This is a genomic window from Gemmiger sp. (assembly GCF_036306485.1).
GTDB lineage: Bacteria > Bacillota > Clostridia > Oscillospirales > Ruminococcaceae > Gemmiger.
In genome coordinates this window covers 1-53,567 of sequence record NZ_JAXJZK010000058.1, presented here as the reverse complement: position 1 = coordinate 53,567, position 53,567 = coordinate 1, and the positions used below count along the sequence as shown (strand labels likewise).

Genomic DNA, 53,567 nt, shown 5'->3' with positions numbered 1-53,567 from the left:
AAGATGGTCTGGTTTCCTTTTTCCGACTCCAGCATAGCGGGGGCAGGTATCGAAGATGTAAACCTACAAAAAACTCTGCCCGCCGCCCAGGCAGCGCGCAGAGTGTCAGAAATCAGGGTTGGTTTTGCAGAATGACGGCTACAACAAAAAATCGTAAAATCTTCGTTTCCAAATATTGACAATTTTGGCAGAAAAAGGTATACTATCCACAAGAAGTTGAGTTACTTCGCGGTCTTTCGCGCCATATTTTGGCGAACCGTGGTGCATGTAAGGAGATAGCCTGTATGAAATCGACCGGAATCATCCGCAATATTGACAGTCTGGGCCGTTTTGTGCTGCCCAAGGAACTGCGCCTTGCGTTTGGGATCACCGTGGACACGCCGCTGGAGATCTTTACCGAGGATGACACCATCCTGCTGCGGAAATACCGGCCGGCGGGCTGCTGTGATCTGTGCGGCGAAGTGACGGCCGACACCGTGGTGTACCGCGGCAAGCACATCTGTGCGGCCTGCCGCCGGGAACTGGCCTCGCTGTAAAGCGGGGGAAAAGGAGATCACCGGCCTTCGCGGCGGATGGTCTCCTCACTGTTCTTGATCAGGTTCATCAAGCTGGTCGCGTGGCGCGGATAGTCGCGGGCCAGCGATTCGGTGGTCATCTCAAAGGCGGCGGTGTTGGGGCGCTCCCCGAGTTCGCCGGCCACCGTAGCGGCCAGCTCCCCTTCCTGCCAGGACATGGCGGCGTTGGCGTCATGCTCCCACCGGGCGGGGGTCACGCGGAACATGCTGGCCACATTGCCCGGCGCCGACTGGTAGAGCCGGCGGAACATCCGATAGACCGAGAGCATCAGATAGTTGCTCACCGCCACCACAATGCGCTTGTCGCGGCATTTTTCCAGCTTGTCAAAGAGAATATCCAGCGAGTTTTCGATCAGCTTTTTATACATCGTGGGCAGAACACTGCCGTGATAAATGCTGCCGCTGGTGGAACCGCCCGTTTCGGGCAGGTCCTCCACCGTGATGGTGGCTCCGCTGCGCTCGGCACTGCGCCCGAGAAGATAATCGCAGGAGACGTGGTAGTAATCCGCAACCTGTACCACAAACTCCAGTCCGCATTCCCGGATTCCCTTTTCATAATGCGACAGCTGCGCCTGGCTGATGCCCAGGTCCGCGGCTGCCTGTTTTTGGGTGATTCCCCGCTCTTTGCGCAGCAGCGTAATGATGCGGTTGAATTCCATTGCCATAATTTGCCGTCCTTCACACTATTCTACATGATGTAAATTATATCTGCCAAAAAACGATTTGTAAACATCAAATCCGCCAACTTTTTGATGTTTTTTTTGGTGATTCCCACGCAATTTTTTCGACAGACTAAATGTGGGCTTTTCGCGTGTACAAATTGTATAAATATTGTATGATTTCGTCAAGCCTCGTCGCATTTTGTAATAAAATTGTAACTTTTCGATACGGAGGGAACCTGTCTTGAAGTATTTCAAACTGCATCTGATCCGCCACGGCCTGACCGAGGGCAACCTCGACGGGCGCTATATCGGCAGCGGCACCGATCTGCCGCTGTGCGACCAGGGACGCACCGAGCTGGAACAGCTCCAAACGCGGTACCGGTATCCGACGGTGCCGGTGGTGTTCTGCTCGCCGATGCTGCGGGCCACCCAGACCGCCTCGCTGCTGTTTCCCGATGCCCGCCAGATTGTTTTGCAGGATCTGCGGGAGATGAATTTCGGCAAATTTGAAAACCGCAAGGTTTCCGAACTGGTCAAGGACCCGGAGTTTGCCTCCTGGATGGACCCGACCAGCCGCACCAACCCGGACGGCGCGGAGGACCGCAAGGCCTTCTATGACCGGACCAGCGAGATGCTGATGAAGCTGTTCGAGTATATGATCAAGTCCCACATCGACGAGGCGGCCTGCGTGACCCACGGCGGTGTCATCATGAATATGCTGGCCAGCCATGCCCTGCCCTTCCACAAGCCGGAGGAATGGATGACCGATCCGGGCTGCGGTTACAGCCTGCGTCTGGACACCGAGATGTGGATGCGCGACCATCTGGCCGAAGCGTATGACATTGTCCCCTTCGGCTATCTGGCCGACCGGGAGGACTGAAGTTTTCCAAAAGCAACGCCCCGTTCCTGAGCCCAAGGGCCCGGGAACGGGGCGTTTTGTCAGCCGGCCGCCGAAGGAGTATCGGTACTGGCGGCAGGCGGAAGTTCTGTTGTCGGCTGGGAAGCCGCTTCCGGTCCGGGAGTTGTCTCGGGGGCGGCGGTTTCCTGCGGGAGCAGCGCATTGAGGGCGGACAGGGCCTCATCGTAGGCCGCCTGGCCGGCGTTCAGCGCCTCCTGGGCCGCGGCCTCGCCGTCCGTTCCGGCCGCCGCGGCGGCCTGTTCCTGCAGGGTCTGCAGCTGCTGCTGTGCCTGTTCGACCAGCTGCTGCTGTTCCTCGATCTGCTGCTGACGGCGCTGTTCTTCCTCCGCCGCCGCGGCCACATCGTCGGGGATGCCGCTCTCCAGCAGGGCGGGCTTGGCGGGCAGCGTCTGCTCGGTGCCGTCCTCGGCCAACAGCCGCAGGCCCTGGCCGTAGTAGCCGCCCCACACCGCAAGGAAGCTCTTGCCGGGGTTCACATCCAGCGTGGCGCCGGAAGTGTCGGTCAGATGCAGCGGGGCCGTCGCATCGCCCTTGGTCCAGCGGATGGCCTGCCACCCGCCCTTGGTCAGATACAGACCGTCACCGCCCGACAGGTCATACTGCCGCGTGATGCCGTCATCCTTGATGCCGGAGGAGGCATACAGCACAAACACATTGGTGAAGGCCGCCTGTTCTCCGCTGTCGCCGTCCATCATCGGGCTGCCGTCGGCGTTGTTTTTCAGATACAGCCCCACCTCGGGCGAGTAGACCAGTTCCTCGGTGTCCTGGTCCGAGAAGGTGATATACAGCCATTTGGCGTTCTGGCTCTCGGGAGCCGGACGCTCCGCGAAGTGGAACAGCGGCATATTGGCGCCGTTGGTATCGGTGTTGTAGATGGCCAAGCCCTGACGGACGGACTCGCCGGTGGCATACCAGCAGTTTTCCTCCCGGTAGCCGGACGATGCCCGGTCCTCGTCAAAGGCAAACCCCGCCGTACCGGCATGGTAGCCGTCCAGGTCCTGGAAGGACAGTGCGTTCAGCAGGTTGGAGGCATAGACGCTTTTGCCGATATGCACCGGCACGGCATTGAGCGGCAGCGTCAGCTGGAGCGGAAGGTCCCGGGCCGGACCCACCGGCCCCACCTTGGAGATGCTGTCCACCTGGGAGAACACCGCCGTCAGTCCGGCGGTTTTGCCCTCGGTGACCGCCTCGATCAGCAGATCGGCGCGGGCCACGCCCCACTGGGGGGTGGTTCCTTCCCCGGTGCGGATGCTGACCGCCACCGGGCGGCGGTTCGCAAAGTCGCCCGGCTCACCGGTGAGGGGATTTGCGACCACCGGCTGTTCGGTGGGTGCGGCGGTGGGTGACGCCGTGGCGGAAGCCGACTGCGCATCGGAAGTGCCCTGGCTGCCCGGCTGTGCACAGCCTGCCAGCAGGCCCGCCGCCAGCAGAATGGCCGCCGCTGCCTTCAGATAGTTCATAGATTTGTTCCTCTCTCCGTACAGCGGATGTAAAAAATGCCCGCCCTGCGGGCGGGCATCCGCTGCTCAGTTGGAATCCGGGGGATCAGTCCGCCCAGGGAATGTCCTCCCCACCCTCCGAGGCAGGCTGATCGGCTGCGGTCTCCTGCTGGGTCTCGGTGGACTGGGCTTCGCTCTGCGGCGCGGACGGGGTGTCCGCACCGGAGGACTGGGTCGTGGTCTGGGTGCTGGACTGGGTGGTCTGGCTGCTGGCCTGCGTGCTGCTCTGCTGGCTCGAAGCGGAGGTCTGGGCATTGTTGCGGGCCGCATTGACCAGCTCATCGATGGAGGTGTCCAGCGTCTCGCCGCTCTCGGCGTCGGCATCAATGGACTTGTTGCTGGCCGCCACGGTGGCTGCATCCAGATCAAATTCGCTCAGCAGGCCCTTCTTGAAGTTGACGGCCTCATCGACGTCCACTACGGTCACATAGCTCTTGCCGATGTTGATTTCGCACGGGGTATCGCTGCACTGGCCGTCCTCGTTGAGGTAGTACAGGCGCAACGCTTCGAGCGGGGTGCCCTTCTGCCAGTAGATCTTCTCGCACTTGCCGCCGTAGCAGTAATAGCCGACACCGCCCCAGCTGTACTCGACATACTGCAGGTCCTTGGCCTCGTGGCCGGGATAGGTGTGAATATCGGTGAACAGCACAATGACGTTGGGGAACTGCAGCTGGACATCATCGTATTCCTCATCGATGGTGTCGCGCCAGTTGCCGCTGAAGTTCTGCTGCATCAGGTAGACATTGTTCACATTGTCGTACAGGAAGCGGGTCTTGTAGCTGGCACTGTGGCTGATTTCGACATACTCGCCGTCCGTCACGACGGGGCCGTCCTTGGTGGTCAGGCCGGAATCCTGGCTGTTGGCCAGGTCACGCACCGGGTTCTCCTGCCGGTAATCCACAAAGTTGAAGAAGGTGGAGTTGTAGGTGCGGTTCATATCCACGTTGTTGTCCTGGATATAGTCGGCGATGTTCTGGCCGCTGGTGTACATCGTGTGTTCCTTGGCCAGGCCGTTGCCGTAGCTCTGGCCGCGCCAGTTCACACGGTTGTAGTCGCGGTATCCGTTGGCGCCGTTATTGTTGTTCAGCAGACCGTAGTCGTAGTCCTTCGCATACTGGGTCATGACAACGCTCTCGCCCTCATGGATATACAGCGCCTGCCAGGGCAGGATCAGCTGGAAGAACTGGTCACGGCCGGAGCGGATGGGTCCGATCTCCTCAATGTCATGATAGTCGTTGAACACCGGCATGAAGCGGGTAATGCCGCCCTCGACCTTGATCTCGAAGAGCATCTGGGCGCGGGACAGTCCGCGCTGCGGACGGGCGTCCACGAGGTTGTTGACCATGACGGCGGTGATGCGCTGTCCTTCGGGGTAATCGTCCCCCTTGGGCTCACCGGTCAGCACGTTGGCCTCATAGGGCGGAAGCGTGGGGGTCGGTTCCGGCGTGGTCTGCGACGTGGGTTCCTGGACGGAATCCGCTCCCTGACCGTCGTCGGATTTTTTGCAGGCGGCCAGCATGACGCAGGCGGCAAGAACCGCCAGAATGCAGAAAAAGTAACGTTTCATCAAGCTAAGTCCTCTTTTCTGTCGGGTTGAGTCTTCGGCGTTCCGTGCCCCGGTCCGGCACCCGGCGGCCGCCGTGTGGTAAATTCATTGTACTTGTTTTGTAATGATTTGTAAAGATTAAACCCCGGAATTTTACATCAAGAATTTTTCCGCCCGGCGCCGGCGCTGTTGCCCAACGGGGCAAAAGATGCTATAATTCACAAAAAGAAACCATTTCGTAAGGAGAACAAAGTCATGGGATTTTTTTCATCGGATCGATTCACCCGCCCCGGCCCCGGCGTAAGCCCTGACGCTCCGCGCAAAAAGGGTGCGGCGCGGCTGTTTGAGATGCTGGGCCGCGATATGTGGAGCTTTTTCCGTGCCGGTTTCCTGGCGTTCGTGGGGTCCATTCCGCTGATGGTGGGGATGTTCCTCGCCATTGAAACCCACGCCGTGCTGATGGTCGTGCTGGCCGGCGTGATCGGCGGGCTGATCCTGGGTCCCGAGCTGACCGCCCTGGCCGACACGATCCTGCGCAGTCTGCGCGACGAACCGGGCTACTGGTGGCAGACCTACCGCCGTGCCTGGAAACGCAACGCAAAAGAGAGTCTGCTGCCCGGCGTGATCTTCGGGCTCGTGGTGGGCATCCAGCTCTTTACGATGTTCCATCTGCAGGAACTGGAAGCCTCGTCGGCCACCTGGATCATGCTGTTCGTCAGCATCTTCCTGACGGTGGGGCTGTTCACCTACATCTGGCCCCAGATTGCCCTGCTGGATATGCCCTTCTACGGGGTTCTCAAGAACAGCGTGCTGCTGTTTCTGGGCTACCTGCCGCGCAGTGCGGGAGCGCTGTTCATCCAGCTGATCTACTGGGGCGTGATGGCCCTCTTCTTCCCGCTGACGCTCGGTCTCCTGCCCTTCACGAACTTCTGGGTCCCGACGGTGCCGGCGCTGCTGTGCGTCTACATTCCGCTGGACCGGAGCTTCTCCATCGAAAAGACCATCAACCGGATGCGGGAGGATGATCTGGCCAGCGCAATCGCCCGGGATACCGCCTCCCAGGACGAGCCCCGCTCCTGAGTCCCCTTCCCTATTATAAAAGAAAGAAAGGACGTTTCCCGGCGCAGTGCGCTGTCGGGGAACGTCCTTTTTTGTTACGGTTCGGCCCGCTGCAGCCGGGCGACGACCTCGCAGTGCCGGGTATGGGGGAACATATCCACCGGCTGCAGGGCATCGGTGCGATAGCCGCGCCGGGCAAGCAGGTCCAGGTCGCGGGCCAGCGTCACGGGATTGCAGCTCACATAGACGATCCGCGACGGAGCCAGGGCGGTCACCGCTGCCAGGCAGGCGGGGGTGCTGCCCTCCCGGGGCGGGTCCAGAAAGATCACGTCGGGCCGCAGCCGTCCCGCAGCCGGGGGCGCCGCGGCGGCACGCATCCAGGCCGTGGCATCGGCGCAGACAAACCGCGCATTGGTGATCCGGTTGGTCTGGGCGTTGGCCTGTGCGTTGCGCACCGCGTCGGGGTTGCGCTCGACACCGATGACCTGCGCCGCCCGGGATGCCGCACACAGGCCGATTGTGCCGATGCCGCAGTAGGCATCCACAACGGTCTCCCTGCCGGTGAGCTGCGCAAACTCCAGCGCCGTGGTGTAAAGTTTTTCGGTCTGTTCGGGGTTGACCTGATAGAAGCTGCGGGGCGAGAGCGAGAATTCCAGCCCGCAGAGGGTATCGGTGATTTTGCCGGGTCCGTAGAGCACCCGCACGTCATTGCCCAGCACGGCGCTGGTATGGCGCGGGTTGCAGTTCTGCACCACGGTGGTCACCCAGGGGGCTGCCCGGCGCAGTGCCTTGACAAAATTGTGGCTGCCCGGCAGGCGTTCCTCGGCGGTCACCGGCACCACGAGCACCTGGCCCGTCGAGCGGCCCCGCCGCACCAGCACATGGCGCAGCAGACCGGTCTCCCGGTCCTCCTGGTAGGCAGGCCAGCGGCAGAGCCGGGCCGCTTCCAGCACCGCGGCGATGGTCCGGTTGATGACTTCATCCTGCAGCAGACAGTCGGCATAGGGCAGGACCTTGTGGGAGTTTTCGGCATAGATACCGCAGGTCAGGCGCCCCCGCGGTCCGGCGGCAAAACTGGCAATCGCCTTGTTGCGATAATGCCAGGGGTTCTGCTGGCCCAGGATGGGCGCCGGCGCCGCAAAACGGCCCAGCAGCCGGGTGACGGTCTGCTGCTTTTCGGCCAGCTGTTCCTCATAGGGTTTGTCCAGCAGCGGGCAGCCGCCGCAGCGGCGCGCCTTGAGCGGACAGGTTTTGGGTTCGGACATGAAATGCACTTCCTTTTGCGGGGACTTGCGGCGTATGATATACTGTAAGAAAGGGATGGCGCCGGATGGACCGGCATCCCGATCAGAGATCGGAGGCAACCAATATGAATGTATTACTCATCAACGGCAGCCCGCACGCCCATGGCTGCACTGACGCCGCACTGCGTGAAGTGGCGGCGGCACTGGAAGCGGACGGCATTGAAACCACCATCTTCCACATCGGTTCCCAGCCGGTGGCCGGCTGCATCGGCTGCGGCGGCTGCGTCAAGGCCGGACACTGCGTGTTCGGCGGTCCGGTGGTCGATGTGCTTCCCCTGGCCGAAAAGGCCGACGGGTTCGTGTTCGGCGCGCCGGTGCACTACGCCACGGCCGCGGCCGGGATGCTGGGATTCCTGCATCGGCTCGGATACAGCGCCGGGCGCACGCTGCGCCACAAGCCGGCGGCTGTCGTGACCACCGCCCGCCGTGCCGGCACCACCAGCGCGCTGGAGGCCCTGGAAAAGGTTCCCCAGTTCTATGAAATGCCGCTGATCAGCTCGACCTACTGGCCGATGGTCCACGGCAATTCCGCCGATCAGGTGCCCGGCGACGCCGAGGGCCTGCAGATCATGCGCAATCTGGGCCACAACATGGCCTGGATTCTCAAGTGCATCGAGGCCGGCAAGGCGGCAGGCGTGACCGCCCCGACTGCCGAGAATTCGGTGCGCACCAACTTTGTGCGGTAAAAGCAGCATTCCCCGTCTGGCTTCAGACGGGGATTTTTTTATGATGCCTGTGCTGCGGTCTCGGGCGTGTGGCCGGTGGGATAGACGTTCTGGAGCAGCTCGACGATGGGATCGTAATCCGCCGACCGGGATGCCGCCGAGACATACAGCGTGGTGCCGCAGTCATACGCGATCTCGGCAAAGATCATCTGGTAGCTGCCGCAGTCGTACCGCACCGCCTCGGCCGAGGCGTCCGGCACCGTGAGGGAGAAATCATACCGCACCGTGTTGGTCTCGGCGTTGAGTTCCTCCCCCGACTGTTCCAGGAAATCCGTATAGGTGTCGGTCACCTGCAGCAGCACCGCCGTGTAGTCCAGGCGGTTGCCCGCCGTGATGCTGATGGTGTCCTGCTGCTGCATGACCGGTGTGTTCCAGTCGTTGGCATTGTAGCAGACCGTGATGCCGTTGTCGCCGTCGTAGGTCAGGTATTCCGGTTCGCCGCTCCCCTGGACGAAATCATCGCCGCCGTAGAGGTAGAGCATCACATCGCGGAAGCTGCATCCCGTCAGGGTCAGCGCCGCCAGACAGGCGCAGAGCAGTGCGCCGAGTTTGCGTTTCACAGGTGGTTTCCTCCGTTTTCAGAGCAGAATGGCCAGGATGAGGGCGGCAGCGGCGCCGCCGTAGAGAAGCCCCGCCAGCACGTCGCCCGGATAATGGACCCCGGTCAGCACCCGGGTGCCCGCAATGAGAAGGGCCAGCGCAACCGCCGCCGCACCCAGGGGCGGGCAGACCGTCCAGGCCGCCGCCGCGATGGCCGCCGCCGAAAAGCAATGCCGGCTGGGCATACTTTTGCCGCGGGTGTTTTTGGGGAAGAGCGGCGAAAAATGCAGCGTCTCGTAGGGGCGCGGGCGGTTGATGACACGGCGCAGCACGGTACCGCTGAGAAAGACAAACGCCGGCGCCGCCACCACGGGGAGCAGACGGGCGTCCCGCTGCCAGGCAAGCACGGTGAGCATGCCCAGATAGATCAGGTACACCGCCAGCACGCTGCCGCTCTGGCAGAGGCGAAGCGCCTGTTTGGCCGCCGGGCGGGCATTGAACCAGGCAAAGATGCGGCGGTATCGCTGAGCCGTCATGAGCCGTCCCCCTTCCTTTATCTTTTAAGAATACCATCCCCCCGCGCCCTTGTCAAACCCCGGCGGGCAGGGGTATAATAAAGAAAATTTTCGGCGGGTGCCGGCCGGACCGGCGCCCCATCCTGCCCTTCGGAGGAGGATTCCGTTTTGTTTGAATTTGCCAATTTTCTGCTCCTTGCCCTCTTTGCGGCAGCGGCCGTGGACCTGGTGCGCGGATGGCGCGCCGCCGGGTCGCTGCTGCCCGCGCTGGCCGACCTGTGGAGCCGGCCGCACCTGCTCTTCAGTTCCCGGGCGGAGTCTCTCCGGCTGCGGGCCGGGGCGGCGGTTTTCTGTGTCGGCCTGGCCGCCTACGAGGTCTCGGTGGTCTTCTGCAACAGCATGGCGCGGGAGAACTGGAGCTGGGTACAGGGTGTCCTGAGCCCGATTCTGGAATGGGCGGCCTTTCTCTGTTTCGGGGCCAAGATCCTGCTGGGGACCCGGTACACCTGGGCCGAGCTTGTTGTGGGCGGCGCGCTGTACTTCATCGGCCGCTGGACCTACTTCAACAGTCAGAACATCTGGTGGATCGGCATTGTCGTGGCGGTCATGGCCGCCAAGGACCTGCCGCTGCGCCGTCCGCTGCGCGCCTATCTGATCAGCGGCGGGGCGGCGATGGCCGTGGTGCTGGTGCTGCATTTTGCCGGCATCGTAGCGCCCGATCTGACCAGCGAACGGATGGGTCTGCTGCGCGGCACCTACGGGTACGGCCACCCCAACACCTTCGGCGGGCTGGTGTTCGGCCTGCTGCTGGCCTATGCCCTGCTGCGGGCCGGCCGGGTGCGGTGGGCGGACTGTGCCGCGGCGGCAGCGGTGGGCATCTTCCTGATGGTGGGGCCCGCCAGCCGGACGGCTGCCCTGTGTTCGCTGGCGCTGGCCGTCGGGCTGGCGGTCTGCCGCCTGCGGGCGGGTCGTCCGGTGCCCCGTCTCTGGCCGGCCGGCTGTGCGGCGTTTGCCGTCGCCGAGGCTGCCCTGAGTTACCTGCTGCCGCTGCTCGTCATCAAGGTCGGACCCTGGAACAACGACATCGGGCCCGCCTGGCTGGCCCGGCTGGACTCGCTGCTGACCTGCCGTATCTCGCTGACCTGGATGGCCTATCGCCTGCTGGATGTCCGCATTGCCGGGCAAGCCTTTGACTGGCCCACCGTGGACAACAGTTTTGCCTTTGCGCTGTTCCAGTTCGGCCCCGTCGTGGCGGCGCTGCTGCTCGTGCTGATGGCCGCCGCCCTGTGGGGGCTGGCGCGCAGCGGGCGCCGGGTGGAGGTCTGCTGTCTGCTGATCCTGCTGCTCTACGCCTATATGGAATGTCAGCCCTTCCATCTGACCACCAACCCCACGGCCCTGCTGCTCTGCGGCGCCTTCTTTGCCCAACGCCCCGAACAATGGCCCCGTGTCGAATAATTTGCCGCACTTCTGCTCATACTTCCCACAGAAAGGGGAGTTCGTATGAGTAGTCATTCCATGTTTTACAAATTGTGTCTGCTTCTCGCCATCGTGGGCGGCCTGAACTGGGGCGTCTTTGCGATCTGGCAGCTGGATATGGTGGCCTGGCTTCTGGGAGGTCAGGCCGGCTGGCCGGCACGCATCGTCTACCTGCTGGTGGGCCTGGCGTCCATCTGCCTGATCCCGGCGCTGTTCGCCGGCGATTCCCGGGAGAAGCCGGTCAACGAACCGTGACATGAAAACGGCCCCGACCTTGTTGGTCGGGGTCGTTTTTGTTTCAGTCCACGGGACCTGCCAGGGCCCGGCGGCGTCTCGTCTGCCGCGACACCGACAGAACCAGACCCATACAGAGGTACATCATGACCACGCTGGAGCCGCCCGCCGAGAAGAAGGGCAGTGTCACGCCGATGACCGGCAGCACCTGGAGGTTCATGCCCAGGTTGATGACGGTCTGCCAGAAGGTCGCCGCAAAGATGCCGACGCAGAGATACCGGCCGAGGGTATCGCTGCTGTGCAGGGCGGTGAGCAGGATGCGCACCGCAATGCCCAGCAGCAGCGCGAGCGTGAGCGCCGCGCCGAGGAATCCGAGGGCGTTGGCCAGATAGCTGAAGATGAAATCGTTCCAGGCATTGGGCACAAAGATATGGTCGCCCAGCAGGCCGGTTCCGGTCAGAGCGCCGGTGCCGATGGCCATGGCCCCCTTGTTCTGCTGGTAGGCGAAGTCCGCCAGGGCCGGGTCCTCGGGATGCAGGACGGCCAGAATCCGCTTGGCCTGGTAGCCCTTGAGCAGGTTGGGCCGGATGGTCAGCAGCAGCGCACCGGCCGCCGCAGCGCCGCCGGCGCCGACCGCCACCAGCCAGCCTGAGATGCCGCCCGCAAAGAGCATCATGAGGCCGATGCTCAGAAACACCAGGGCGGTGCCGTCATCGCCCTGGATATGGATGGCCAGCACCGGCAATGCGATGTGAAGCAGAAGGAGCAGCAGGTTGCCGGGCCGGTTGACCTTTCCGCGCACCCGGTCGAGGTGCAGGGCCAGGGTAAGCACAAAACTGATCTTGGCCAGCTCGGAGGGCTGGAAGGTCATGCCGCCCACCCGGTACCAGCTGTAATTGGAGGTACCGCCGGCGTCGTATCCCACCGTGAGGAAATTCAGCCGCACATTGTGCAGGAACAGCGTCGGAGCCACCAGCCCCCATGCAAGCACCGCATGCAGGGGCCAGGCCCGGGCCAGGGCCCGGTAATCAATCGTGGAGACGATCAGGGCCAGCATCACGCCCAGTGCACTGGCAATGAACTGGACCGACGCCTTGTTGATGGAGCCCAGCTGGCTTTGCCCGATCGAGATGAGCACCAGCACGCTCAGCGCCGAACAGGCCATGCAGAGCAGCAGGAACACGCTGTCGATCTGCCGCAGATACCGCCGCGCCAAATGAAGCATCCCTTCTCCCCCTTTCTTCCCAACATTATACCGCAGCGCGGCGCGGTATGCCAAGACCGCAGAAATATTTTACAAACATTCCGGTATGGTGTATAATGGAACCGCTTCAACAGTGGGGAGGTCTGCCGCATGGAAGAATATATCACCCATTCCCGGGAGGAAACGGTGGCACTGGGCCGCCGTCTTGCCGACCGGCTGGCGCCCGGCGCCCTGATCGCCTTTACCGGCGGACTGGGAGCGGGCAAAACGGCCTTCTGCCAGGGTCTGGCCGAGGGCCTGGGCTGCACCGATCCGGTGTCCAGCCCCACCTTTGCGATCGTGAACTACTACCGCGGGCCGCGCCCCTTTGCCCATTTTGATCTGTACCGCATCCACTCCGAGACCGATCTGGCCGCCGCCGGGTTCTACGATTATCTGGATATGGGCGCCATCGTGGCCGCCGAGTGGAGCGAAAACTGTGCCGGGATTCTGGCACAGGAGAACCCCATCATGATCGACATCCAGCGTCTGGATGACACCACCCGCCGGATCACGATCCGCAATCTCTGAGGGGAAGGACTGCACAGCATGAATATTCTTGCCATCGATACCGCCGGAAAAACCGCCGCCGTCGCCGTGATGCGGGACGACACCCTGCTCTACGAGACCGCGAGCAACACGGGTCTGACCCACAGCGAAACGCTGCTGCCCATGGTGGACACCGCGCTGAAAAGCTGCGGCCTGACCACCGGCCAGATTGATCTGTACGCCGTGACGGCGGGCCCGGGCAGCTTTACGGGGCTGCGGATCGGGCTTTCGGCCGTGAAGGGGCTGGCCTTTGCCTGCAATACGCCCTGCGCCGGCGTCTCGACGCTGGCTGCTCTGGCCTACGGCATGGCGGGGGAAGGCACGGTGATCGGCGCCCTGGACGCCCGCCGCGGTCAGGTGTACTGGGCCGCGTTTGACCTGGCCACCCATGAACGGCTGACTGCCGATACCGCCGAACCGGCCGACGCCATGGAAAATTTTGTAAAAGGCTGTAAAAAACCTGTGTTTTTTGTTGGCGACGGCGCCGCATTGTGTTACAATAAGTATGGGTGTGTGCCGGGGGTCCTGCCCTGCCCGCAGCCGCTGCGTGTGCTGCGGGGTGCGGGGGTGGCCCTGGCCGGCAAAGCCCTGTGGGAGGACGGCGGCTGCGTACCGCCGGCGGATCTGCTGCCGGAGTATCACCGGCTGAGCCAGGCCGAACGGGACCGTGCCGCGCGGGAAGCGGCAGACGGGCAGAGCCGTCCCGAGGGAGAAAGTAGTAAATAAAGGGAAAGGAAACGTTATGGCATTCAAATCTGACAAACCCATCGCCCTGGGCGCTGACCACGGCGGATACGAACTGAAGGAAGCAATCAAACAGCATCTGACCGAGCGCGGCATCGCGTTCACCGATTACGGGACGGACAGCACCGCCAGCTGCGATTACCCCGACTATGCCGCCGCGGCCTGCGGCGCCGTGCGGGAGGGCCGCAGTGATCTGGCGATTCTGTGCTGCGGCACCGGCGTCGGCATGTCGATGTGCGCCAACAAGATCCGCGGCATCCGTGCCTGCTGCTGCTCCGACACCTTCAGCGCGGAGTTCACCCGCCGTCACAACGACGCCAACGCCCTGTGCATGGGCGGCCGCGTGGTGGGCCCCGGACTGGGCTGCGCCATCGTGGACGCTTTTCTGGATGCCGAATTTGAAGGCGGCCGTCATCAGAAGCGCATTGACAAGATGATGGCGCTGGAGAATCTGTAACCGAACCCCGCCTGCCTGTGCAGGCTTGGAATATGCGTAATCAAACAAGACAAGGAGAACCTGCCATGAGCGTTGTTAAAATTGTTGACCATCCCCTGATCCAGCACAAAATCAGCCTGATGCGTGACCGCAACACCGGCACCAAGGAGTTCCGCGATCTGGTCAGCGAGCTGGCCACCTTGCTCTGCTACGAGGCCACCCGTGACCTTCCCACCGAGGAAGTGGAGGTGGAAACGCCCATTGCCCTGGCGCGCACCCGTGTGCTGGCAGGCCGCAAACTGGCGCTGGTTCCCATCCTGCGCGCCGGTCTGGGCATGGTGGACGGCATGCTCACCCTGATCCCCGCCGCCAAGGTCGGCCACATCGGTCTGTACCGCAACGAGGAGACGCTGGAGCCCGTTGAGTATTACTGCAAGCTGCCCAAGGACATTGCCGAGCGCGATGTCTTTGTGCTGGACCCCATGCTGGCCACCGGCGGCAGCGCGATTGACGCCATCGGCCAGATCAAGAAGCGCGGCGCCCGCCACATCAAGTTCATCGGCCTGATCGCTGCGCCGGAAGGACTCAAGGCCCTGCATGAGGCGCATCCCGACGTGGACATCTATGTGGCCGCCGAGGACGAATGCCTGAACGAAAACGGCTACATCGTTCCCGGTCTCGGCGATGCCGGCGATCGCATCTTCGGCACGAAGTAACGGACGTTTTCCGCGAAGGGTCTCACAAAAGCAAAAAGGAACGGGTACCCGGCATCGGTCGGGTACCCGTTCCTTTTTTGTCTGACAGAAATCTCAGGCTTCTGCGGTGCTGCCTTCCTTGGCCGCGATGCAGCGCTTCATCCAGCCGCCCTTGAGGTAGTACACGACGAACAGCAGGCTGGCGACGGTCCAGGTCAGCGGATAGCTGAACTCGACGGCCGTGACGTCATGCCAGCGGGGCAGCGCGACAATCAGCCAGAGCACCCGCAGGCCGCAGACGCCGAACACCGTGATGATGGTGGGAACCTTCACGTCGCCGCAGCCGCGCAGTGCGCCGGAGAGGATCTCAATGCAGATGTAGGTCATGTAGGCCGGCACCAGGAAGTGCATCATCTGGACGCCCTGGGCGATGACGGCCTCATCGTCGCTGAACAGCCGGAACAGGAAGGCGGCCAGCGGATACAGGATCAGGCTGATGGCCAGCGTGGTGCCGGCCGTCATGGCCAGGCAGACCCGCGTGCCGCGCCGCACCCGGTCATACAGCCGGGCGCCGAAGTTCTGGCCCGTGAAGGTCGTGACGGCGATGCCGAAGGAGCTGACCGTCATCCAGAACAGGAAATCAATCTTGCCGTAGACGCTCCAGGCTGCGACCGCCGTGGTGCCGAACCCGTTGACGGCGCTCTGGATGATCATGTTGCTGATGCTGTACAGTGCGGACTGCGCCGCGCCGGGCAGGCCGATCCGGCAGATGTCCTGCAGCACCTCCGGCTCCATCCGGATGTGGCCGTCGTGGAGATTCCAGGGCATACCGTCCGATCCCGACAGGCAGCGCAGGGTGAGCACCATGCTGACCACCTGGCTGACGACCGTCGCAATGGCTGCACCGGCCACCCCCCACGGCACCACGGCCACGAGCAGGATATCCAGCACGATGTTGACCAGCGACGCGATGATCAGAAAATAGAGCGGACGTTTAGAATCGCCCACAGCGCGCAGAATATTGGTACCCATGTTGTAGACGATCTGCGGGATCATGCCCAGGAAGTAGATGCGCAGATACAGCGTGGCCATGTCGATGATCTCGTCGGGGGTGCGCATGAGTTCCAGCACCAGCCGGCTGGTCGCCAGACCCAGCACCGTCAGGACGGCACCGCCGGCCAGGGCCAGTGCCAGGGCCGTGTGAACCTGGCGGTCCACCTGGTCGGGGTCTCCGGCACCGAAGCTCTGCGAGATGATGACACCGGCACCGCTGCACAGCCCGACAAACACACCCACCAGCAGCTGGACAAACGCACCGGTGGCACCGACTGCCGCCAGCGCCTGTGTTCCCACAAAGTTGCCGACAATCAGGGTGTCCACCGTGTTGTACAACTGCTGGAACAGCGTTCCGAACCAGATCGGCAGAAAGAAGAGCAGCAGCTGTCTGGGAATGCTGCCGGTCAGAATTCCGTTTTGGCTGACGGTCGTTCGCATAATGGTGCAATCCTCCGGATAGTTTTTGGCAAAAAATTCACGCACCGGTTGGATTCGGTGCGTTTTTCATATTCCTTACCTGTCTAATTTATGCTATAATCAGGATAATGTCAAGTCAGCGCATCGTAAAATTTTCGCGGTGCGCCCTTGCGGAAAGGCGGTTTTGTTTTGGATTCTACCCTTGGTTTGCTGTGGCAGCCCTGCCGGGGCGGCGCAAGGATTCTGCGCGTCTACGGGGACAGTCCGGTGCCCGTTGTTCCGGCCGCTCTGGACGGCGTTCCCGTTGCGGAGATCGGCGCCTACTGCTTTGCCGACCGCCGTCCCGCGAATGACCCCACGTTCCGGTTCTGGAGCAGCGACGGCTCCCCTCGCGAGGAAGTTTCCCATGAGGTGACCGGCAACTTTGTCCGGCAGGTGACCCTGCCCGGCACGGTATCGGTCCTGAACAACGGCGCTTTCTACAACTGCCGCCAGCTCGAGGAGCTGCGGATCGGCCGCGGGGCGTCGGCCGCGCTGGGGCTGGGCAGCGACCTGTTCACCAACTGCCGGCAGCTGCGCCGCTTTGTGCTGGACGCCGCCCCCGATGCCCCCACCGGGCTGATCCGGCTGGTGGGAGCCGTCAGTGCTGACATTGAGGCGGTGTTTGCCCCCGACGGCGAGCCGCAGGCCGCGCTGTTCTTCCCCGAATACAGCGAACTGCTGGACGAGAACACCCCCGCCCACATTTTCAACCACAGCATTGAGGGCATCGGGTACCGGTACCGCCAATGCTTTGAGGGCGGCGTACTGCGCCCCGAAGAGTACGACGCCGCCTTTGACCAGGCCACGGTCGGAGAAAGTCCCTCGACGCTCTGCCGCATTGCGATGGACCGGCTGCGGTATCCCTTTGCCCTGCGCCTGGAAAGCCGGGACCGCTATACGGCGCAGCTGCGCGCCCATCCCGACGAGGCCGCCGCCCCGATCCTCGGCCAGCGGGACACCGAAGCGCTGCGTCTGCTCTGTTCCCTGCTGGACCTGCCGGCACGGCGCCGCACGGCGCTGGCCTGTTCGGCCGCCGGCTGGAGCGAGGGCGCGGCCCTGGCGCTGGAGGGCACCGCACGGCGGCGTCCCAAGACCTACGATTTTGACGATCTGTAAGGAGGTGCCCCGGATGGCCGGCAAACATGCACTGACCCAGCAGGAATGGGTGGCCTCGATGGCCCGCCGCGCCATGGAGCTGATCCGCAGCGAGCTGTATCTGAATCTGAAGTACCTCAACGCGGCGCTGGGAGCGCTGACTCCCGTCCCCGCCGAGGATCTGCACAATTTTGCAACGGACGGCGGCAGCCTGTGCTATGACCCTGCGTGGGTTCTCTCGCTGTACCGTTCCAACCGCCGCTATCTGCCGCGGGCCTATCTGCACAGTGTGCTGCACTGTGTGTTCCGGCATCCCTGGCTGCGTGCCGGCCGGGACCCCCAGATCTGGGGCATTGCCTGCGACATTGCGGTGGAAAACACCCTCGATCATCTGGGGGTTGCGGCGCTGGACCGGCCGGTGGGCTGGCTGCGGCAGCGGACCTACCGCCGTGTGCGGGAGGCCTGCACCCTGCCCGGTGCCGGGCCGATCTACCGCTGGCTCTGCACATTGGAGGAGCAGGAGCTGCGCACGCTCAGCCGGGAGTTTTTCTGTGACAGTCACCGGCTGTGGCCCAAGGACCCCGAAGCGCCGGCCGCCCGGATGATGGGCCAGCGCTGGGAACAGCTGGGCCGCCAGACCGAGCTGAGCATGCAGCAGGCCGGAAGCCATGCCGGACAGTCCGCCGGCACCCAGACCCTGCAGGCCCAGGTGGAGGCCGCCCACAGCCGCCGGCTGTACCGGGATTTTCTGCGCCGGTTTGCGGTCTGGCGGGAAGAGCCGCATCTGGACCCCGACGAGTTTGATCTGGGGTACTACTCCTACGGACTGCGTACCTACGGCAATCTGCCCCTCATCGAACCGCTGGAAAGCCGGGAAGTCAAGAAAATCCGGGATTTTGTCATTGTGATTGACACGAGCGAATCCACGGCCGGGGCGCTGGTCAAGGCCTTTCTGCGGGAGACTTTCGGGCTGCTGCGGACAGGCGACAGCTTTTTCCGCCGCTGCAACATTGCGGTCATGCAGTGTGACGACGCGGTGCGGGAACTGACGTTCCTGAAAGACCTGGACGCGCTGGACCGCTACGCCGCCAACCTGACGCTCAACGGGGGCGGCGGAACGGATTTCCGCCCCGCCTTTGCGCGGATTGAGGAACTGCGCCAGGACGGCACCCTGCGCGATCTGCAGGGAGTGCTGTATTTCACGGACGGCAAGGGCATCTACCCGCAGCGGCGTCCGTCCTACGATGTGGCATTTCTTTTTCTGGAGACGGGCGCTCCCCCGCCCGAAGTACCGCCCTGGGCCATGAAGCTGATGCTCTCCCCTGAAGAGTTTCTGCCCGATCCTGCCCCCGCGGTTTCCGACTGGCAGGACAATGACCCCAGCGAGCTGCCGGAATTGTGACAGAAGGAGTGGATTTTTCCATGGACATCAAACGCGCCAAACAAGAAATCGAACAGGCCGTCAAAGCGTACCTGGCCACCGACGACACCGGTGCCCCGCTGATTCCGGCAATCCGGCAGCGGCCCATCCTGCTGATGGGCCCTCCGGGCATCGGCAAGACGCAGATCATGGAACAGGTGGCCCAGAGCTGCGGCATTGCGCTGGTGGCCTACACCATCACCCATCACACCCGGCAGAGTGCGGTGGGCCTGCCCTTTATCCGGCAGCGCAACTTTGACGGGCAGGACCGCAGTGTGACCGAATACACGATGAGCGAGATCATTGCCAGCGTCTATGACTGCATGGAACGCACCGGACTCAAGAACGGCATCCTCTTCATCGACGAGATCAACTGCGTGTCCGAAACACTGGCCCCCACGATGCTGCAGTTCCTGCAATGCAAGACCTTCGGCAATCAGGCCGTCCCGGCGGGGTGGATCATCGTCGCCGCCGGCAACCCGCCGGAGTACAACAAGAGCGTGCGGGAGTTCGACCTGGTCACGCTGGACCGCGTGCGCCGCATTGACATTGAGCCCAACCTGGCTGTCTGGCAGGAGTATGCCCGTGCCAAGCGGCTGCATCCGGCCGTGCAGGCGTATCTCGAGCTGCGCCCGCAGCATTTTTACAAGATCGAGAACGATGTGGACGGTCCGCAGTTTGTGACGGCCCGCGGCTGGGAGGATCTCTCGGCGATGCTTTCGGCCTGCGATACGCTGAATCTGCCGGTGGACGAGGGTGTGATCGGGCAGTATCTGCGGCACCCCGAGGTCTCCCGCGATTTTGCGGCCTACTGGGTGCTGTACAAAAAATATCGCGAGGATTACGGCATTGAGGACATCCTGCAGGGCCGGCCCTTCGACAAGGTGCTGGACCGCGCACTGCAGGCCGCCTTCGACGAGCGCATCAGTCTGGTGAGCCTGCTGCTGGCCGGCCTGAACACCCGGTTTGCCGAGGCCCGGCGGATCGATCAGGTCACCGACGCCTGTTACCAGCAGCTGCGCGCCTACAAACGGACGCTGAACAACACCCGCCCCGAGGAGGCTGCCGATTTCGGTCCCGCGGCCATCTTTGCGGCGCAGTGCAACCGCTACGCCGACCAGCTGGCGGCGGGCAAGGCCGCAGGCCGGCTGACCGACGACGAGGCCGCCACGGCCGCCCGCGCCACCAAACTGCTGCGCAGCTGGGCCGCCACCCTGACACCCGACATGGATGCCGACACCGCCTTTGACACGATCCGGGCCGGATTCAATGCCCAGGTCCGCAAGCGCGAGGATGCCGTAGGGCTGGCCGGCGATGCCCTGGAATACGCCTTTGACTTTATGGAGCGCGCCTTCCCCGACGGTCAGGAAATGGTGGTCTTTGTCAACGAGCTGACGCTGGGCCCCGACTCCGCCGCCTATCTGGCCGAGAACGAATGCGAACGCTTTGAATCCTACAGCAAGAAACTGCTGCTCCATGCCGGCGAGGACGCGCTGCTGGCTGAACTCAAGCGGGACGATCTGCGCGCCGGCGAACACAGCACCGAGTTCTGAGATGGCACCTCCCCCAAAAAATCGGCGTCCGGGGAAGGATTTCTGAACAGTTCATGAAGAATTGCCCGAAACGTTTGACTTTTGCATTTCCTGTGCTACAATACAAATAGTTAAACATATTTAGATATATTTATTTACGAGGTGCAACATGATCCGCATTCTGACAGACTCTGCCGCCGATCTGACTCCCGCCGATGCCGACCGGCCCTATGTGTACATCGCGCCGCTGACCGTGACGTTTGCGGACGGCACCAACCAGCTGGATGGCATTGATATTTCGGGCGATGCCTACTATGAGCGCCTGAAGGGCGAAAAGCAGCTGCCCCGTACCAGCCAGCCCTCGCCGGAAGCGTTCCTGAAGGTCTTTGAGGCCGCCAAGGAGGCCGGTGACCAGGTCATTGCCATTCTGATCAGCTCGACGCTGTCCGGCACCTACCAGTGCGCCCGGATGGCCGCCCAGAGCTGTGATTTTGAGGATGTCTTTTTTGTGGATTCCCGCACGGGGTCCCAGGGCGAGGCCATCCTTGTGCGGGAGGCACTCCGCCTGCGCGACGAGGAACGGCTGCCCGCCCACGCCATTGTGGCGGAGCTGGAACAGCTCAAGTCCCGCATCCGCATCGTGGCCGTTGTGGACAGCCTGAAGCACCTGCACAAGGGCGGACGCCTTCCCGCCGCGGTGGCGCTGGTGGGCGGCGCTTTGGGCGTCAAGCCGGTGCTGTCCGTGGTGGATGGCGAAATCCGGCTGGCTGACACCGCCCGCGGCCGGCCCGGCGCCTATGTGGCCCTCTTCAAACAGATCGACAAGATGGGCGGCATTGATCCCCGATACGGCTATGTGCTGCTGTACAGTGACGAGAAAGGTGTTCTGGCACCCATCCATCATTACCTGCATGAGAACCTGCGGATGACGGGCGGCCGCATTGCCCGTCTGGGCGCCGTGATCGGCACCCATGTGGGTCCCGGCTGTGCGGCGCTGGTCTTTGTGGCCCGGGAGGACTGAGCTTCCTTCCTTTATAGTAAAACACCCCGGTGACATACCGTCACCGGGGTGTTTTGTTTGCGGGACTGTGGTTTTACAGCTGCAGCAGACCGACCTTGCGGTACACCTTGCTGACCGTGCGGTTGGCCAGGCGGGCCGCACGCTCGGCGCCGTCCTTGAGCACGTCATCGACATACGCCTTATCGGCCAGGATGCGGCCGAACTCCTGCTGTACGGGGGCCAGCGCATCGGCGGTGACCTCGGCCACCGCGAGTTTGAAATCCCCGTAGCCGCGGCCGTCGAACTCCGCCTCGATGTCCGCCATCTGCTTGCCGGTGAAGGTGGAGTAGATCGTCATCAGGTTGGAGATGCCGGGCTTGTTCTCGGCGTCAAAGCGGACCACGCCATCCGAGTCGGTGACGGCGCGCTTGAACTTGCGGACGATGGTATCCTTGTCGTCGGTCATCAGGACGAAGGCGTTGACGTTGGTATCGCTCTTGCTCATCTTCTTGTTCGGCTCGGCCAGGCTCATGATCTTGGCGCCGGCCTTGGGCACATAGCCGGCGGGCAGGGTGAAAGTGTCGCCGTAGATGCCGTTGAACCGGTTGGCGATGGTCCGGGCCAGTTCCAGGTGCTGGGTCTGGTCCTGTCCGACCGGTACCAGGTCGGCGTTGTAGATCAGGATATCCGCGGCCATCAGCACCGGATAGGTGAACAGACCGCCGTTGACATTGTCGGGATGCTTGGCGCTCTTGTCCTTGAACTGGGTCATGCGGGACAGTTCGCCGAACTGGGCATTGCAGGCCAGAATCCAGGACAGCTCGCAGTGCGCCGGCACATGGCTCTGGACAAAGAGGATATGCTGCTTGGGATCAATGCCCACCGCCAGCAGCAGTGCGGCCATCTCGCGGGTCTGACGGCGCAGCTGCGCGGGAACCTGACGGACCGTCAGGGCGTGCAGATCCGCCACCATATACAGGCAGTCGTAGTCCGACTGGAGCAGCGCCCAGTTGCGCACCGCGCCGATATAGTTGCCCAGCGTCGGCGTGCCGGTGGGCTGGATGCCGGAAAGAATCCGTTTGCGTTTTTCAAGTTGCTCTGCCATAGGTCATTCTCCTTTTTCAAACAAAACTGCCCCTGCACAGAAGGGGCCTTCTGTGCAAGGGCAGGAAACTTCCTGTGGTGCCACCTTGCTTGCCGCCGGCTGCTGGGCCGGTCGGCCGCTTTGTGGGAAGCCTTTTGACTTCCCTGCCGGATAACGGCGGCTGCCGTCAGCGGATACTGGGGGTCTGGCCCCGTTCCCCGTGCCCTCCGCGAACCATTGTGCCGTCCCGCTTCCGGCTCCCTTTCCAGCACCGGGAGTTCTCTGTGCGTGCGCGGACGGCTTTACTTTCGCGTCATCGGTGTATCTGCATTGTAGCACAGTGCCCGTCAATTTGCAACGGGGCCGGACGAATTTTCTGCGCGACCCGAAAGTGCCCGGTTTTCCCCCTTGACACTGCGCGGCCATCCGATTAAACTATCTTTGTATACTCATCTTAACAGGAAAGGGTAATCCATCATGTCCAACACCGTCCGCACCCGGTTTGCGCCGTCGCCGACCGGTTATATGCACGTCGGCAACCTGCGCACCGCGCTGTACACCTATCTGCAGGCCCGCCACAACGGCGGAACCTTCATTCTCCGCATTGAAGATACCGACCAGGGCCGTCTGGTGGAAGGCGCCACCGACATCATCTACAACACGCTGCGCGACACCGGTCTGACCTGGGACGAGGGTCCCGACATCGGCGGTCCGGTGGGTCCCTATGTGCAGAGCCAGCGCATGGGAATGTTCAAGCAGTATGCCGAGCAGCTCGTGCGCGAGGGCAAGGCCTACTACTGCTTCTGCACCGAGGAGCGCCTGAACGCCCTGCATGAAGAGCAGAAGGCCAAAGGGGAAGTGAGCCACTATGACGGCCACTGCCGCAACCTGAGCCAGGCCGAGATCGAGGAAAAGCTGGCGGCCGGCACCCCCTATGTCATCCGGCAGAAGATTCCCGACACCGGCGTCACCTCCTTTGATGATGTCGTGTACGGCCACATCGAGGTGAACAACGCCGAGCTGGACGACCAGATTCTGCTCAAGACGGACGGCATGCCCACCTACAACTTTGCCAACGTGGTGGACGATCATCTGATGGGCATTACCCATGTCATCCGCGGCAGCGAGTACCTCTCCTCCACCCCGAAGTACAATCTGCTGTACCAGGCGTTCGGATGGGAGATTCCCACCTACATTCACTGCCCGCCCGTCATGAAGGATGCCCAGAACAAGCTGAGCAAGCGCAACGGCGATGCGAGCTATCAGGACCTGGTGGCCAAGGGCTATCTGCCCGCCGCCGTGCTGAACTATCTGCTGCTGCTGGGCTGGGCGCCCGAGGGCGAGCAGGAGATCTTCACGCTGGATGAGATGATCCGCATCTGGGACCCGTCCCGGGTGTCCAAGTCCCCGGCCATCTTTGACCCGCTCAAGCTGCGTGCCATCAACGCGGCCTACATCCGCGCCCTGCCCGCGGCGGAGTTCCGCCGTCTGGCCGATCCCTTCATCGACCAGGCCGTCCATGTGCAGATCGACCGCGATCTGCTGTGCGCCAACCTGCAGCCCCGCTGTGAGGTGCTGGAGGACATCCCGCCGCAGCTGGACTTCTTTGACGCCGTGCAGCCCTTTGACACCGAGCTGTACCGCAACAAGAAGCAGAAGACGACGCCGGAGTCCGCCAAGGAAGCGCTGACCGCCCTGCTGCCCCTGCTGGAAGCCCAGCAGGACTGGAGCCGCGATGCGATCTTTGACGCCTGCCGCCGTCAGGCCGAGGCGATGGAGAAGAAGAACGGCTGGCTGCTCTACCCGCTGGGCATTGCCCTGTCCGGCAAGTCCCGCACCCCGGGCGGCGGCACCGATCTGGCCGCCATGATGGGCAAGGAGGAGACACTGCGCCGTCTGCAGGCCGCCCTCGCTGCCCTGTAATCTCTGCAAGAACAAGAGCCGCCGGCAATGCCGGCGGCTCTTGTTGGTTTTTATTCGGCACCGTGGCCCCGCAGGACCACACCGATTGTCTTGAACAGAATCTTGATGTCGAGCTGCAGACTCCAGTTGTCGATGTAGGTCATGTCCAGCTTGACGACTTCCTCAAAATCCGTGATGTCGCTGCGTCCGCTGATCTGCCACATGCCGGTCAGACCCGGCTTCATCGACAGTCTGCCCTTGTGGTGGCTCTGGTAGCAGCTGTACTCATCCAACGTGGGCGGGCGGGTTCCCACCAGACTCATCTGCCCGATCAGCACATTGAAGAACTGGGGCAGTTCGTCGATGGAATATTTGCGGATGAACCGCCCCACCCTGGTGATGCGGGGATCGTCGTCCATCTTGAACATCAGCCCGCTCATCTTGTTGCGGGCCATCAGTTCCTGCTTGCGCGCCTCGGCATCCTGGTACATGCTGCGCAGCTTGTAAATGTTGAACACCCGGCCATTGAGGCCCACCCGCTTCTGTTTGAAGAGCAGCGGCCCCGGCGATTCCAGCTTGAGAGGAATGGCCACCACCGCAATGATGGGCAGCGAGATCAGGCAGCCCACCAGACTGCCCACAATGTCCATCAATCGCTTGAGGACCATGTCCCCGAACCGGTATTCGTTGCTCTGCAGCGTCACGAACAGCGAGCCGCCGGTCTCCTCCAGCGTATGTTCCAGGCGGGGCATCCAGGTTTCGCGGCCGTGGGGGATATACTGTTCCAGCACCGGCACGTTCAGATGAACCGCCGGGCCCATGCTCTCAATCTCGCGCACATAGGGGCGCAGCGACTCGCCGGTCTGGTACGGCACATCAATATACACGGCATCCAGCGGTTCCCGCCGCACCCAGTCCATGAAATCCTCATACCCGGCGGTGACCGGCACATCGTGGATGGTCCGTTCCTTGCCGTCCCAGTCCAGCAGCGCCGCCCCCTGCACCTTCATGGTCCAGTCGGATTTGAGGGCCTTGACCAGTTTGTCGGCCCGGTCGGTCGTGGTGACCACCCCCACCAGGGTGGCCATGCTTCCCTTGTAGAAATGCCGGCTCAGGTAGGTTTTGAGCAGCATCCGGCAGACATACTGCATCACGGCGTTGGTCGCCACGATGCCGGTATACAGATACCGGGAATCCATCATGCCCGCCTTGGTCAACAGCATGACGACGGCCAGCCCTGCCGCCAGCACGAGGCTGGACTGCGCACAGATCAGCAGTTCCTTTTTCCAGCCGCGCCGCACAAAGCCGTCCGCATGGTTGAAGCAGAGGAAATCCAGCAGGAACACACAGGCCAGAATCAAAAAGAACTGCACCTGTTCCTGCCGTTCGTATTCCAGAATGACCCGGAGTCCCCGGTCCAGCACCAGCCAGGCCAGCGCACTGCTGACAACAAGGCTGAACAGGTCGGACAGGAACACCAGTGTATACTGAATTTTAGCTTTTTTATCCACCGGAAGGGTTCTCCTTACCTCGTTCCCGGTCCCGGACAGACCGGTGCATAATACCATGATTATACACCAAAAAGCCCCCTGTTTCAACCACCGGCGGGTCCGGCTCAGTCGCGCAGCGCGCCGTCCACCGTCACGGTGACCACCCGGCAGGGAATCTGCCGGCCCGAAGCGCGGATCGCCGTCTCGACCGCCCGGGTCAGACCGCCGCAGCAGGGCACCTCCATCCGCACCACGGTCACGCTGCGCACCGCATGGCGGCTGAGGATGGCGGACAGCTTTTCGCTGTAATCCACGGCATCCAGTTTGGGGCAGCCGATCAGCGTGATGCGCCCTTTGAGGAAGGCTTCGTGCATATTGGCAAAGGCAAAGGCCGTGCAGTCCGCCGCCACCAGCAGATCGGCCCCGTCAAAGTAGGGCGCGTCGATGGGCACCAGCTTGATCTGGCAGGGCCACTGTGCCAGCCGCGACGGTCCCGCCGGGGCTGCCGGGTCCGCGTCCTGCATCCGGTCCAGCGTGCGGGCGCGCGAACCGGGGCAGCCCGTCCCCTGCCGCGCCTTGTTGCGGGCCACGGCTGCCGCGTCGTAGGCCGGCGCTTCCCGCTCCACGAAGGTGATGGCCCCCGTCGGGCAGGCGGGCAGACAGTCGCCCAGACCGTCACAGTAATCCTCCCGCAGCAGCTCGGCCTTGCCGTCCACCATGCCGATGGCACCCTCGTGGCAGGCGGCGGCGCAGGCACCGCAGCCGTTGCATTTGGAACGATCAATCTGAATCACTTTTCGGATCATGGAAAATTCCTCTTTTCATCTTGTATTGTGCTTACTATAATGGAATTGATGCAAAATTTCTGTTGTCATGACCACAAACAAGGAGGGAGTTTATGGCATCTGCACTGGATTCTGTCTTTCCCGGCCTGACGCAGGCCCAGACCCGGGAGCTGGCCGACTGCGGCGGTCTGCGGGTCGGGACTTTCCGCAAGGAGGACGTGATTTTTCTGGCCGGGACCCGGGTGCGGGAAGTCGGCATCGTCCGCACCGGCAGCGTGCGGGTGGAGGCCTGCGACGCCTGGGGCAGCCGTTCTCTGCTGAGCCGGGTCGGCCCCGGTCAGACCTTCGCCGAGACCTATGCCCTGTGCGGCGAAGTCACCCTGGTTTCGGCCGTGGCGGCGGAAACGTCGGAAATCGTCTTTCTGCACCTGCCCCGGCTGCTGGACGACAGCAACCGCAGCCGGAGCTGGTATCCCATCATTTTGCAGGGGATGATGCGGCTCTGTGCCCGCAAGAACCTCGTGCTCTCCGAGCGGATCTTCTGCACGACGCCCAAGACAGTCCGCGGCCGGCTGCTGACCTATCTGTCGGCGGAGTCCGCCCGCTGCGGCAGTCCGGTTTTCGAGATTCCGCTCGACCGCCAGCAGCTGGCCGATTATCTGAATCTGGACCGCAGCGCGGTGTCCAAGGAGCTGTCCCGGATGCGGGACGAGGGGCTGCTGCGCTGCCACAAAAATCACTTTGAACTGCTGCGCCCCGCACAGTCATAACGGGAGGCGGCCCCGAGGGGCTGCCTCCCGTTTTCTTTCAGTAGACCTGCGCGCCGAAGGGCATCAGCGCCAGTTTGGCGAACTTGAAGCACTGCAGACCGAAGGGAATCCCGATGATCGTGATGCAGAGCAGCACACCGTTGAGGCAGGCGGAGAGCGCCAGCGGAATGCCGCTGATCAGAATCCACAGAATGTTGGCGATCAGCGACACGGCCCCGCCGCCATACCGGATTTCCTTGCCGAAGGGGAAAAAGACCAGCGACGCCAGCTTGAAGCACTGCATCCCGATCGGAATCCCGATGATCGTGATGCACCACAGCAGCCCCGCCAGCGTCCAGGCCAGCCCCTGCCAGAATCCGCAAAAAACAAACCAGATGATATTTCCCAGACATCCCATCACGCTATGTACCTCCGTTTTCAGAGTATTTCATATACTATACTACGCGGCAGCACCGGGATTCTGAGCAGAGAAGGACAAAATTTTCTGCAATTTTTTGGGGACGCCGCGGGGTTTACCCGGCAGCGCAACCGCGCTATAATAGGGGCAGATCATGCAGGAACCGGAGGATTCGGACATGAAAAAGCTGACGTTTCGGGAAATTCTGCTCGTGGCCAGTATGCTGTTCGGGATGTTTTTCGGAGCCGGGAATCTGATTTTTCCCGCCTCGATGGGCCAGATGGCGGGCCGCAACCTGTGGCAGGCCGCGGCCGGATTTCTGATCACCGGTGTCGGCCTGCCGCTGCTCGGCGTGGCCGCCCTGGGCATCAGCCGGGAGGAAGGGCTGCTGGAACTCAGCAGCCGCGTAAGCCGGAAATACGGGATCTTTTTTACCTGTGTGCTGTATCTGACCATCGGGCCCTTCTTTGCCATTCCCCGCTGCGCGACCTTCTCCTACACGGTGGGCATCGAACGGCTGCTGCCCGACGCCGGGCAGCCCCTGGTTCTGGCAGCCTTCTCCTTTGTCTTTTTTGCGGCGGTGCTGTTTTTCTCGCTGCGGCCCGGGGAGCTGCTGACCTGGATCGGCAAGGTGCTCAACCCGCTGTTCCTTGTCTTTCTCGCCGTGCTGATTCTGCGCGCCCTGACCGACCCGCCGGCCTCGGTGGCTCAGATTGAACCGTCGGGAGCCTATCTGACCAGCGCCTTTTCGACGGGACTTCTCGAGGGGTACAACACGATGGACGCCCTGGCGGGGCTGGCCTTCGGCATCATTGTGGTGCGCGCCATCCGGGGCCTCGGCGTGACCGAACCCGGCGAGGTAGCCAAAAACACCATCCTGGCCGGCGTTTTCAGTTCGGTGCTGATGGCGCTGATCTATCTGCTGGTCGCGGTGGCCGGTGCCCAGAGCCGCGGTCTGTTTGAACTGTGCAGCAACGGCGGTGAGGTTCTGGCACGGATCGCCGAACACTACTTCGGCGGGGCCGGGGCGCTGATCCTGGCGATGACCGTCACCGTCGCCTGCCTCAAGACGGCCGTGGGTCTGATCACCAGCTGCGGAGAGACCTTTGTCCGGCTGTTCCCCCGCGGTCCCGGCTACCCGGTCTGGGCGGTGCTGTTCTGCGCGGTCTCCTTCCTGATTGCCAACCTCGGGCTCAGCACCATCATCGCCTACTCCCTGCCGGTCCTGATGTTCCTCTATCCGCTGGCCATCGTGCTGATCCTGCTCACCCTGTTCGGCGGCGCCTTCCGCCACGACCGCACGGTACTGCAATGGACCGTCGGGTTCACGGCGGTGGCCGCGGTCTTTGATTTTCTCGGTGCCCTGCCTGCGCAGACAAAGACGGTATTGCACCTCGACGCCGTGACCGGGTGGATCGGGCAGGTTCTGCCGCTGGCGGGCCTGGGGTTCGGCTGGGTCTGCCCGGCAGTGCTGGGCCTCGTCATCGGGCTGGTCCTTCACCGCCTTCACACCGCACGCTGAAATTTCTGTCCCCGCATCTGCGGATGCGGGGATTTTTGCTGCCGTCCGGCACTTGCCCCGGACGGCACAACCCGGTATACTAGAACCAACGGAACGGAGGGATTGGGATGCGGATTCTGATGCTGGGCAACAGTTTTACCTTTGTCAATGCCATGCCGGACCTGCTGGCGCGTCTGACCGGCGCCGAGGTGGTCTGCCACACCCGCGGCGGAGCGCGGCTGGCCGAGCAGCTCAACCCCAACACGGGGCTGGGGGCCCGGACGCAGGCCGCACTGGCGAACGAACACTGGGACTATGTGGTCTTGCAGGAGATGAGCCACGGTCCGGTCACGGCGCCCGAGCGGTTCTTTGCCAGTGTATCGGGCCTCTGTGCCGAGATCCGGGCCAACGGGGCCGTCCCGGTCCTCTACGCCACCTGGGCTTACCGCAAAGGCAGTGCCAGGCTGGCCGCCAAGGGCTGGGACTATGACGAGATGGCCCACAGGCTTTCCGAAGCCTACCGACAGGCCGCCCAGCAGAACGGGGCGCTGCTGGCCGAGGTGGGGCAGCGGTTTTATGAGCTGTCCGGGACCCGGGACCTCTATGCCGGGGACGGCGTTCATCCCAATGAGGCAGGCTCCCGCCTGGCAGCGGAAACGCTGGCGGCGGTCATCCTGCAGGAGAAGGAGAGACATCCATGATTCGTGAACTCTGCAAAGACGTGATTTTTCTGGCGCAGAAATCCCGGCCCGCCACGCCGGAAGACCTGCCGGTGGCGGCGGACCTGCTCGACACGCTCAAACACCACAAGGACGGCTGTGTGGGCATGGCCGCCAACATGATCGGCGTCAGCAAGCGCATCATTGCCATTGACAATGACGGGTCGTATCTTGTCATGTTCAACCCGGAAATTCTCGGCAAAAGCGGTCCCTATGAGACCGAGGAGGGATGCCTTTCGCTGACCGGCGTACGGCCCGTCAGACGGTGGAAAACCATCAAGGTCCGGTGGCAGAACGAAAAGTTCCAGACACGGATCAAGACCTTTACCGGCTGGACCGCCGAGATCATCCAGCACGAAGTGGACCACTGCGAAGGCATCATCATCTGAGGAGGCAGCCATGAAAAAATGCAGGATCACCGTCATGCGCATCACCCGGTATGAGGACCTGATAGCCCGGTACGAGAACCCCATCCAGCATGCCTGCTTCCTGCAGGAAGGGCAGTCCTTTATCGCCAACGGCTGGGAAAAGCCGGCGGGGTTCTGCCAGAGTGCCTGGGATACCCTCTCCCCTTTTGTGCTGACGCTGAGTCACGGCGGGGAGAATCTGTATGACGGCTGGATGAAAAACCCGAAATCCGCCATGCTGTCCTGCAATGACGGATTCCGTCCGGTGAGCTTTCTGGTGGAAGCGCTGGACGAGGACGCAGACTGAGGAGGAACGACGATGTTTACCGGAAAAGTGGCCGTTGTGACCGGCGGCGCAAAGGGCATCGGCAAAGCGATTGCCGAGCAATTCCGCAAGGAAGGGGCGCATGTCTGCATCATTGACCTGCTGCCCAACGATTGCTGTGTGGGGGACCTGGCCGACCGGAAGGTTCTGGAGGACTTTGCCCGCCAGGTGATTGCGGACTACGGCCATCTGGATTATCTGATCAACAACGCCCCGCCGCTGATGAAGGGCATCGACACCTGCAGCTATGAGGAGTTCAGCCGTGCCCTGCAGGTCGGCGTCACCGCGCCCTTCTATCTGACCAAGCTGTTTGCGCCCTACCTTGCCCCCGGGGCCTCGATCGTCAATATCTCTTCGTCCCGGGACCGGATGAGTCAGCCCCAGACCGAGAGCTACACGGCGGCCAAGGGCGGCATTTCCGCCCTGACCCATGCGCTGGCAGTCAGTCTGGCCGGCAAGGCGCGGGTGAATTCGATCTCCCCCGGCTGGATTGACACCGACTACACGGTGTACACCGGCCCCGACGCCGTGCAGCAGCCGGCGGGCCGGGTGGGGAATCCGATGGACATTGCCAACATGGTGCTGTACCTGTGTTCCGACAAAGCGGGCTTTCTCACCGGAGAGAACATCTGCATTGACGGCGGCATGACCCGCCAGATGATCTATCACAACGATTTCGGCTGGACCCTGCAGGGAGGCGATGCGCGATGAAACTTGCCATCTGTTACTATTCCCGCCACCACGGGAACACGCTGAAAGTGCTGAAGGCCATGGCACAGCAGGGCGACACCGACCTGATCGACGTGACCACCCGCCAGGCGGTCCGGCTGGACGGCTATGATGGCATCGGGTTTGCCTCCGGCATCTACGGCTTCGCGTTCCACAAAGCCGTGGTGGCGTTTGCCCGGCAGTATCTGCCCGAGGGCAAGCCGGTGTTCTTTGTCAGCACCTACGGCGGCGCCAAAGGCAGCGGTGCCGCGGCGATGGCGGATCTCGCGCGGGAAAAGCACTGCCCGGTGCTGGGGGAATTCAGCTGCCGCGGGTACGACACCTTCGGCCCGTTCCGGCTGGTCGGCGGCATTGCCAAAGGCCACCCCGATGCCCGGGATCTCGAAGAGGCCCGGCAGTTTTTCCGCAAGATCCGGCAGCGGCTGGAAGGGGGCGAGCAGTCATGAAACTGGCCATCCTCTCGGACACCCACGGTCTGCTACGGCCCCGGGTCCTCGACTTTCTGAAAACCGCCGACGCCATCCTGCACGGCGGCGACATCAACAAACCCGCCATCGTGGAACAGCTGCGGCAATATGCGCCCCTCTACCTTGTCCGGGGCAACAACGACAAGGAATGGGCGGCGGACCTTCCCCACGATCTCACCGTCACGCTGGGCGGGGTGCGCTTTCTGATCGTCCACAACAAAAAGGAGGTGCCGCCGGACCTGAGCGGCATTGATGTGGTCGTCTTCGGTCATTCCCACAAGTACCTGCAGGAAGAAAAGGATGGCATCCTCTGGCTCAATCCGGGCTCCTGCGGTCCCCGCCGCTTCCACCAGGAGATCACCATGATGATGGCGGATGTCGCGGACGGCCGCATCACCGTCGAGAAGATCACCATTCCCCACGAAGCGCCCTGAAGGATTGCCCGGGGCGCTGCCGCCCGTCTCCATCGACGGCGGATTTCCCATACAGTCACTGCCCGCCCGGAACCTTGCCGTTCCGGGTGGGCAGTTTCGTCAGGAGTTCCGGGAGCGGAAGTCCCGCTCTATGGCTTCTTTCCAGTCGGCGCACAGCGGCGCATTGCACCGCACGGCACTGACCGCCGCGCTGACCGCGGCGTAGTTCAGCCGGGTGCCGGCGCTGTCACTGTGATAGCTGACGGCCCGGTCCGCCGCGATTCCCATCCGGCCCGCCGTCTCCACGGCGTCGATGTTCGCGCCCAGAAAGAGGAACTCCCAGCCGTCGGCCTCCTGGCGGTACCGGATCATCTCCCGGATCTGCGGGGCGGCGTAATGGCAGCTGGCATTCTCCCTTCCGTCGGTGATGATGACAAACAAGGTATGCTCCGGCAGGTCCCCGGACCGGGCGGCCCGGGGATCGGCGCCGATGCGGTCGATTGCCCCGCCGACGGCATCCAGCAGCGCGGTGGAACCGCGGACAAAATAGGTCTGCCCGGTCATGGGACTGACCCGGTCGATCGGCAGCCGGTCATGGAGCAGTTCGACCCGGTCATCGAACAGGATGGTGGACACACGGGCCTCGCCGGGTTCCCGGCGCTGCTTGTCCAGCATGGCGTTGAACCCGCCGATTGTGTCGGCCTCCAGCCCCTGCATCGAACCGCTGCGGTCCAGAATGAAAACCAGTTCTGTGAGATGCTTCTTCATACAAAATTCCCCTGTCCTGTGTGGTTGTTACCTTTCCAGGATAGAGGGATTGGGCGCGTTTGCGGTCGCCCGGCGGGCGACATTTTCAGATCAGGAATTGTGCCGGGATTGCTCCTGCTTCAGCCGGGTCTTTGCCTGCTCGACCGTCTCGCCGTCCCGGGTCAGATACCGGTCCACAAAGGCGTCCTCGATTTTGGTGTAGCCGCCCACGACGCGGTCCTCGATTTTCCCGAAGGCCGCCGTGACCTCGTCGGCAATTTTTTCGTTGGTTTTGATGAATCTGGATTTTGCCATGATGCTCTCTCCTTTGTCAGATCGTCGCGGGGTTATCCCTGAATGCCTTTGGTCAGCGGAATCAGGCAGAGCAGCATGACTATGCCGACCAGCCCGATCACAACGCCGAACACCAGCTTGCCCCATACCATGCAGAAGCACATTCCCACGCCGAGCGCCAGCGCGCCGACGATGCCGAATGCGATCGTGAGGACGGTTTTTGCGCAGATGCGCACCGGCTGCTTGTGTTCCAACTTCCGCCACACCAGTACCGTGACCAGGCCCAGCACCAGACCCGCACAGCCCAGCACCACGCCGGGCCGGAAGGAATCCCACTCCGGGATCAGTGCCATGCACATGCCCAGTGCAAAGAGTACGCCGCTGACGGTTCCCAGCAGCATGGCGACAAAACTGCTTTTTTTCATATCGGTAACCTCCTTGTATTAAGCCAACAGTTGTTGACTGAATCTGTCTGTAGTATACTGGTTTGAGAACCACAAAACAATCATCAATCACGCAACAACTGTTGGGATAAAGGAGATTTTATGAATACCGCCAACAACAAACGCCGCAGGGCGTCCTGCGAAAGGATCGAAAAGGTGTTCGTCGAGCTGCTGCAGACCAAATCGCTGGGCGAAATCCGGGTATCGGAAATCTGCAAGCTGGCCGGAATCAACCGCACCACCTTCTACGCGAACTATCCCGATCTTTACGGACTGGCCGACTCGATCCGGGACAAGCTCGAGGCCAATCTGGCAGAGCTCTATCAGGAGGAAATCGCCGCCAAGGTGAACAGCCACAATTACCTCAAGCTGTTCCGCCACATCCGGGACAACCAGGTTTTTTACCGGACCTACTTCAAGCTGGGCTATGACAACAACTATAAGATCCTGACCTATGATACCGGTCTGGCGAAGAAGTATTTCCAGGACCGGTTCATCCGCTATCATATGGAATTTTTCAAAAGCGGGCTGACGCAGATCATCAAACTGTGGCTGGAAAACGGCTGCCGGGAAACCCCGGAAGAGATGTTTGAGATCATCAAGAGTGAGTATCAGGGGCGTGAAGCCTTTTTCTCCGCCGGGTCGGGCGAGGGGCAGTCTGTATAGAACACACGGGAGCGGCCGGAATCCGGCTGCTCCCGTGTTGGCTTATCCTCCCAGCAGTTCCTGGTCAAAGGCAAACAGTGCCTCGTTGATCTCGAAAATATTGTAGTTTTGGTGGGCGATGAAATACTCCACAATGATGTCGGACTTGCTGGCGTGCGAAAACGCGAACCCTGCGGTCTGCAGCAGCTCCCGGGCTTCGTCCAGCGGAAGTTCCAGCGCCACCGCCAAGGCCATCGCCGTCGCCCTGGAAGGTCTGTAGTGGATGTCCGAGCGGATTTTGGAGAACAATCGGCGGTCAAGGTTGGCCTTTTTGTAGCACTGGACATCGGTCATGCCGCGCTCGTCGATCTTGCGCAGCAGCATCTGGGAAAAGCTCTCGTCCATCATTGCGAGGGCCTCATTCAGTCCGTCCGGCACACTCTGTGCGGACGCCATGCTGAAGGATGTCGGCTCCTGGCGGTCTTGCGTATACCGGGCGTCGAGATATGCGGCAATGTCGGCAAAGCGTTTTTCGCCGATCGTGTAAGCCGCGCGGTCGAAGATCACCAGGTAGACGGTCAGCTCATGGTCCTGCAGGAACGCTACGATAGTATCCACGGCCACGTTCAGTGCCTGATCCTTGGGGTAGCCGTACACGCCGGACGAGATCAGCGGGAAGGCCACCGTCTGACAGTCATGGGCCACCGCCAGTTCCAGCGAGGTACGGTAGGCGGAGACCAGCAGTTCCTTTTCCCCGTATCGGCCGCCGCGCCAGACCGGCCCCACGGTGTGGATCACATACCGGGCGGGCAGACGGTATCCCCCGGTGATTTTGGCCTGTCCCGTGCGGCAGCCGCCCAGGGTACGGCACTCCGCAAGCAGCTGCGGTCCCGCCGCACGGTGAATCGCACCGTCCACACCTCCGCCGCCCAGCAGACTCTCGTTGGCTGCATTGACAATGGCATCCACCCGCATCGTGGTGATGTCGTTCCGGACCATCCGAAGTGGCATACAAAACACCTCCTGTTGTTCTTCTCATCATACCACGAAGGGACCCCGCTGGCAATTTGAAAGATGTCTGCACCCCGGGCCATTCTGTGCTATAATGAGGAAAACCACATCTGCAGGAGGACACCTATGGACCAGAATGCCGTTTTTGCCATGAAATTTGCCAAAGTCTTTCCGCTGCTGATCGCCAAGGCGGAGCGCAAGGGCCGCACCCGGGAGGAAGTATACGAGGTCACTGCCTGGCTCACCGGCTACTCTGCGGACGATCTGGACCGGTTTCTGCAAAGTGACCTTACCTACGGGGATTTTTTCAGACATGCCCCCTGCCCCAACGAGCGTCGCCGTCTGATCAAGGGCAGTGTCTGCGGCGTCAGGGTGGAGACCATCCAGGACCCGCTGATGCAGGAGATCCGGTATCTGGACAAGCTGGTGGACGAGCTGGCCAAGGGCAAGGCCATGGACAAGATCCTGCGACAGTGAAACGCAAAACGAGGTGATGACGATGCGCAGATTCACCCTGCAGGGCAGGACCGTAACCGTTTTTCCCGGCAAAAGCCCGGATGCCCCCGTCGTTTATCTGAACACCTTTTCCGAGGAAGGACAGCAGGTTTTTGCGCAGCTGCGCAAAGCCGGGTGTCCCGATGTCTCCCTGATCGCCGTCAGCGGCCTGGACTGGAACCATGACATGGTCCCCTGGGATGCCCCGCCGGCCTTCCGGAACGCGGAGCCTTTTACCGGCGGAGCGGACGACTATCTGCGCTTGCTCACCGCGGAGATCCTGCCCGCGGCCGAACGGGAGCTGCCCGGTTTGCCCCGCTGGCGCGGGCTGGCCGGGTATTCTCTGGCCGGGCTGTTTGCGGTGTACGCCATCTATCGGACTGAGGTATTTTCCCGTGTTGCGAGCATGTCGGGTTCGCTCTGGTTCCCGGGTCTGCGGGAGTTTGTCTTCTCCCACGAGGTCAGACGCCGTCCGGATCGGCTGTACTTTTCCCTCGGCGACAAGGAGAGCAAGACCCGCAATCCCCTCCTGTGCTCCGTGCAGCAAACTACCGAGGCCATCCGGTCCTATTATCAGAGCCGCGGCATCTGCACGACCTTTGAGCTGAATCCCGGAAATCATTACAGCCATCCCGCCGAGCGCACGGCAGCCGGCATTGCCTGGCTGCTCAATTCCTGAACAAAAACCGCCGGAGGCGCATCCCGGGATGCCGCCTCCGGCGGTTTTCTCAAAATGATCGGTCCGGTCAGCAATCCTGGTCCGGTGCCTGACCGTCATGGGCCAGCCACTTGCATTCGGTCAGTTCCATCCCGGTAAAGACGGCACGGAACGAGGAGTCCTCCGGGCTGCAGGCATACACGCCGAACCGGATTTTCCCGGTTGCCTCGTGAAGATGGCAGATGCGCATCTGATGAAATACCGTGCCGTCCTCCGAGCATTCAAGACAGAAATCGTCTTCGCGGCGGCTCAGCCGGTACCACATGGACTTGACATCGGCCGGAATTTCCGTCGTTGCCCAGTCGGAATAGCCGTGATTCGTGACGACGCTGCCCAGATGCTGGAAGCGGTCGTTTTCGTATTCGATGGAGCCCTTGATCCAGTTTTCGCTGTCCAGATACACCACCACGCCGCACTGGTCAAAGCGGTGGTGACTGTCGGCAAAGTCAGTCTTTACCACAAAGGAGAAGAACTGCTCCTCCGTGCTCATCTGCAGCACCGGGGCATTGTCATTGCGGAAATGGTAGTAGGTCCTCTGCCACAGGTCGGTGTGCGGCTTTGTGACAATCTCGATCCGATCCGGTGTGATCTCACAGCGTTCGGGTTCCCGGGTCCATTGCAGCGTTTTTGTATCCAACTTCATCTTCCGTCCTCCTATCCTAGTTCCGGTTTCTGTCCGGTGGATTACCACAGTTTCAGGATTCTGACTCCCAGACGGACCGTCTTGTACAGCGGGCCTTCCAGTTCTTTTGCGGCGTCCTTCAGCAATCGGCGGATGGGCAGATGCTGCGGGCAATGCTGCTCACACTTGCCGCAGCCCACGCACTGGCTGGCACCGGTCCCTTTGCGCCGCAGTCCGGTCGTCAGCAGATACTGTTTTTTGGCATGGCTGCCCTCGGTCGCTGCGCGGTTGTAACACGCAAAGACGCCCGGAATATCCACCCCCGCCGGGCAGGGCTGGCAATACGCACAGCCGGTACAGCCCACCCGCATGGATGCCTGCAGATCGGCCCGCAGTCCGTCCACAAAGGCGTGTTCCTCCTTCGTCATACAGCCGGGCTGTGCTGTATCCGCCTGGGCGGTGTTGTCCCGGACCATCTCGAGACTGTTCATGCCGGACAGGACCACCGTGACACCGGGCTGATCCCACAGCCAGCGCAGTCCCCATCCGGCCGCCGAACGGCCGCTTGCGGCCACCCGTTTTTGCGCGTCGGCGGACAGGCCGGTGATCAGCCGTCCGCCGCGCAGCGGTTCCATAATGATGACCGGAATACCCCGGGCCGCTGCGGTCTCGAGCCCCCTGCGGCCCGCCTGGGTGTTTTCGTCCAGATAGTTGTACTGGATCTGACAGAAATCCCAGTCGTAGGCATTCAGCAATTCCAGAAAAGCCGCCGTGTCTCCGTGGAAAGAAAAGCCGATCCGGCCGATCGCTCCCGCGGTTTTCTTTTCCTCGATCCACTCCCGGATGCCCAGGTCACACAGCTTTTTCCAGGCAGCCAGGTCGGTGAGCATGTGCATCAGGTAAAAGTCGATGTGGTCCGTTCCGAGGCGGGACAGCTGCTCCTGAAAGCAGCGCTCCATGCCCGCTTTCGACTTGATCAGATACTGCGGGAGTTTGTCCGCTATGTAAACCTTGTCGCGGCAGCCCAGGCGGCGGAGTGCCTCTCCCAGGGCCGCCTCGCTGCCGCCGTAGATATAGGCCGTGTCAAAGTAGTTGACGCCCCGGCGCACCGCCTCCCCGATCTGTTCGGTAACCGCATCCAAATCGATCCGCCCGCCGGTCTTGGGGAACCGCAGACAGCCATATCCCAGAATGGACAGCTTTGTGCCGGTTTTGTCGCAACGATACTGCATGATTCTTCTCCTGTATTGCTGCCCTGTTCCGAAGGAATCCGGAACGGACGCACAAACCTTGTTTCTCGGAATTCTCGTATAACAACAGTATAACGGGCACCGCCTGAAAAAACAAGCCGAACCGCCGTCAGCTCAGACCGGACCGGGAACGGTCTTCCTCCCAGCGGAGCGCATAGTTCCCGTCCGCCCTTGTAAATTGTACGATGACGCAGCATTTTCCGGCCGCATCGGTCTCAATGACAGCGCTCGGGTTCCCGGCATTGAGTTCCACAGCCTCTCCTCGGCCCCGGATTCGCACACAGACACTTCCTTTCGTCGTGTCCGATTCCAGAACGAACCGGTAACGGCACGCCTTTTTCAGGCGAAGGAACTGTCGGATGCTGCCGTTGCAGGCTGAAAAGGTGGCTTTCAGACAGTTCCGGTTTTTCCCGATCCGGGGTGATCCTATATAGACCAGGGCTCTTTTGGTATTCAGCACCAGAAAGCCGTTTCTATATAAGAGATAACACAGTCCTGCCACAACCGCCGCGATTGCCAGCATCTTCAGAATCATGGTTTTCCCTCCGCTCGTGTTGCATGGTTCTGTATGGTATTATACCAGAAATCCGATCCTTTTGGGAGCCGAAATTATTTTCCTACCCTTCCCAAACAGCCGGGCGCCTCCCTGAACCCGGCGCCGGATTCGGTGGATGTCATGGGCCGTCGGTTTCCTCTCCGGCAAACGGACGCTCCTTCTGTTGGTCTCTCTCCTCCCTCTTCCCGCGCCCACATCGGTCCGATGCAAAAATTCCCCTGCCGCTGGGCAGGGGAATTTTGGTATTACGCGCAGAGAGCGCTCACAGGCCGGAGCGCCGACAGTCTTCCTTGCGGGGATTCTGGATCGCTGCCTGTCCTGCGCCAATCCCGCCGCCGAAATGTCCCCATTCAGCCGACCGTTCCTGTTGATCAGAAAGGGTTGACGGGAAGCCCTGGGAGGCGGCCAGGCCCCCCGGTATAAATTGCTTTCCAGTGTAATGCGCGGATATTCCTTCCGCCCGTTGACCTCACAGACCAGCGTCTGGGGTTCGGGGGCCAGATCCAGCACCCAGGCGAACCGCGTGTCGTCGATGGGTGTGATGCGGCGGACAAAGTTCTGGATGAACCACTCGCTCACCATGCCGTCGGTGAAATCTACCGCTTCGCAGAGGCTGGCCTCGATGGCATCCATATCCAGCGCCTTGTGGTCCCCCTGCTGGGCCAGCAGTTCCGCCTTCTCCTTGTTGACCCGCTGCTGCTGAACACCGATCTCGTTGCTCTGCTCCACAAACTGGCTCAGAGTGATCTGGTTGGATGCCTTCATCATGATCAGGTTGTCCAGCCGTTGGTTCAGGGCATCCATCCGCTTGTCCAGGGCTTTCAGCTTGTCCGGGTCGGCGCTTTCCTCCCGGTAACAGGCGTTGAGCATCCGGCAGGCTTCCAGCACTGCCTCCCGACGGTTGCCCCACACGGTCTCGAAGATTTTCAGGGCCATCAGTTCCAGCTTCCATTCAGGGAAGGCTTTCAGTTCACAGATGCCCTCTGGCAGGCCGTGTTTCTTCAGATACAGGGCGGACTGCTTCTTGTGGCGGTAACACTCAAAGCCATAGACCTGGGTGCCGTCCCTCTTGGTGTTCCACAGATACCGCCGCAGCTTGGAACCGCAGTGGCAGACCAGCTTGGTGACCCAGACGTTCTTGGCGACGGTGCCGCCGTATTTGCGGGGCTTGCCGTTTTCGTCCAGCAGATTCCGCTGGCGGCTTCGACGGATGTCGTTGCACCGATGCCAGAGCTCCTCATCGATGATGGGGGTGAAGTTTCCCTTTTTCAGGATGTAGGTCTCCTCGTCGTTGTTCTTCTCCCGGCTGTGCTCCAGCAGATCGGTGGTCCGGGTACGGTTGTAGACGCAGTAGCCCATGTAGGTAGGATTGCGCAGGATGCGGGTGATCTTGCTGGAATCCCATTTCAGGTGCCCGCCGCCGTCCTTACGGCCTTTTGCGATCAGTGTCTTGGCCACCTTCCCCAGCCCGTCGCCGGTGGCGTACTGTTCAAAGATCATCCGCACCGTTTCGGCCTGTTCCTCATTGATGACGTAGGTGTTATGGATCTTATCCAGATCGTAGCCCAAAATGTTGCCATTGCCATAGAGTGTTCCCTTCTCCCGGCTCATCTGTATCCCGGCCCGCACCCGCTCACTGATCTTGCGGCTTTCCTCCTGGGCCATCGTGGCCATGATGGTGAGCCGCAGTTCGCCGTCGTTGTCCATCGTCCAGATGTTGTCTGAGGCAAAGTAGACTTCCACGCCCAGCTTGCTCAGCTTCCGGGTATAGGACAGCGTATCCACCGTATTGCGGGCGAAGCGGCAGACCTCACGGGTAACCACCAGATCAAACTTGCCTCTCTCCGCATCCTCGATCATCTGCATGAAGGCGGGGCGCTTGGTAGCCTGGGTGCCGGTGATGCCCTCGTCCACATACTGGCCCACCACCTCCCAGTTGGGATTTTTCGTGGCCAGTTCCTGATACCAATCCATCTGGTTGTCCAGCGCCGATACCTGGGCCTCATGTTCGGTGGAAACCCGCCCGTAAAACACCACGCGGCGGGGACGATTCCGATATTCCTGTAAAAAGCTCATAGAATCAACCTCCTTTTTGTGTAGTCTCATTGTAGCGCTGGATTTCCTGGTTGAGAAATGTACTGCCGAATGATTACGATGGTGGAATTTTATGTGTATCTGTTTGTTCGGACTCATTCGGATGTGGGGCGTATTTCTCCATAATACAATCGTAAGTGGCTTTGTTGATTTTCCCCTGCTCATACAGCAACCGAATCAACTTGATGGCAACATATTGAATGTCAATCTGCGGCTTTTCCATTACGTAGTCCCCTCCTTCTTTTCTGAAATAACTGGCGTGCTGGTTCGTGGAAGGATTGCCCCCTGTGCCAAAACAATCGTATTGTTCAGCACCTGAAGCGTGTATTCCAGCATGGACATATCTTCATCCGGATTACTTCCTTCCCGAATCTTTCTCAGTTCCTCCTCTACCCAAATCATCTGTCGAATTAAGACACGGTAGTCTGCAGGCGGTAAAGCCATGGGTATTTTACGAGAAACCAATACTCTCAGGTACTGTTCCCTTGACAGACCAGTCATCGCAACATTGTTGTTAAGCCGCTCCAATTCTTTTTCAGTAAGTCGGAATTTCACTTCTCTGGTTCGTGTTTTGGCTGTGCTCTGCATATCAACCTCCTGTTCGTTATCTGGTCGTTCTTCTCAGACTTTGACTCAACACTGCTGGTTTTTCAAAATCAATCTCACATGAACGGCGGCCACTGTGATCAGACAAAAGTCTGCACAATGACCGCCGTGGTATCTAAGATCAATGTTGCATCCTGTTCGACACTACTCCCCGGATGCTTGGCGACAGCTCAGCTCGGCGCTTGGAACGCTCCCACTTCCTGCCTACTTTATGCAGTCCCTCTGCAGTCTTGCGATAGCACTGAGGGGCGTATCATGATTACCTGTCCTTTCCTCGCATCGGTGAGATTCCATCCTCACCTGACGGCAAATGCTGATCGCTCCACCGTCACCGGAGTACTCACCTCCCTTGTGGCGCGGTATCTTGGCGGCATTCCCGTCCGTGCTGACCGTCGCTCCGTGGGTTGCGGCCAGACAGGCTGTATGTAGCTGATTGTCGGATATTTATTTTTTTCAAGGTGCGCGAGAGGATTTGGGGGAAGCTTAAATGTTCCTCTCACTACTCATTAAAAAAATCGACAAAAAACGTACCTACTTTTATAACTTATTTTTCAGAATTTTTTCGAGTTTTTTGCGACCACTTTTAAGCGATTTTTGAACAGCCCTTACCGAAATGTGCTCAGCCAAAGCGATTTCTTTGCAAGATTTCCCGAGAAAATAAAAAGCAAAAATATGTTGTCCCTGTTTGATGGGAAGCTTTGAGAGTGCTTTGTTGAGTTGCCGCATTGTCAGTTTTCGTTCGTAAATTTCCTCCGGACTTTCCTCATGCACAATGATGTAGTTTTCGACACCTTTTCCATAATCCAAAGAGTAGTAAGCTTTGGCCCGATAACATTTCATATAGGAATTTCTCTCGTCGCGTATGGATTGCTCCAGAACATACGCCACTTCATCAGTGACGTCAACAAGATTGCTTTCATCATACAGTTCCGGTTTTGAATAGAACTTTTTTAAATCAATCGTTTTCATAAGCACCTCCGCAAATTTTGGCTTTCATCAAAAGGCAAAATTTGTTGGTGGCGCTCTTGGCCAGAGAAAAAAGAAAAGCGACCTCTTACAAATTGTTACTCTCTCATTTCCAAGCCAATGGAATATTTTGAGATAAAATGAAACAATTTGTAAAAGGTCGTAGAAAAATGTCGAAAATGGAAAAGGTGCAATCCGAAAACCCGGCTGTCCCCTACTCAGGTCATCACACTATGGGAATGATGCTTGTTTATGGTTATCCCAGTCATTTATTCCCTCCTGTCAAAAGTAAATCCTATTACGACGGCTTCTCTATTTATTGGTTATTGATTTTGGTTTCCCGTTTGCCCGACCGCTCCCCTAACCTTTTGTGGGATTTCCTTACGCGTGCCGCGCAATAATTACAATATAACATTTATATTCAGATAACTTGTCGATTCATTGGGAATGTTGCAATTTTTTAGAGTATCTTGCCAAATTTTAAGATTTAGCAATTCTGTTGCTTCAGAGCTGTAAGACAAGAACCGGGTACCATTCTGCTCCTATGCTCCGTTTAACTAGAAAGATGATACAAACATAAGTCTGGAGAGCCAAGAAATGTGCAATGATTTATGCTCCGTCGCTTTGTTAATCTGGGAGTGTCAAATATCTTCTGAAGGACAGCCTTTCTCGTTTGCCATCATCCGGCAGCATAGTTTACGCCTCGATTTTTTTACTGCTATGGATTCCGTATCTTCAGCATCTGATTAGTGTATTCATATTCGCGCGGAAGAATGATATAAGGTTCGATATATGATATGAACAGCTACACTTGATTGAGTCTGTCGAGTTACTATAATGTACTGTAAAATAAAGAAAGCCGATAACCGTAAGGGAAAACCTTGCAAGTTTATCGGCTCTATGTGGATGAAGTTTTTAGGATGGTACTATGGCAGAATTGTAAGCGTTTTGTATTGCCCTAAAAGAAGATAAACCCTCTGTCTATCTTCCTCTGTGCTTGGCTTTCTTCTTTTCCTGCCGTATTGCAAACCGTCGGTCTTTCTCCGCCTCTTTCTGTTCCCTGCTCTTTAATTTTCTCTCCAGCTTGCATTGCTCATGCTGCAGTTTCAGTGCCTGCTGAGCCTTTGTACCAATACCTTCATTTTGCAATTGACTATGAATTTCACGTTGCATACGTTTAGGATTAATTTTTCGCTCTATAGCTGTTTCAGCCTGAATTGGATGGCCGAATTTTAGCTTGTGCCAGTTCTTTAGTAAAAAATCATAAACTTCATAATCTTTCGGTTCCGATCCGAAGGTGATTTTGCATACCTCATACTTATCGTTATCCGTTCTTTCGTATATGCCAATCCAAAATGGAGCTTCGAACAAGATAGTTAAGCTGCTTTGCGGGATTGTACTCATTCTTGTGAGAACTGCTCCTCAAAGTGATTCAACCACTCCAAGAGAGCATGATAGAGTAACTGCTGCTGGTCAAAAATCGTTCTTCCCACCAAGGGAATGTCCGCAAATTCTTTTGCATAGCCCTCATTCAACTTAACCGAAGATTGAATGCTATGGCGCAAAGCCGAAACCAGCTCCAACGCTTCGGCTTTGTCAATCTTGTTCAGATTGGTAATGACCACATTGAAATCAAATAGTAGCGGCACTGATCCAGCAGCGCAAGAGGCCATCAGTTCCTTAAAATAAACCTTGCCCTGATCAGTAATAGAATAGACAGCTTTATCCGCGAACTTATCGCCCTTGACAATATTGCTTTGAAGATAGCCCTTCTCCGTCAACTGGATGACTTTTCGGTAAATAGAGGGTGCACTTATTTTTGTCCACCTAGGAAAATGATGGTACTCCACATCCTTTTGAATGTCATAAGCACTTTGCGGTTTCTCTAATACAATACCAAGTATAACTAAATCGATTGATGACATCACTACGCCCCCAGGCCTTTACTATCAATAATAGTACTATTGTTAATAGTAAAAGTCAAGAGATGTCTAATAAAACAAGAAATTCTTTTGATGCGGCGTTTTCCTTTTAGTAAGGCCCTTTCGGGCAGTTTGTCCCCATCCAGCAGATCGTCAAGACAGCCTTAGCGAAGTTCGGGGAACAACACCATGAACGTCCATCGTGGAGAAAGGCCCCGCCGCATATCGGGCAAAGCCGAGTTTCTATGTCGGGTGTCGGGGCCTTCCTCAGTGAGCGACGCCCTTCCAGCATGATAATACCGCCGTCCGCCATAAGCTACTTGGAGGCTGCGGCGATCTTTCTCTTGCCGCCGATCTCGTTCTACTGGACAAGCAGCTTCACAAAGTTGCCCCCATGCTCGGCAGCATATTCCGTTACCTGCCGGAGATTCGAGAGGACATCGGCGGTCAACTGGTCGGCACGGATAATTTGCATAGGCTTCGAGTATCCTTTTTTAGCTCGATATGGAATAACTCTTGCCTTGCAGTTCATCCCTATAGGACAATCTCGGATCAAGGGCGGTAATCATGTTTTGGGTGGCTTGTCTTAAAATAAAATTCTCCGTTTCCGACAGCCAGCCCCACTATTCCGTATTTTTATCATATCACATGGGGCGGCTTTCTGTATGGCGATGAAAGCGTCAAAACTGCTTCTTTACAATCCGTTTAATTCCTGCTTTTTGCGTAGTAGCTCATTGTTTTGTGGCAGTAGAAATATTCATTTTTATGTGCTACGCTAATTTAATTATTAAGTCCTATCCGCTGTGTGAGTGCGTAGCGGTGCAGACTTGCTAAACTCTGATAGGCAGATTGAGCGGAAAGAATCGATAGGAGGATGTGCAAAAATGCCGGAAATTAAAGTAATGACCTGGAATACCAGGCTGTACGAATATAAAGGCAGCGAAAAATCAGAGTTAGACGGGCTTCAAATATATGAAGAACAGGTAAAGCCCGTCATTGAAAAGCATATACGGCAGGCAGATACATCCGCTCGCAATACAATCGCCATTGCCGTTTTGCAGGAAATTCCTTATAAGTTTCGATGTGAGAACGGGAGATGGCGAACACATAAAGTGTTTGACCAGTTTCAGCAGGATTTCATGGATTATGATACCTTGTGCTATACAGCCCCTGATGCCTACCATATCAAAATGACTGCGGTGATCGCATCAAAAGATGCTGTAAAAGAAATCCCATCTGTGAAAGGAAATGTTCAGAAGAAGGAACAGCAGAGAAATTTGTATCTGCCATTTACAATAACCGGTACGGATCTAAAAGTAATAGCTTTACATTCCCATAATGCTTTTGAAGCAAGGAATCAGCTGGCACGATTTGAAAATCTGAAACCAAACGTAATAATAGGCGACTTTAATGCAGGAAATTACATTAAAGAGAAAGATGATGAAAAAATTAGACCCAACCGTTTGGAGTATCTGCTCTTGACTGAAGGATATCTAGATATTTGTCAGGGACAGTACACGACCAAATACTATACGCAAATCGACCACATCCTGCTTGAAAACAGCAGGTCTTTTGCTCAGAAATGCAATTTTCGAAACCTTAAGGTGGATCGGCAGAACACTGTATCCGACCATTATCCCATTTCCTGTGAAATATTATGGGAAGAAACACAATCAGAGCTTTTGTGAGTGCCAAGAGATTTGACGGTGTTTTAATACCATATGCGGAATCGAAAAAGCGAGTATAAGGAAGAGCATTTTTGGGTGAAAGCATTTGGAGAAGAATACAGCAACTACAAGAATAAAGTGCGCAGGTATCTTGGGCGTAAATAATTTTCGGTTCACGCCGGATAAGTCAGCTCCTGTGTAGCCGCGGCTTCCGCTCCCAGTACCCGCGCCATTTTATCAGCGGCGGTGGCCGTGGTGTCTTTCTTGAAATAGCCGGACACGATAAGGAAGGAATTAGCCATGCGGATTTCCGTCACGCAGTCGGGGCGGCGGGTGGTGCGGTGGTCGTGTCGCTTGTTTTCTGCCATAGGCAATACTTCTTTCAGTCGGCAATCAGTTTCTTCACGTTTTCCATTTTCCGCTACGCGACTTCCTGACGAAAGTTGTCACCGGTAAAGCGCACCGGGACGTACATGGAAAGTAGCCGGTCATAAATACGGGAATGGGCGGTGTCGTCCGGGTCATCGAGATCGTCATGGTTGAGGCTGTCCTTGCCTTTGAGCGTTTCGTCTGGTACGATCGCCTCGTACACCTCACATTTCTCGGCCAGCCCGAGCCACCTTCGACGGTTAATGAGTTTGTAAATAGAAAAGGAGTTTTTCTATTTGTCGCCTCCTCCGTGCTCTTGTAGTTGGGGTGCTGATTCAAATCGTACTTCTTGGAATAGAATGGAGACAGGCTCTAGGACTGCACGATGCACCTGACGGCGGGCATGGTGGAAAGTTCGCTAATGGTCATCAGCTCCCGGCCTAACCGCTGGTTGTTTTGGCTGTAACTTTCCGACTAGCCCCGTGTCCGGCCACCCATTTGCATGGAGATTGTCGCCTTGCTCGGCCAGTTCTCGGATGTTTTCTTAATTGTGCCGGACTCACGACCTCCCCCTAAAACACTACACTGTCAATGTTGCCGAGAATGGTTTCAGCATTCTTGTTATAAGATAGCCTTGCAGTAGGCCAACTGCTGATAAAAGAGCGTCAGACTATAGTTATTAATCTGGTAAATAAGTAATTTTAAAAGTGATTACTTTTCCCAAAAGCATAAAGGCGTCAGCCAAATGGCTGACGCCCAGCTTTTTTTCTGCAAAGAATACTCCTTTGTAATTCTAGGAAAACAAAGACTTTCCTTTGAATCTTTCGGCTTGCTTCTCAGGTGACTTTCAGGGATACCGTTCCGTCTGCATTCCTTCCCCGCACCCCTATATAGGTACTTTCGGCATCCACTTTTACAGTCCCAGTATACTTTCCGGTTGCGGAGAGAAGCGTTACTGGGTCATCACTGCCCGAGAGGAGGAAAATGGCGGCATCACCATTTTCAAGCGAAAGCGAGCACTCGATTTTCAGGGTGTTGCCTTCTTCGCGTCTCAGCGTAGTACCGCCAAAAACCAATTCTATCCCCGTATAATCCGAGTAAATAGCTTCATACGAACCTGTATAATTATCCGTTCCTTTTGACAGAGTACCTTTTAGTTTTCCTTCCGGCGTCAATGCTGCCGCGCCTATTTCATCTACAAATGCGCCATACGTTTCCAGCACATGATCCTTTAGTTGGCCCTCATCCACTTCCGACAAAGAATCGAGTGTCTGATTGGCTCCCTCAACAAAGCCCTCCATCACCCGATTGGCTCCGTCGGCCAACCCATTTAATACCGAGTCGGCGCCATCCATCATAGACTCCATAGACATTGAGCAGCCCGATAGACCGAAAACGCAAATGAACCCGCCTATGAAAAAGAGCACTTTTTTCATACATATAATTCTCTGCATCCGGTTATCCCCTTCCTCCTGTACGGCGTCGCTGGCTACGTCTTGTCCACGACTTCTTTTTAGCCGGTGTTGCCTTGCCGCCCGGACGGGAAAGCAGCAGAATTACTATCGTTGCCAAGATCACAGCTGCCATCCCTGCCAGAGCAAGCAAAATGTTTGGCGCTTGTGTGGCACCATTGTAGGCCTGCATATCGAATCCTGCGAGGATCAGCGCTGCGGAGAAGGGATAGGCCGAAAGCAGAAAACCGCTCTTGAAAAACAGAATGCAATATCCCAGAAAGAAGGTTAAGAGGGAGCCGCCGAGATAGGCCCCGCGTATCTGACCAAACAGCAAGATCATGGGCATGCAGACAAGACTGGTAGTAAAAGCCGCGGTCACAAGGTGAACGCCCTGTTGCAGCAGCACTGCCGCAGAAAGGCCCTCCAATCCGGCCAGGGCGCCGGTCAGAACTGTTACCGCCACGCTGTATAAACCAAACAAAAGGGACAGTGATATAGTGACGATCAATTTCCCGCCCAACAGTTTGGCATAGGACACCGGAATCGTGATTAGATTCTTCATAGTGTCATGAGCATACTCTCGGTCAATCAGCCATCCGCCGATCATCACGAGAGAAATCGGGAAAAAGATCTGTGTGTTTCCCCAGATCACATTGGCAAACAGTTTTTCAAAAGTAAAGTCCGGGTCCCGAACTTCCGGATTGAGCAGCCACTGGGTGCCATACTGCACCACAGGGCAAAGCGCCACGGCCACAATGCCCACAAGCATGATCTGGCACCGCCGCAGTTTTCTCCATTCGCCCCTCAGAATGCTTCCCATGATGTACACCTCCTCAGCAGCCCTGCCGTTTATAGACCAGTCCGATCAAAGCCAGAAAGAACACCGACTCTGCAACGACAACCAAAAACGCCTGGGTGGTTGTCACAAAATAAGGACCGATCCGTTCCAATAACGCTGCCATCTCTGCGCTGGGATCTGCCGTGTCCAGATACTGATAAAACCAGCGGAAGGTCAATGGTCCAGGCAACAGCGTCCCTGGATTGAAACCAAAAGGCTGCGTAATAAAGAATTCGCTTGTGCCGAAAATGTAATTGACTGCCGTATAGAAAAACGTGATGATCACAGAAATGATGTAACTGCGGTTCAGCAGTACCACCAGAAAAATACACGGCAAGGCTCCGGCCCACATCATGATTCCCTGGCCGAGGCCCACAAAAAAGAGCCTCCAGAAGCCAACCGGTTCCAGCCCTTTTGCAAGAACGATAGCCAGATTGACGAAGCCGCCGACAGCCATGAAGGCTATGGAGAACAAGAACAATACGCCCATTTTGGCAAAGGCCAGCGCTGGTTTGCTCACAGGAACGACCAAAAGGTTTTTCAGAGTATCGTTGTCCTGCTCTTCAAACAGCAGATTGGAGGCAAGCACCACCAGGGCGGGCATGAGAAGAAGATAGGCACTCAGCTGATACAGTGTAGCCATTATGTTGTCGATTGCCTCTGCTCCGTTGGTAAATTCCTTGAATTCCGGCAGAAGAAGCGCACATTCCAGGGGGATCAATGCCGAAATGGCCGCAGCCCCGAAGAACAAGGGCTTGCGCTTCAGTTTGGCAAATTCACAGCGCATCAGCTTAAGCAATGCCCTCACCTCCAGTGACCTTCTTGAAATAGTCCTCCAGGGTATCTTCATACATGTGCGCGTCCGACACCGTCAGACCCGCGCCCACAAACAGGCTGATCGCCTGCGCCGGGTTCAAATTTGGTTCCCGGACGGTCACTTCATTGGCGCTATCCACCGTAACCTTGCGAATGCCCAGTTTCTCGTACAGAAGCCTTCCTGCCAGCGCCGCATTGGAAACGGTGAACCGGAAATACTGGCCGTTCTTTTGCTCCAGTTCCTCCAGACTTTCCTCCTCCAACAAGACGCCGTGGTCAATGATGCCGATATCATCCGCAAGCAGCGCAATCTCCGATAAGATGTGGCTGGAGATCAGGATGGTCTTGCCGGTGGAATCGCACAGTTCCCGGATAAAGCCGCGAACTTCCGCAATGCCGATGGGATCAAGGCCGTTGATGGGTTCGTCCAGAATCAGAAGCTCCGGGTTGTGCATGATCGCCAGCGCAATGGCCAGACGTTGTTTCATGCCCAGAGAATACTGGGAGAACAGCTTTTTGTCCCTGTATGGCAGATTGACAACTTCCAAAGCGTTCTTGATATACCGTGGGCTTTTCAGCCCGCGCAGATCGGCAAAGATGCGCAGATTTTCCGTTGCGGTCAAATTGGGATAAAAACCGGGGGCCTCAATCAGTGAGCCGATGCGCGGCAGGATTTTCTTTTCATTTCCGCTGAGCGGCTGTCCAAATATACGGACATCGCCGGAGGAGGGCGCTGTCAGCCCCAGCAGCATCCGCATGGTCGTTGTCTTGCCGGCGCCGTTCCGGCCCAGCAGGCCATAGATACGCCCCTTTCGGACATGAATAGAAAGATTGGAAACGCTGGTTTGCTCGCCATAACGCTTGGTCAGGTTACGAGTTTCGATCACAGTATCGCTCATCTGCGAATACCTCCCTTCGTGTTGCATCCAGAATATCATGCTGTCTTTGAGATAACGCTGAGCCAACCTTGAATTATCTCTGAGATTTTCCGTGCATCATGGAAGAATCCCGGATCAGACTGTATAATGAATACAAACAAGAAAGGGGTGTACGGATGACAAGCCATACACTGTTGCTGGTCGATGATGACCATGACCTGCTGGAAATGCTCTGCTCGATTTTTCGGCGGGCCGGATATAACGAACTTCTGACCGCTTCTTCCGGGACGGAGGCCCTTGCAATCTGGCGGGCCCAGCACCCGGACATGGTGGTTCTGGATGTGATGATGCCTGACATGGACGGCTTTTCCGTACTGAAGGAAATTCGCAGTACCAGCCGTGTGCCGGTTCTGATGCTTACCGCCCGGGGAGAAGCGGAGGACCGGGTGGAAGGGCTGGAAAACGGAGCGGACGATTATCTGGCCAAACCATTTCTTCCAAAGGAATTGCTCTTGCGGGTCGGTGCCATTCTGAACCGGGTCTATCCGGATACCAATGAGATGGTTGTGCTGGCCAATGCTGTGGTGGATCTGGCCAACGCCGAAGTGATCAAAAACGGAACTCGGACCGCCCTGACAGCCAAGGAGATGCAGCTTTTTACAAAGCTGTACCAGAATGCCGGGCGCATTGTCACCACAGGCACGCTGTGCCAGACGATCTGCGGCGACTTCTGGCAAGGATATGAAAGCACATTGTCCACCCATATCCGGCATTTGCGAGAAAAGATAGAAGAGAATCCTTCCAAACCGGTTTCCCTGATCACGGTAAAGGGGCTGGGGTATCGCCTGACCCTCAAGGAGAACAAACGATGAACGCAGTACAACGGTTTTTCCGGAGGTATATTTTCTCCACCATCGGAATTGTTCTTTTGTTTTTTGGCGTCAACCTGGTTCTCATCGTTGGCATCCTGCTGTTGGGCAGCGCCAGCGGTTCGGACATTTCCTTTTCGGTAGAAGAATTTTCTGACCATCTGTCTTTCCAGAACGGCGCTTGGAAAATCGAAGATTCCGAATTGCAGCTGCTGGAAGAAAATCGTGCATGGGCCATGTTGCTGAACGACAATGGGACGGTTGCCTGGGAATATGATTTGCCCCAAACACTCCCCAGGCACTATACAGCGGCGGATGTGGCCTCTTTCAGCCGGTGGTATCTGGAGGGTTATCCGGTAAAAATCTGGTCCCGGACAGACGGCGGCTTGCTGGTGATTGGTTTTCAGCCTGGAACCTGGGTCAAATACTACTACGCCCTAGAATGGCCTTATATCACCGTGCTGCTGGGTGGAAGCATTGCCTTCTTTTTGATTAACCTGATTCTGGTTGTCTTTCTGATGCTCCGAAACACCCGGAAAGTGGAAAAGGCTATGACCCCCATCCTGCAAGGCATTCAGGATCTGACCCACGGGAAAGCGCAGCACCTGGACGAAAACGGAGAACTGGCCGAAATCAATGCGGGGCTCAACCGTGCAGCTGCCTACATGCACCAGAAAGACAACACACGGGCCGAATGGATTCGCGGGGTATCCCATGATATCCGGACGCCTCTTTCCATGGTTCTGGGCTACGCCAGTGAACTGGAGGATGATGCGCTCCTTCCGCAGGAAGCCAGAAAACAGGCAGGCATCATCCGCCGGGAAAGCGAGAAGATGAAGCGGCTCATCGACGATTTGAATTTAACCACCAAACTGGAGTATGCACTCCAGCCGGTGCATCGTAAAGAGGTGGACTGGGTGGAGCTGAACCGCCAGACGATCAGCGAGTTCCTGAATAACGGCCTGGATGGCCGGTACGAGATTACCTTCACCGAGACGCAGCCGGGGCGCGCCATTCACTTTATGGGAGATGCCGGGCTCTTGCAGCGGATGCTGGAGAACCTGATCCGAAACTGCATCACCCACAATCCCCAAGGGTGTACGATCACGCTTTCTGTTGGGGAAGAAAATGGATGTGCCCTTTGCGTGATTTCGGATGATGGCGTGGGGATTGCTCCGGACCGTCTGGAGGCACTGAATGGCGGGGATGCCATCGACAGTTCTCAAAACAGCGATGAAAAAGCAGAGCATGGTTTGGGTTTAAAGCTTGTGGCACAGATCGTGAAAGCGCACCGGGGAACGATTTCTTTTGCAGGCAGCATTCCCCATGGATTGACCGTGAAAATTGTTCTACCACTCCTATCCCCTGTTCTTTAAATTATATTGAAATTCTCACTCCACGTTCGCTGCGGCTATGTTTTCAAAAGGAGCACAGTCTTTGTGTCCTCCATTCTCAAGTAGAACACCGAAAACGTGAATTCTAAGTTTGATTATGAGAGCAAGGCAACCTATGCAGGAGAATTTGAAAATGTCAGAAGATTGTCTCCTTTTGATAGGCATCTCCCTGAGTTTTATCGTAGGATTAGTGGAAAGTCTCGATTTCTTCAATGCTACACTCATGGAAATCACAACCCACCACACGAAACTGGCGGTGCGCCAGTACATTGGCATGACCACCCGCCAGCTGCAGACCATGCTGTCTTTGGAGCGGCTGAGGGTTGAGTAGCAACCACATGAGAACAAAATGAAAAAATAAGAACAGGGCGCATTGCATAGATCGTTGCAGTGCACCCTGTTTTGTTTGGTTAAGGTCGGCTATATCATCAAGCATATAATCAAAACAAATCGTTCATTCTCCACATTTGCCTCCAAGGTTCCATGATACCGCTGTGCAATCTCTCTCATGCCGGGAAGGCCAAAGCCATGGATTGCTTTGTCTCCTTTTGTTGTGGAGAAGTCCGGGTTGAGCTTTCCTCCCACGGTGTTTTCCAGACGCATCATGAAAATTCCCTTATCCGTGCGGCAACGGAGGG

62 protein-coding genes and 1 pseudogene (1 of these 63 running past the window's edge) are annotated in these 53,567 nt (G+C 58.6%); 31 read left to right on the top strand and 32 right to left on the bottom strand.

Annotated elements, in window-relative coordinates; translation table 11 throughout:
• Positions 1-135, top strand: the 3' portion of a protein-coding gene (locus tag U0L91_RS12410) for a hypothetical protein (protein ID WP_330047380.1). It extends 18 nt beyond the left edge of the window; 135 of the gene's 153 nt are visible here — the last part of the coding sequence; its start codon lies beyond the left edge, outside the window; it ends in the stop codon at positions 133-135.
• Between the two features lie 149 nt (positions 136-284).
• Complete coding sequence (locus U0L91_RS12405) at positions 285-536, top strand: AbrB/MazE/SpoVT family DNA-binding domain-containing protein (RefSeq protein ID WP_330047378.1); 252 nt, start codon at positions 285-287, stop codon at positions 534-536.
• 17 nt (positions 537-553) lie between these two features.
• Here U0L91_RS12405 and U0L91_RS12400 read toward each other — a convergent pair whose 3' ends face one another.
• Positions 554-1,240 (bottom strand): helix-turn-helix domain-containing protein, encoded by a 687-nt coding sequence (locus U0L91_RS12400; protein ID WP_330047376.1) that lies wholly within the window; start codon positions 1,238-1,240, stop codon positions 554-556.
• Positions 1,241-1,478: 238 nt separating this feature from the next.
• On the opposite strand from U0L91_RS12400, the gene U0L91_RS12395 reads away from it, so the two are divergent.
• Complete coding sequence (locus U0L91_RS12395) at positions 1,479-2,117, top strand: histidine phosphatase family protein (protein WP_330047374.1); 639 nt, start codon at positions 1,479-1,481, stop codon at positions 2,115-2,117.
• A gap of 59 nt (positions 2,118-2,176) precedes the next feature.
• Here the strand turns inward: U0L91_RS12395 and U0L91_RS12390 are convergent, their stop codons facing one another.
• A complete protein-coding gene (locus tag U0L91_RS12390) occupies positions 2,177-3,616 on the bottom strand; it encodes a DUF3048 domain-containing protein (protein WP_330047372.1) in 1,440 nt (479 codons plus the stop codon).
• Between the two features lie 85 nt (positions 3,617-3,701).
• Positions 3,702-5,222 (bottom strand): DUF3048 domain-containing protein, encoded by a 1,521-nt coding sequence (locus U0L91_RS12385; protein WP_330047369.1) that lies wholly within the window; start codon positions 5,220-5,222, stop codon positions 3,702-3,704.
• A 234-nt stretch (positions 5,223-5,456) separates the two neighbouring features.
• On the opposite strand from U0L91_RS12385, the gene U0L91_RS12380 reads away from it, so the two are divergent.
• Positions 5,457-6,281, top strand: a complete 825-nt coding sequence (locus U0L91_RS12380) for a DUF624 domain-containing protein (protein ID WP_330047368.1) — start codon at positions 5,457-5,459, stop codon at positions 6,279-6,281.
• Between the two features lie 74 nt (positions 6,282-6,355).
• On the opposite strand, the gene rlmD is transcribed toward U0L91_RS12380, so the two are convergent.
• Positions 6,356-7,525: a 23S rRNA (uracil(1939)-C(5))-methyltransferase RlmD gene (gene rlmD, locus U0L91_RS12375; RefSeq protein ID WP_330047366.1), complete on the bottom strand. Its 1,170-nt coding sequence runs from the start codon at positions 7,523-7,525 to the stop codon at positions 6,356-6,358.
• A 104-nt stretch (positions 7,526-7,629) separates the two neighbouring features.
• Here rlmD and U0L91_RS12370 point away from each other — a divergent pair, with 104 nt between their 5' ends.
• A complete protein-coding gene (locus U0L91_RS12370) occupies positions 7,630-8,250 on the top strand; it encodes a flavodoxin family protein (RefSeq protein ID WP_330047364.1) in 621 nt (206 codons plus the stop codon).
• Positions 8,251-8,288: 38 nt separating this feature from the next.
• On the opposite strand, the gene U0L91_RS12365 is transcribed toward U0L91_RS12370, so the two are convergent.
• Entirely contained in the window at positions 8,289-8,849 is a 561-nt protein-coding gene (locus tag U0L91_RS12365; protein ID WP_330047362.1) for a hypothetical protein, read from the bottom strand.
• An 18-nt stretch (positions 8,850-8,867) separates the two neighbouring features.
• On the bottom strand, positions 8,868-9,365 hold the full coding sequence (locus tag U0L91_RS12360) for a phosphatase PAP2 family protein (protein ID WP_330047360.1): 498 nt from the start codon (positions 9,363-9,365) through the stop codon (positions 8,868-8,870).
• Between the two features lie 147 nt (positions 9,366-9,512).
• Between U0L91_RS12360 and U0L91_RS12355 the strand changes: the two genes are divergently transcribed.
• Together U0L91_RS12355 and U0L91_RS12350 are read left to right on the top strand one after the other, a co-directional pair.
• A complete protein-coding gene (locus tag U0L91_RS12355; RefSeq protein WP_330047358.1) occupies positions 9,513-10,802 on the top strand; it encodes a hypothetical protein in 1,290 nt (429 codons plus the stop codon).
• A 60-nt stretch (positions 10,803-10,862) separates the two neighbouring features.
• The gene (locus U0L91_RS12350) at positions 10,863-11,078 is read left to right on the top strand and encodes a DUF378 domain-containing protein (RefSeq protein WP_330047356.1); all 216 of its coding nucleotides are present in this window, start codon (positions 10,863-10,865) and stop codon (positions 11,076-11,078) included.
• A 43-nt stretch (positions 11,079-11,121) separates the two neighbouring features.
• Here U0L91_RS12350 and U0L91_RS12345 read toward each other — a convergent pair whose 3' ends face one another.
• Complete coding sequence (locus U0L91_RS12345) at positions 11,122-12,282, bottom strand: FtsW/RodA/SpoVE family cell cycle protein (protein ID WP_330047355.1); 1,161 nt, start codon at positions 12,280-12,282, stop codon at positions 11,122-11,124.
• 129 nt (positions 12,283-12,411) lie between these two features.
• Between U0L91_RS12345 and tsaE the strand changes: the two genes are divergently transcribed.
• The 4 genes from tsaE (at position 12,412) to upp (ending at position 14,745) form a co-directional block, all read left to right on the top strand.
• Positions 12,412-12,831, top strand: a complete 420-nt coding sequence (gene tsaE, locus U0L91_RS12340) for a tRNA (adenosine(37)-N6)-threonylcarbamoyltransferase complex ATPase subunit type 1 TsaE (RefSeq protein WP_330047353.1) — start codon at positions 12,412-12,414, stop codon at positions 12,829-12,831.
• A gap of 18 nt (positions 12,832-12,849) precedes the next feature.
• On the top strand, positions 12,850-13,575 hold the full coding sequence (gene tsaB, locus U0L91_RS12335; protein WP_330047351.1) for a tRNA (adenosine(37)-N6)-threonylcarbamoyltransferase complex dimerization subunit type 1 TsaB: 726 nt from the start codon (positions 12,850-12,852) through the stop codon (positions 13,573-13,575).
• Between the two features lie 16 nt (positions 13,576-13,591).
• Complete coding sequence (gene rpiB, locus U0L91_RS12330) at positions 13,592-14,050, top strand: ribose 5-phosphate isomerase B (protein ID WP_330047349.1); 459 nt, start codon at positions 13,592-13,594, stop codon at positions 14,048-14,050.
• Positions 14,051-14,115: 65 nt separating this feature from the next.
• On the top strand, positions 14,116-14,745 hold the full coding sequence (gene upp, locus U0L91_RS12325; protein WP_330047348.1) for a uracil phosphoribosyltransferase: 630 nt from the start codon (positions 14,116-14,118) through the stop codon (positions 14,743-14,745).
• A gap of 93 nt (positions 14,746-14,838) precedes the next feature.
• Here upp and U0L91_RS12320 read toward each other — a convergent pair whose 3' ends face one another.
• The gene (locus tag U0L91_RS12320) at positions 14,839-16,218 is read right to left on the bottom strand and encodes an MATE family efflux transporter (RefSeq protein ID WP_330047347.1); all 1,380 of its coding nucleotides are present in this window, start codon (positions 16,216-16,218) and stop codon (positions 14,839-14,841) included.
• Between the two features lie 168 nt (positions 16,219-16,386).
• Between U0L91_RS12320 and U0L91_RS12315 the strand changes: the two genes are divergently transcribed.
• The 4 genes from U0L91_RS12315 to U0L91_RS12300 all read left to right on the top strand — a co-directional run bounded on the left by U0L91_RS12315 (position 16,387) and on the right by U0L91_RS12300 (position 21,307).
• Complete coding sequence (locus U0L91_RS12315) at positions 16,387-17,355, top strand: leucine-rich repeat domain-containing protein (protein WP_330047346.1); 969 nt, start codon at positions 16,387-16,389, stop codon at positions 17,353-17,355.
• Positions 17,356-17,368: 13 nt separating this feature from the next.
• Positions 17,369-18,736: a vWA domain-containing protein gene (locus tag U0L91_RS12310; RefSeq protein WP_330047345.1), complete on the top strand. Its 1,368-nt coding sequence runs from the start codon at positions 17,369-17,371 to the stop codon at positions 18,734-18,736.
• Positions 18,737-18,756: 20 nt separating this feature from the next.
• On the top strand, positions 18,757-20,307 hold the full coding sequence (locus U0L91_RS12305) for an ATP-binding protein (protein ID WP_330047343.1): 1,551 nt from the start codon (positions 18,757-18,759) through the stop codon (positions 20,305-20,307).
• A 148-nt stretch (positions 20,308-20,455) separates the two neighbouring features.
• Entirely contained in the window at positions 20,456-21,307 is an 852-nt protein-coding gene (locus U0L91_RS12300; RefSeq protein ID WP_330047341.1) for a DegV family protein, read from the top strand.
• Between the two features lie 73 nt (positions 21,308-21,380).
• On the opposite strand, the gene trpS is transcribed toward U0L91_RS12300, so the two are convergent.
• Complete coding sequence (gene trpS, locus U0L91_RS12295) at positions 21,381-22,391, bottom strand: tryptophan--tRNA ligase (RefSeq protein ID WP_330047339.1); 1,011 nt, start codon at positions 22,389-22,391, stop codon at positions 21,381-21,383.
• 456 nt (positions 22,392-22,847) lie between these two features.
• On the opposite strand from trpS, the gene gltX reads away from it, so the two are divergent.
• Complete coding sequence (gene gltX / locus U0L91_RS12290) at positions 22,848-24,293, top strand: glutamate--tRNA ligase (protein WP_330047337.1); 1,446 nt, start codon at positions 22,848-22,850, stop codon at positions 24,291-24,293.
• 50 nt (positions 24,294-24,343) lie between these two features.
• Here gltX and U0L91_RS12285 read toward each other — a convergent pair whose 3' ends face one another.
• The gene (locus U0L91_RS12285; RefSeq protein ID WP_330047335.1) at positions 24,344-25,783 is read right to left on the bottom strand and encodes a sugar transferase; all 1,440 of its coding nucleotides are present in this window, start codon (positions 25,781-25,783) and stop codon (positions 24,344-24,346) included.
• Positions 25,784-25,887: 104 nt separating this feature from the next.
• Positions 25,888-26,568, bottom strand: a complete 681-nt coding sequence (locus U0L91_RS12280; protein ID WP_330047333.1) for an ATP-binding protein — start codon at positions 26,566-26,568, stop codon at positions 25,888-25,890.
• Positions 26,569-26,660: 92 nt separating this feature from the next.
• Here U0L91_RS12280 and U0L91_RS12275 point away from each other — a divergent pair, with 92 nt between their 5' ends.
• A complete protein-coding gene (locus U0L91_RS12275; protein ID WP_330047331.1) occupies positions 26,661-27,317 on the top strand; it encodes a Crp/Fnr family transcriptional regulator in 657 nt (218 codons plus the stop codon).
• A 37-nt stretch (positions 27,318-27,354) separates the two neighbouring features.
• Here the strand turns inward: U0L91_RS12275 and U0L91_RS12270 are convergent, their stop codons facing one another.
• Positions 27,355-27,714 carry a YccF domain-containing protein gene (locus tag U0L91_RS12270; RefSeq protein ID WP_330047329.1) on the bottom strand — a complete coding sequence of 120 codons (360 nt, stop codon included), beginning with the start codon at positions 27,712-27,714 and terminating at the stop codon, positions 27,355-27,357.
• 178 nt (positions 27,715-27,892) lie between these two features.
• Here U0L91_RS12270 and brnQ point away from each other — a divergent pair, with 178 nt between their 5' ends.
• From brnQ to U0L91_RS12235, 7 genes are all read left to right on the top strand, one after another.
• Positions 27,893-29,236, top strand: coding sequence for a branched-chain amino acid transport system II carrier protein (gene brnQ / locus U0L91_RS12265; protein ID WP_330047327.1), 1,344 nt, complete (start codon positions 27,893-27,895; stop codon positions 29,234-29,236).
• 107 nt (positions 29,237-29,343) lie between these two features.
• Entirely contained in the window at positions 29,344-29,916 is a 573-nt protein-coding gene (locus tag U0L91_RS12260; RefSeq protein WP_330047325.1) for an SGNH/GDSL hydrolase family protein, read from the top strand.
• Positions 29,913-30,323: a peptide deformylase gene (locus U0L91_RS12255; RefSeq protein ID WP_330047323.1), complete on the top strand. Its 411-nt coding sequence runs from the start codon at positions 29,913-29,915 to the stop codon at positions 30,321-30,323. The genes U0L91_RS12260 and U0L91_RS12255 overlap by 4 nt, the downstream gene beginning before the upstream one ends.
• A 10-nt stretch (positions 30,324-30,333) precedes the next feature.
• Complete coding sequence (locus U0L91_RS12250; protein ID WP_330047321.1) at positions 30,334-30,648, top strand: TIGR04076 family protein; 315 nt, start codon at positions 30,334-30,336, stop codon at positions 30,646-30,648.
• Positions 30,649-30,660: 12 nt separating this feature from the next.
• On the top strand, positions 30,661-31,377 hold the full coding sequence (locus U0L91_RS12245) for an SDR family NAD(P)-dependent oxidoreductase (RefSeq protein ID WP_330047319.1): 717 nt from the start codon (positions 30,661-30,663) through the stop codon (positions 31,375-31,377).
• Positions 31,374-31,841, top strand: a complete 468-nt coding sequence (locus tag U0L91_RS12240) for a flavodoxin family protein (RefSeq protein ID WP_330047318.1) — start codon at positions 31,374-31,376, stop codon at positions 31,839-31,841. Before U0L91_RS12245 ends, U0L91_RS12240 begins: the two co-directional genes overlap by 4 nt.
• The gene (locus tag U0L91_RS12235) at positions 31,838-32,296 is read left to right on the top strand and encodes a metallophosphoesterase family protein (RefSeq protein ID WP_330047316.1); all 459 of its coding nucleotides are present in this window, start codon (positions 31,838-31,840) and stop codon (positions 32,294-32,296) included. The genes U0L91_RS12240 and U0L91_RS12235 overlap by 4 nt, the downstream gene beginning before the upstream one ends.
• 99 nt (positions 32,297-32,395) lie before the next feature.
• Here U0L91_RS12235 and U0L91_RS12230 read toward each other — a convergent pair whose 3' ends face one another.
• The 3 genes from U0L91_RS12230 to U0L91_RS12220 all read right to left on the bottom strand — a co-directional run bounded on the left by U0L91_RS12230 (position 32,396) and on the right by U0L91_RS12220 (position 33,741).
• On the bottom strand, positions 32,396-33,043 hold the full coding sequence (locus U0L91_RS12230; RefSeq protein ID WP_330047315.1) for a vWA domain-containing protein: 648 nt from the start codon (positions 33,041-33,043) through the stop codon (positions 32,396-32,398).
• A gap of 90 nt (positions 33,044-33,133) precedes the next feature.
• Positions 33,134-33,337, bottom strand: coding sequence for a hypothetical protein (locus tag U0L91_RS12225; RefSeq protein ID WP_330047313.1), 204 nt, complete (start codon positions 33,335-33,337; stop codon positions 33,134-33,136).
• A 32-nt stretch (positions 33,338-33,369) separates the two neighbouring features.
• On the bottom strand, positions 33,370-33,741 hold the full coding sequence (locus U0L91_RS12220) for a hypothetical protein (protein ID WP_330047312.1): 372 nt from the start codon (positions 33,739-33,741) through the stop codon (positions 33,370-33,372).
• Between the two features lie 120 nt (positions 33,742-33,861).
• Here U0L91_RS12220 and U0L91_RS12215 point away from each other — a divergent pair, with 120 nt between their 5' ends.
• Complete coding sequence (locus tag U0L91_RS12215; protein WP_330047309.1) at positions 33,862-34,425, top strand: TetR/AcrR family transcriptional regulator; 564 nt, start codon at positions 33,862-33,864, stop codon at positions 34,423-34,425.
• Between the two features lie 42 nt (positions 34,426-34,467).
• Here U0L91_RS12215 and U0L91_RS12210 read toward each other — a convergent pair whose 3' ends face one another.
• Positions 34,468-35,415, bottom strand: a complete 948-nt coding sequence (locus tag U0L91_RS12210) for an O-acetyl-ADP-ribose deacetylase (RefSeq protein WP_330047307.1) — start codon at positions 35,413-35,415, stop codon at positions 34,468-34,470.
• A 126-nt stretch (positions 35,416-35,541) separates the two neighbouring features.
• Between U0L91_RS12210 and U0L91_RS12205 the strand changes: the two genes are divergently transcribed.
• Together U0L91_RS12205 and U0L91_RS12200 are read left to right on the top strand one after the other, a co-directional pair.
• The gene (locus tag U0L91_RS12205) at positions 35,542-35,892 is read left to right on the top strand and encodes a DUF2200 domain-containing protein (protein WP_330047306.1); all 351 of its coding nucleotides are present in this window, start codon (positions 35,542-35,544) and stop codon (positions 35,890-35,892) included.
• A gap of 22 nt (positions 35,893-35,914) precedes the next feature.
• Positions 35,915-36,589 (top strand): alpha/beta hydrolase, encoded by a 675-nt coding sequence (locus tag U0L91_RS12200; protein ID WP_330047304.1) that lies wholly within the window; start codon positions 35,915-35,917, stop codon positions 36,587-36,589.
• A 67-nt stretch (positions 36,590-36,656) separates the two neighbouring features.
• Here U0L91_RS12200 and U0L91_RS12195 read toward each other — a convergent pair whose 3' ends face one another.
• The 9 genes from U0L91_RS12195 to U0L91_RS12155 all read right to left on the bottom strand — a co-directional run bounded on the left by U0L91_RS12195 (position 36,657) and on the right by U0L91_RS12155 (position 44,647).
• Positions 36,657-37,271: a DUF1349 domain-containing protein gene (locus U0L91_RS12195; protein WP_330047302.1), complete on the bottom strand. Its 615-nt coding sequence runs from the start codon at positions 37,269-37,271 to the stop codon at positions 36,657-36,659.
• Between the two features lie 41 nt (positions 37,272-37,312).
• Positions 37,313-38,482, bottom strand: a complete 1,170-nt coding sequence (locus U0L91_RS12190) for an aldo/keto reductase (RefSeq protein ID WP_330047300.1) — start codon at positions 38,480-38,482, stop codon at positions 37,313-37,315.
• A 127-nt stretch (positions 38,483-38,609) separates the two neighbouring features.
• Positions 38,610-39,035: a hypothetical protein gene (locus tag U0L91_RS12185; protein ID WP_330047298.1), complete on the bottom strand. Its 426-nt coding sequence runs from the start codon at positions 39,033-39,035 to the stop codon at positions 38,610-38,612.
• Between the two features lie 39 nt (positions 39,036-39,074).
• A complete protein-coding gene (locus tag U0L91_RS12180; RefSeq protein WP_330047296.1) occupies positions 39,075-41,132 on the bottom strand; it encodes a recombinase family protein in 2,058 nt (685 codons plus the stop codon).
• Positions 41,133-41,205: 73 nt separating this feature from the next.
• Positions 41,206-41,373, bottom strand: a complete 168-nt coding sequence (locus tag U0L91_RS12175) for a hypothetical protein (RefSeq protein ID WP_330047294.1) — start codon at positions 41,371-41,373, stop codon at positions 41,206-41,208.
• Entirely contained in the window at positions 41,373-41,738 is a 366-nt protein-coding gene (locus tag U0L91_RS12170) for a plasmid mobilization protein (RefSeq protein WP_330047292.1), read from the bottom strand. The genes U0L91_RS12175 and U0L91_RS12170 overlap by 1 nt, the downstream gene beginning before the upstream one ends.
• Before the next feature lie 555 nt (positions 41,739-42,293).
• A complete protein-coding gene (locus U0L91_RS12165; RefSeq protein ID WP_295343534.1) occupies positions 42,294-42,725 on the bottom strand; it encodes an RNA polymerase sigma factor in 432 nt (143 codons plus the stop codon).
• A 978-nt stretch (positions 42,726-43,703) separates the two neighbouring features.
• Positions 43,704-44,126 carry a YjdF family protein gene (locus tag U0L91_RS12160; RefSeq protein WP_330047286.1) on the bottom strand — a complete coding sequence of 141 codons (423 nt, stop codon included), beginning with the start codon at positions 44,124-44,126 and terminating at the stop codon, positions 43,704-43,706.
• The gene (locus U0L91_RS12155; protein ID WP_330047284.1) at positions 44,123-44,647 is read right to left on the bottom strand and encodes a PadR family transcriptional regulator; all 525 of its coding nucleotides are present in this window, start codon (positions 44,645-44,647) and stop codon (positions 44,123-44,125) included. The genes U0L91_RS12160 and U0L91_RS12155 overlap by 4 nt, the downstream gene beginning before the upstream one ends.
• A gap of 881 nt (positions 44,648-45,528) precedes the next feature.
• Here U0L91_RS12155 and U0L91_RS12150 point away from each other — a divergent pair.
• On the top strand, positions 45,529-46,332 hold the full coding sequence (locus U0L91_RS12150) for an exonuclease/endonuclease/phosphatase family protein (protein ID WP_330047283.1): 804 nt from the start codon (positions 45,529-45,531) through the stop codon (positions 46,330-46,332).
• Positions 46,333-46,484: 152 nt separating this feature from the next.
• On the opposite strand, the gene U0L91_RS12145 is transcribed toward U0L91_RS12150, so the two are convergent.
• The 6 genes and pseudogenes from U0L91_RS12145 to U0L91_RS12120 all read right to left on the bottom strand — a co-directional run bounded on the left by U0L91_RS12145 (position 46,485) and on the right by U0L91_RS12120 (position 50,687).
• On the bottom strand, positions 46,485-46,679 hold the full coding sequence (locus tag U0L91_RS12145; protein ID WP_330047281.1) for a hypothetical protein: 195 nt from the start codon (positions 46,677-46,679) through the stop codon (positions 46,485-46,487).
• A 53-nt stretch (positions 46,680-46,732) separates the two neighbouring features.
• Positions 46,733-46,858 (bottom strand): annotated as a pseudogene (locus tag U0L91_RS12515) (ATP-binding protein); the annotation flags it as partial.
• Positions 46,859-47,516: 658 nt separating this feature from the next.
• Positions 47,517-48,116 (bottom strand): hypothetical protein, encoded by a 600-nt coding sequence (locus U0L91_RS12135; RefSeq protein WP_330047279.1) that lies wholly within the window; start codon positions 48,114-48,116, stop codon positions 47,517-47,519.
• A 22-nt stretch (positions 48,117-48,138) separates the two neighbouring features.
• Complete coding sequence (locus tag U0L91_RS12130) at positions 48,139-48,954, bottom strand: ABC transporter permease (protein ID WP_330047277.1); 816 nt, start codon at positions 48,952-48,954, stop codon at positions 48,139-48,141.
• A 13-nt stretch (positions 48,955-48,967) separates the two neighbouring features.
• Positions 48,968-49,780 carry an ABC transporter permease gene (locus U0L91_RS12125; protein ID WP_330047275.1) on the bottom strand — a complete coding sequence of 271 codons (813 nt, stop codon included), beginning with the start codon at positions 49,778-49,780 and terminating at the stop codon, positions 48,968-48,970.
• A complete protein-coding gene (locus tag U0L91_RS12120; protein ID WP_330047274.1) occupies positions 49,764-50,687 on the bottom strand; it encodes an ABC transporter ATP-binding protein in 924 nt (307 codons plus the stop codon). The genes U0L91_RS12125 and U0L91_RS12120 overlap by 17 nt, the downstream gene beginning before the upstream one ends.
• Before the next feature lie 155 nt (positions 50,688-50,842).
• Between U0L91_RS12120 and U0L91_RS12115 the strand changes: the two genes are divergently transcribed.
• The 3 genes from U0L91_RS12115 to U0L91_RS12105 all read left to right on the top strand — a co-directional run bounded on the left by U0L91_RS12115 (position 50,843) and on the right by U0L91_RS12105 (position 53,260).
• Positions 50,843-51,538: a response regulator transcription factor gene (locus U0L91_RS12115; RefSeq protein ID WP_330047418.1), complete on the top strand. Its 696-nt coding sequence runs from the start codon at positions 50,843-50,845 to the stop codon at positions 51,536-51,538.
• Positions 51,535-52,911, top strand: a complete 1,377-nt coding sequence (locus U0L91_RS12110) for a sensor histidine kinase (protein ID WP_330047272.1) — start codon at positions 51,535-51,537, stop codon at positions 52,909-52,911. The genes U0L91_RS12115 and U0L91_RS12110 overlap by 4 nt, the downstream gene beginning before the upstream one ends.
• A 151-nt stretch (positions 52,912-53,062) precedes the next feature.
• Positions 53,063-53,260 carry a hypothetical protein gene (locus U0L91_RS12105; protein WP_330047271.1) on the top strand — a complete coding sequence of 66 codons (198 nt, stop codon included), beginning with the start codon at positions 53,063-53,065 and terminating at the stop codon, positions 53,258-53,260.
• 89 nt (positions 53,261-53,349) lie between these two features.
• Here U0L91_RS12105 and U0L91_RS12100 read toward each other — a convergent pair.
• On the bottom strand, positions 53,350-53,567 hold a 218-nt coding region (locus U0L91_RS12100; protein WP_330047269.1), incomplete at its 5' end, for a GHKL domain-containing protein.

Bases quoted from the DNA above. Each gene is read 5' to 3' on its own strand.
- U0L91_RS12170 (WP_330047292.1), bottom strand. From the start codon at position 41,738: ATGCAGAGCACAGCCAAAACACGAACCAGAGAAGTGAAATTCCGACTT.
- upp (WP_330047348.1), top strand. From the start codon at position 14,116: ATGAGCGTTGTTAAAATTGTTGACCATCCCCTGATCCAGCACAAAATC.
- U0L91_RS12110 (WP_330047272.1), top strand. From the start codon at position 51,535: ATGAACGCAGTACAACGGTTTTTCCGGAGGTATATTTTCTCCACCATC.
- U0L91_RS12200 (WP_330047304.1), top strand. From the start codon at position 35,915: ATGCGCAGATTCACCCTGCAGGGCAGGACCGTAACCGTTTTTCCCGGC.
- U0L91_RS12305 (WP_330047343.1), top strand. From the start codon at position 18,757: ATGGACATCAAACGCGCCAAACAAGAAATCGAACAGGCCGTCAAAGCG.
- U0L91_RS12405 (WP_330047378.1), top strand. From the start codon at position 285: ATGAAATCGACCGGAATCATCCGCAATATTGACAGTCTGGGCCGTTTT.
- tsaB (WP_330047351.1), top strand. From the start codon at position 12,850: ATGAATATTCTTGCCATCGATACCGCCGGAAAAACCGCCGCCGTCGCC.
- trpS (WP_330047339.1), bottom strand. From the start codon at position 22,391: ATGGCAGAGCAACTTGAAAAACGCAAACGGATTCTTTCCGGCATCCAG.
- U0L91_RS12115 (WP_330047418.1), top strand. From the start codon at position 50,843: ATGACAAGCCATACACTGTTGCTGGTCGATGATGACCATGACCTGCTG.
- U0L91_RS12165 (WP_295343534.1), bottom strand. From the start codon at position 42,725: ATGAAAACGATTGATTTAAAAAAGTTCTATTCAAAACCGGAACTGTAT.
- U0L91_RS12235 (WP_330047316.1), top strand. From the start codon at position 31,838: ATGAAACTGGCCATCCTCTCGGACACCCACGGTCTGCTACGGCCCCGG.
- U0L91_RS12245 (WP_330047319.1), top strand. From the start codon at position 30,661: ATGTTTACCGGAAAAGTGGCCGTTGTGACCGGCGGCGCAAAGGGCATC.
- U0L91_RS12345 (WP_330047355.1), bottom strand. From the start codon at position 12,282: ATGCTTCATTTGGCGCGGCGGTATCTGCGGCAGATCGACAGCGTGTTC.
- U0L91_RS12320 (WP_330047347.1), bottom strand. From the start codon at position 16,218: ATGCGAACGACCGTCAGCCAAAACGGAATTCTGACCGGCAGCATTCCC.
- U0L91_RS12185 (WP_330047298.1), bottom strand. From the start codon at position 39,035: ATGATTCTGAAGATGCTGGCAATCGCGGCGGTTGTGGCAGGACTGTGT.
- U0L91_RS12175 (WP_330047294.1), bottom strand. From the start codon at position 41,373: ATGGAAAAGCCGCAGATTGACATTCAATATGTTGCCATCAAGTTGATT.
- U0L91_RS12205 (WP_330047306.1), top strand. From the start codon at position 35,542: ATGGACCAGAATGCCGTTTTTGCCATGAAATTTGCCAAAGTCTTTCCG.
- U0L91_RS12240 (WP_330047318.1), top strand. From the start codon at position 31,374: ATGAAACTTGCCATCTGTTACTATTCCCGCCACCACGGGAACACGCTG.
- U0L91_RS12275 (WP_330047331.1), top strand. From the start codon at position 26,661: ATGGCATCTGCACTGGATTCTGTCTTTCCCGGCCTGACGCAGGCCCAG.
- U0L91_RS12300 (WP_330047341.1), top strand. From the start codon at position 20,456: ATGATCCGCATTCTGACAGACTCTGCCGCCGATCTGACTCCCGCCGAT.
- U0L91_RS12260 (WP_330047325.1), top strand. From the start codon at position 29,344: ATGCGGATTCTGATGCTGGGCAACAGTTTTACCTTTGTCAATGCCATG.
- U0L91_RS12370 (WP_330047364.1), top strand. From the start codon at position 7,630: ATGAATGTATTACTCATCAACGGCAGCCCGCACGCCCATGGCTGCACT.
- U0L91_RS12150 (WP_330047283.1), top strand. From the start codon at position 45,529: ATGCCGGAAATTAAAGTAATGACCTGGAATACCAGGCTGTACGAATAT.
- U0L91_RS12400 (WP_330047376.1), bottom strand. From the start codon at position 1,240: ATGGCAATGGAATTCAACCGCATCATTACGCTGCTGCGCAAAGAGCGG.
- U0L91_RS12310 (WP_330047345.1), top strand. From the start codon at position 17,369: ATGGCCGGCAAACATGCACTGACCCAGCAGGAATGGGTGGCCTCGATG.
- U0L91_RS12270 (WP_330047329.1), bottom strand. From the start codon at position 27,714: ATGGGATGTCTGGGAAATATCATCTGGTTTGTTTTTTGCGGATTCTGG.
- U0L91_RS12190 (WP_330047300.1), bottom strand. From the start codon at position 38,482: ATGCAGTATCGTTGCGACAAAACCGGCACAAAGCTGTCCATTCTGGGA.
- rlmD (WP_330047366.1), bottom strand. From the start codon at position 7,525: ATGTCCGAACCCAAAACCTGTCCGCTCAAGGCGCGCCGCTGCGGCGGC.
- tsaE (WP_330047353.1), top strand. From the start codon at position 12,412: ATGGAAGAATATATCACCCATTCCCGGGAGGAAACGGTGGCACTGGGC.
- U0L91_RS12160 (WP_330047286.1), bottom strand. From the start codon at position 44,126: ATGAGTACAATCCCGCAAAGCAGCTTAACTATCTTGTTCGAAGCTCCA.
- U0L91_RS12105 (WP_330047271.1), top strand. From the start codon at position 53,063: ATGTCAGAAGATTGTCTCCTTTTGATAGGCATCTCCCTGAGTTTTATC.
- U0L91_RS12255 (WP_330047323.1), top strand. From the start codon at position 29,913: ATGATTCGTGAACTCTGCAAAGACGTGATTTTTCTGGCGCAGAAATCC.
- U0L91_RS12230 (WP_330047315.1), bottom strand. From the start codon at position 33,043: ATGAAGAAGCATCTCACAGAACTGGTTTTCATTCTGGACCGCAGCGGT.
- U0L91_RS12280 (WP_330047333.1), bottom strand. From the start codon at position 26,568: ATGATCCGAAAAGTGATTCAGATTGATCGTTCCAAATGCAACGGCTGC.
- U0L91_RS12250 (WP_330047321.1), top strand. From the start codon at position 30,334: ATGAAAAAATGCAGGATCACCGTCATGCGCATCACCCGGTATGAGGAC.
- gltX (WP_330047337.1), top strand. From the start codon at position 22,848: ATGTCCAACACCGTCCGCACCCGGTTTGCGCCGTCGCCGACCGGTTAT.
- U0L91_RS12210 (WP_330047307.1), bottom strand. From the start codon at position 35,415: ATGCCACTTCGGATGGTCCGGAACGACATCACCACGATGCGGGTGGAT.
- U0L91_RS12220 (WP_330047312.1), bottom strand. From the start codon at position 33,741: ATGAAAAAAAGCAGTTTTGTCGCCATGCTGCTGGGAACCGTCAGCGGC.
- U0L91_RS12145 (WP_330047281.1), bottom strand. From the start codon at position 46,679: ATGGCAGAAAACAAGCGACACGACCACCGCACCACCCGCCGCCCCGAC.
- U0L91_RS12350 (WP_330047356.1), top strand. From the start codon at position 10,863: ATGTTTTACAAATTGTGTCTGCTTCTCGCCATCGTGGGCGGCCTGAAC.
- U0L91_RS12215 (WP_330047309.1), top strand. From the start codon at position 33,862: ATGAATACCGCCAACAACAAACGCCGCAGGGCGTCCTGCGAAAGGATC.
- U0L91_RS12130 (WP_330047277.1), bottom strand. From the start codon at position 48,954: ATGGGAAGCATTCTGAGGGGCGAATGGAGAAAACTGCGGCGGTGCCAG.
- U0L91_RS12135 (WP_330047279.1), bottom strand. From the start codon at position 48,116: ATGAAAAAAGTGCTCTTTTTCATAGGCGGGTTCATTTGCGTTTTCGGT.
- U0L91_RS12195 (WP_330047302.1), bottom strand. From the start codon at position 37,271: ATGAAGTTGGATACAAAAACGCTGCAATGGACCCGGGAACCCGAACGC.
- U0L91_RS12180 (WP_330047296.1), bottom strand. From the start codon at position 41,132: ATGAGCTTTTTACAGGAATATCGGAATCGTCCCCGCCGCGTGGTGTTT.
- U0L91_RS12360 (WP_330047360.1), bottom strand. From the start codon at position 9,365: ATGACGGCTCAGCGATACCGCCGCATCTTTGCCTGGTTCAATGCCCGC.
- U0L91_RS12390 (WP_330047372.1), bottom strand. From the start codon at position 3,616: ATGAACTATCTGAAGGCAGCGGCGGCCATTCTGCTGGCGGCGGGCCTG.
- U0L91_RS12155 (WP_330047284.1), bottom strand. From the start codon at position 44,647: ATGTCATCAATCGATTTAGTTATACTTGGTATTGTATTAGAGAAACCG.
- rpiB (WP_330047349.1), top strand. From the start codon at position 13,592: ATGGCATTCAAATCTGACAAACCCATCGCCCTGGGCGCTGACCACGGC.
- U0L91_RS12120 (WP_330047274.1), bottom strand. From the start codon at position 50,687: ATGAGCGATACTGTGATCGAAACTCGTAACCTGACCAAGCGTTATGGC.
- U0L91_RS12385 (WP_330047369.1), bottom strand. From the start codon at position 5,222: ATGAAACGTTACTTTTTCTGCATTCTGGCGGTTCTTGCCGCCTGCGTC.
- U0L91_RS12225 (WP_330047313.1), bottom strand. From the start codon at position 33,337: ATGGCAAAATCCAGATTCATCAAAACCAACGAAAAAATTGCCGACGAG.
- U0L91_RS12380 (WP_330047368.1), top strand. From the start codon at position 5,457: ATGGGATTTTTTTCATCGGATCGATTCACCCGCCCCGGCCCCGGCGTA.
- brnQ (WP_330047327.1), top strand. From the start codon at position 27,893: ATGAAAAAGCTGACGTTTCGGGAAATTCTGCTCGTGGCCAGTATGCTG.